Annotated in this window: 46 protein-coding genes and 4 pseudogenes (1 of these 50 only partly in view); 28 read left to right on the top strand and 22 right to left on the bottom strand. The window is 72.5% G+C overall.

The features are described 5' to 3' along the window. A protein-coding gene (locus tag ABT095_RS24645; protein WP_350531649.1) for a restriction endonuclease crosses the window boundary here: on the top strand, window positions 1-2058 show its 3' portion. It extends 240 nt beyond the left edge of the window; 2058 of the gene's 2298 nt are visible here — the last part of the coding sequence; its start codon lies off the left edge, out of view; it ends in the stop codon at window positions 2056-2058. 51 nt (window positions 2059-2109) lie between these two features. On the opposite strand, the gene ABT095_RS24640 is transcribed toward ABT095_RS24645, so the two are convergent. Together ABT095_RS24640 and ABT095_RS24635 are read right to left on the bottom strand one after the other, a co-directional pair. After that, window positions 2110-2391 (bottom strand): hypothetical protein, encoded by a 282-nt coding sequence (locus ABT095_RS24640; RefSeq protein WP_350531648.1) that lies wholly within the window; start codon window positions 2389-2391, stop codon window positions 2110-2112. A gap of 50 nt (window positions 2392-2441) precedes the next feature. Then, window positions 2442-2975, bottom strand: coding sequence for a MarR family winged helix-turn-helix transcriptional regulator (locus ABT095_RS24635; RefSeq protein WP_350531647.1), 534 nt, complete (start codon window positions 2973-2975; stop codon window positions 2442-2444). A 184-nt stretch (window positions 2976-3159) separates the two neighbouring features. On the opposite strand from ABT095_RS24635, the gene ABT095_RS24630 reads away from it, so the two are divergent. Both ABT095_RS24630 and ABT095_RS24625 read left to right on the top strand, forming a co-directional pair. Continuing rightward, entirely contained in the window at window positions 3160-4230 is a 1071-nt protein-coding gene (locus ABT095_RS24630; RefSeq protein ID WP_350531646.1) for an alkene reductase, read from the top strand. A gap of 98 nt (window positions 4231-4328) precedes the next feature. Continuing rightward, window positions 4329-5237 (top strand): NADP-dependent oxidoreductase, encoded by a 909-nt coding sequence (locus ABT095_RS24625; protein WP_350531645.1) that lies wholly within the window; start codon window positions 4329-4331, stop codon window positions 5235-5237. An 8-nt stretch (window positions 5238-5245) separates the two neighbouring features. Here ABT095_RS24625 and ABT095_RS24620 read toward each other — a convergent pair whose 3' ends face one another. Next, on the bottom strand, window positions 5246-5737 hold the full coding sequence (locus ABT095_RS24620) for a MarR family winged helix-turn-helix transcriptional regulator (protein WP_350531644.1): 492 nt from the start codon (window positions 5735-5737) through the stop codon (window positions 5246-5248). Window positions 5738-5837: 100 nt separating this feature from the next. On the opposite strand from ABT095_RS24620, the gene ABT095_RS24615 reads away from it, so the two are divergent. Beyond that, a complete protein-coding gene (locus ABT095_RS24615; RefSeq protein ID WP_350531643.1) occupies window positions 5838-6251 on the top strand; it encodes an organic hydroperoxide resistance protein in 414 nt (137 codons plus the stop codon). A 65-nt stretch (window positions 6252-6316) separates the two neighbouring features. Here ABT095_RS24615 and ABT095_RS24610 read toward each other — a convergent pair whose 3' ends face one another. Further along, window positions 6317-7237 (bottom strand): GNAT family N-acetyltransferase, encoded by a 921-nt coding sequence (locus ABT095_RS24610; RefSeq protein WP_350531642.1) that lies wholly within the window; start codon window positions 7235-7237, stop codon window positions 6317-6319. A 203-nt stretch (window positions 7238-7440) separates the two neighbouring features. Here ABT095_RS24610 and ABT095_RS24605 point away from each other — a divergent pair. The 4 genes and pseudogenes from ABT095_RS24605 to ABT095_RS24590 all read left to right on the top strand — a co-directional run bounded on the left by ABT095_RS24605 (window position 7441) and on the right by ABT095_RS24590 (window position 11749). Next, window positions 7441-8716: pseudogene (locus tag ABT095_RS24605) on the top strand (MbnB/TglH/ChrH family RiPP precursor modification enzyme). Between the two features lie 40 nt (window positions 8717-8756). Next, on the top strand, window positions 8757-9803 hold the full coding sequence (locus tag ABT095_RS24600; RefSeq protein ID WP_350531641.1) for a TIGR04222 domain-containing membrane protein: 1047 nt from the start codon (window positions 8757-8759) through the stop codon (window positions 9801-9803). A gap of 79 nt (window positions 9804-9882) precedes the next feature. Beyond that, window positions 9883-10656, top strand: coding sequence for a TIGR04222 domain-containing membrane protein (locus tag ABT095_RS24595; RefSeq protein ID WP_350531640.1), 774 nt, complete (start codon window positions 9883-9885; stop codon window positions 10654-10656). A gap of 97 nt (window positions 10657-10753) precedes the next feature. Further along, window positions 10754-11749 carry a glycosyltransferase family 2 protein gene (locus ABT095_RS24590; RefSeq protein WP_350531639.1) on the top strand — a complete coding sequence of 332 codons (996 nt, stop codon included), beginning with the start codon at window positions 10754-10756 and terminating at the stop codon, window positions 11747-11749. A gap of 58 nt (window positions 11750-11807) precedes the next feature. Here ABT095_RS24590 and hemQ read toward each other — a convergent pair whose 3' ends face one another. Genes hemQ through ABT095_RS24575 form a run of 3 tightly spaced genes read right to left on the bottom strand, consistent with a single transcriptional unit; the run spans window position 11808 to window position 14542 of the window. Further along, complete coding sequence (hemQ, locus tag ABT095_RS24585; RefSeq protein ID WP_350531638.1) at window positions 11808-12533, bottom strand: hydrogen peroxide-dependent heme synthase; 726 nt, start codon at window positions 12531-12533, stop codon at window positions 11808-11810. After that, entirely contained in the window at window positions 12530-13927 is a 1398-nt protein-coding gene (gene hemG / locus ABT095_RS24580; RefSeq protein WP_350531637.1) for a protoporphyrinogen oxidase, read from the bottom strand. The genes hemQ and hemG overlap by 4 nt, the downstream gene beginning before the upstream one ends. Before the next feature lie 33 nt (window positions 13928-13960). After that, on the bottom strand, window positions 13961-14542 hold the full coding sequence (locus ABT095_RS24575) for a Uma2 family endonuclease (RefSeq protein WP_350531680.1): 582 nt from the start codon (window positions 14540-14542) through the stop codon (window positions 13961-13963). A gap of 49 nt (window positions 14543-14591) precedes the next feature. On the opposite strand from ABT095_RS24575, the gene ABT095_RS24570 reads away from it, so the two are divergent. The 3 genes from ABT095_RS24570 (at window position 14592) to ABT095_RS24560 (ending at window position 17330) form a co-directional block, all read left to right on the top strand. Then, entirely contained in the window at window positions 14592-15461 is an 870-nt protein-coding gene (locus ABT095_RS24570) for an RNA polymerase sigma-70 factor (protein ID WP_350531679.1), read from the top strand. A 67-nt stretch (window positions 15462-15528) separates the two neighbouring features. Next, entirely contained in the window at window positions 15529-16308 is a 780-nt protein-coding gene (locus tag ABT095_RS24565; protein WP_350531636.1) for an SDR family oxidoreductase, read from the top strand. Window positions 16309-16406: 98 nt separating this feature from the next. After that, window positions 16407-17330, top strand: coding sequence for a DUF4349 domain-containing protein (locus ABT095_RS24560; protein ID WP_350531635.1), 924 nt, complete (start codon window positions 16407-16409; stop codon window positions 17328-17330). A 24-nt stretch (window positions 17331-17354) separates the two neighbouring features. Here ABT095_RS24560 and hemE read toward each other — a convergent pair whose 3' ends face one another. Then, window positions 17355-18458 carry a uroporphyrinogen decarboxylase gene (hemE, locus tag ABT095_RS24555; protein WP_350531634.1) on the bottom strand — a complete coding sequence of 368 codons (1104 nt, stop codon included), beginning with the start codon at window positions 18456-18458 and terminating at the stop codon, window positions 17355-17357. A gap of 216 nt (window positions 18459-18674) precedes the next feature. Between hemE and ABT095_RS24550 the strand changes: the two genes are divergently transcribed. From ABT095_RS24550 to ABT095_RS24525, 6 genes are all read left to right on the top strand, one after another. Next, window positions 18675-19319, top strand: coding sequence for a DUF3000 domain-containing protein (locus ABT095_RS24550; protein ID WP_350531633.1), 645 nt, complete (start codon window positions 18675-18677; stop codon window positions 19317-19319). A gap of 369 nt (window positions 19320-19688) precedes the next feature. Beyond that, window positions 19689-20399, top strand: a complete 711-nt coding sequence (locus tag ABT095_RS24545; protein ID WP_350531632.1) for a LuxR C-terminal-related transcriptional regulator — start codon at window positions 19689-19691, stop codon at window positions 20397-20399. A 201-nt stretch (window positions 20400-20600) separates the two neighbouring features. Beyond that, window positions 20601-21836 (top strand): HRDC domain-containing protein, encoded by a 1236-nt coding sequence (locus ABT095_RS24540; RefSeq protein ID WP_350531631.1) that lies wholly within the window; start codon window positions 20601-20603, stop codon window positions 21834-21836. Window positions 21837-22138: 302 nt separating this feature from the next. After that, on the top strand, window positions 22139-23356 hold the full coding sequence (locus tag ABT095_RS24535) for a thiolase family protein (RefSeq protein WP_350531630.1): 1218 nt from the start codon (window positions 22139-22141) through the stop codon (window positions 23354-23356). A gap of 11 nt (window positions 23357-23367) precedes the next feature. Then, a complete protein-coding gene (locus ABT095_RS24530) occupies window positions 23368-25479 on the top strand; it encodes a 3-hydroxyacyl-CoA dehydrogenase NAD-binding domain-containing protein (protein WP_350531678.1) in 2112 nt (703 codons plus the stop codon). A 201-nt stretch (window positions 25480-25680) separates the two neighbouring features. Beyond that, window positions 25681-26712, top strand: a complete 1032-nt coding sequence (locus ABT095_RS24525; protein WP_350531629.1) for a glycosyltransferase family 2 protein — start codon at window positions 25681-25683, stop codon at window positions 26710-26712. A gap of 7 nt (window positions 26713-26719) precedes the next feature. Here ABT095_RS24525 and ABT095_RS24520 read toward each other — a convergent pair whose 3' ends face one another. The 3 genes from ABT095_RS24520 to dxs form a co-directional block, all read right to left on the bottom strand. Beyond that, the gene (locus tag ABT095_RS24520; protein ID WP_350531677.1) at window positions 26720-28114 is read right to left on the bottom strand and encodes a pyridoxal phosphate-dependent decarboxylase family protein; all 1395 of its coding nucleotides are present in this window, start codon (window positions 28112-28114) and stop codon (window positions 26720-26722) included. Window positions 28115-28198: 84 nt separating this feature from the next. After that, window positions 28199-29716, bottom strand: coding sequence for an ArnT family glycosyltransferase (locus tag ABT095_RS24515; RefSeq protein ID WP_350531628.1), 1518 nt, complete (start codon window positions 29714-29716; stop codon window positions 28199-28201). Between the two features lie 139 nt (window positions 29717-29855). Beyond that, window positions 29856-31745: a 1-deoxy-D-xylulose-5-phosphate synthase gene (dxs, locus tag ABT095_RS24510; RefSeq protein WP_350531627.1), complete on the bottom strand. Its 1890-nt coding sequence runs from the start codon at window positions 31743-31745 to the stop codon at window positions 29856-29858. 291 nt (window positions 31746-32036) lie between these two features. Here dxs and ABT095_RS24505 point away from each other — a divergent pair, with 291 nt between their 5' ends. The 3 genes from ABT095_RS24505 (at window position 32037) to ABT095_RS24495 (ending at window position 35609) form a co-directional block, all read left to right on the top strand. Further along, window positions 32037-34151, top strand: a complete 2115-nt coding sequence (locus ABT095_RS24505; protein ID WP_350531626.1) for a hypothetical protein — start codon at window positions 32037-32039, stop codon at window positions 34149-34151. Window positions 34152-34217: 66 nt separating this feature from the next. Beyond that, the gene (locus ABT095_RS24500; protein ID WP_350531625.1) at window positions 34218-34964 is read left to right on the top strand and encodes a class I SAM-dependent methyltransferase; all 747 of its coding nucleotides are present in this window, start codon (window positions 34218-34220) and stop codon (window positions 34962-34964) included. A gap of 99 nt (window positions 34965-35063) precedes the next feature. Then, window positions 35064-35609, top strand: coding sequence for a hypothetical protein (locus tag ABT095_RS24495; protein WP_350531624.1), 546 nt, complete (start codon window positions 35064-35066; stop codon window positions 35607-35609). A gap of 53 nt (window positions 35610-35662) precedes the next feature. Here the strand turns inward: ABT095_RS24495 and ABT095_RS24490 are convergent, their stop codons facing one another. The 4 genes from ABT095_RS24490 to ABT095_RS24475 all read right to left on the bottom strand — a co-directional run bounded on the left by ABT095_RS24490 (window position 35663) and on the right by ABT095_RS24475 (window position 40341). Beyond that, window positions 35663-36925 (bottom strand): sugar ABC transporter permease, encoded by a 1263-nt coding sequence (locus ABT095_RS24490; RefSeq protein ID WP_350531623.1) that lies wholly within the window; start codon window positions 36923-36925, stop codon window positions 35663-35665. Further along, window positions 36922-37713, bottom strand: coding sequence for an ATP-binding cassette domain-containing protein (locus ABT095_RS24485; protein ID WP_350531622.1), 792 nt, complete (start codon window positions 37711-37713; stop codon window positions 36922-36924). The genes ABT095_RS24490 and ABT095_RS24485 overlap by 4 nt, the downstream gene beginning before the upstream one ends. A gap of 142 nt (window positions 37714-37855) precedes the next feature. Next, window positions 37856-38959 carry a sugar ABC transporter substrate-binding protein gene (locus tag ABT095_RS24480; RefSeq protein ID WP_350531621.1) on the bottom strand — a complete coding sequence of 368 codons (1104 nt, stop codon included), beginning with the start codon at window positions 38957-38959 and terminating at the stop codon, window positions 37856-37858. Window positions 38960-39138: 179 nt separating this feature from the next. Next, window positions 39139-40341, bottom strand: a complete 1203-nt coding sequence (locus ABT095_RS24475) for an ROK family transcriptional regulator (RefSeq protein WP_350531620.1) — start codon at window positions 40339-40341, stop codon at window positions 39139-39141. Between the two features lie 278 nt (window positions 40342-40619). Here ABT095_RS24475 and pepN point away from each other — a divergent pair, with 278 nt between their 5' ends. Next, complete coding sequence (gene pepN, locus ABT095_RS24470; RefSeq protein WP_350531619.1) at window positions 40620-43184, top strand: aminopeptidase N; 2565 nt, start codon at window positions 40620-40622, stop codon at window positions 43182-43184. Between the two features lie 94 nt (window positions 43185-43278). On the opposite strand, the gene ABT095_RS24465 is transcribed toward pepN, so the two are convergent. Together ABT095_RS24465 and ABT095_RS24460 are read right to left on the bottom strand one after the other, a co-directional pair. After that, on the bottom strand, window positions 43279-44751 hold the full coding sequence (locus ABT095_RS24465; RefSeq protein WP_350531618.1) for a sensor histidine kinase: 1473 nt from the start codon (window positions 44749-44751) through the stop codon (window positions 43279-43281). Further along, entirely contained in the window at window positions 44748-45458 is a 711-nt protein-coding gene (locus ABT095_RS24460) for a response regulator transcription factor (protein WP_350531617.1), read from the bottom strand. The genes ABT095_RS24465 and ABT095_RS24460 overlap by 4 nt, the downstream gene beginning before the upstream one ends. Before the next feature lie 232 nt (window positions 45459-45690). On the opposite strand from ABT095_RS24460, the gene ABT095_RS24455 reads away from it, so the two are divergent. From ABT095_RS24455 to ABT095_RS24445, 3 genes are read left to right on the top strand one after another with little or no spacing between them, the layout of a single operon-like run. Beyond that, a complete protein-coding gene (locus ABT095_RS24455; protein ID WP_350531616.1) occupies window positions 45691-47124 on the top strand; it encodes a ferredoxin reductase family protein in 1434 nt (477 codons plus the stop codon). A gap of 33 nt (window positions 47125-47157) precedes the next feature. Continuing rightward, complete coding sequence (locus ABT095_RS24450; RefSeq protein WP_350531615.1) at window positions 47158-47655, top strand: FMN-binding protein; 498 nt, start codon at window positions 47158-47160, stop codon at window positions 47653-47655. Beyond that, window positions 47652-48416 carry an FAD:protein FMN transferase gene (locus tag ABT095_RS24445; RefSeq protein WP_350531614.1) on the top strand — a complete coding sequence of 255 codons (765 nt, stop codon included), beginning with the start codon at window positions 47652-47654 and terminating at the stop codon, window positions 48414-48416. The genes ABT095_RS24450 and ABT095_RS24445 overlap by 4 nt, the downstream gene beginning before the upstream one ends. Window positions 48417-48467: 51 nt before the next feature. Here the strand turns inward: ABT095_RS24445 and ABT095_RS24440 are convergent, their stop codons facing one another. From ABT095_RS24440 to ABT095_RS24430, 3 genes are all read right to left on the bottom strand, one after another. Further along, window positions 48468-48698, bottom strand: a complete 231-nt coding sequence (locus tag ABT095_RS24440; RefSeq protein WP_350531613.1) for a hypothetical protein — start codon at window positions 48696-48698, stop codon at window positions 48468-48470. Window positions 48699-48719: 21 nt separating this feature from the next. Continuing rightward, the gene (gene malQ, locus ABT095_RS24435; RefSeq protein ID WP_350531676.1) at window positions 48720-50822 is read right to left on the bottom strand and encodes a 4-alpha-glucanotransferase; all 2103 of its coding nucleotides are present in this window, start codon (window positions 50820-50822) and stop codon (window positions 48720-48722) included. Window positions 50823-51091: 269 nt separating this feature from the next. Further along, on the bottom strand, window positions 51092-51289 hold the full coding sequence (locus ABT095_RS24430; RefSeq protein WP_350531682.1) for a hypothetical protein: 198 nt from the start codon (window positions 51287-51289) through the stop codon (window positions 51092-51094). Here ABT095_RS24430 and ABT095_RS24425 point away from each other — a divergent pair. The 3 genes and pseudogenes from ABT095_RS24425 to ABT095_RS24415 all read left to right on the top strand — a co-directional run. Beyond that, window positions 51194-52046, top strand: a pseudogene (locus ABT095_RS24425) (replication initiator); the annotation flags it as partial. The gene ABT095_RS24430 and the pseudogene ABT095_RS24425 overlap by 96 nt on opposite strands. A 250-nt stretch (window positions 52047-52296) precedes the next feature. Then, a complete protein-coding gene (locus ABT095_RS24420) occupies window positions 52297-52506 on the top strand; it encodes a helix-turn-helix domain-containing protein (protein ID WP_350531612.1) in 210 nt (69 codons plus the stop codon). Further along, window positions 52506-53814, top strand: a pseudogene (locus tag ABT095_RS24415) (tyrosine-type recombinase/integrase). Before ABT095_RS24420 ends, ABT095_RS24415 begins: the two are co-directional and overlap by 1 nt. Window positions 53815-54128: 314 nt before the next feature. Here the strand turns inward: ABT095_RS24415 and ABT095_RS24410 are convergent. Next, complete coding sequence (locus ABT095_RS24410) at window positions 54129-54869, bottom strand: hypothetical protein (RefSeq protein ID WP_350531675.1); 741 nt, start codon at window positions 54867-54869, stop codon at window positions 54129-54131. A gap of 93 nt (window positions 54870-54962) precedes the next feature. Further along, window positions 54963-55229, bottom strand: a complete 267-nt coding sequence (locus ABT095_RS24405; protein ID WP_350531611.1) for a hypothetical protein — start codon at window positions 55227-55229, stop codon at window positions 54963-54965. Between the two features lie 718 nt (window positions 55230-55947). On the opposite strand from ABT095_RS24405, the pseudogene ABT095_RS24400 reads away from it, so the two are divergent. Beyond that, window positions 55948-56721, top strand: a pseudogene (locus ABT095_RS24400) (site-specific integrase); the annotation flags it as partial. Between the last annotated feature and the right edge of the window lie 60 nt (window positions 56722-56781).

Below are 56781 nucleotides of genomic sequence, written 5' to 3'. Positions count from 1 at the left end.
GAGTTGAGGGCTGTGCTGGCCACCGGGCTGAGCGGCGGGCCGGATGACGTGCCGCCGTTCGATCCGGGACCGCTGGGTGTGCCCGTGCCGATGCCGGACCCGGCCTGGTACCAGGTGCCGCCGCCTCCGCCGGGGTACCACCCGGGCAACCAGCGGCAGTACGAGGAGCAGTCGGCGCACGCCCGGGCCCGGTTCGAGTACGACTGGCGTGCCGCGCAGGCCGCCGACCAGCAGCGGCTGACCCAACTCGCGCAGTACCGGGCCGAGTTCGACGCCTGGGCGACAGCGCATCGCCGCCACGCCGCGAACCGCGCCGCCCGCGCCGTCCAGCTGGCCGCCGCCGGGGCCGCCGATGCCGAGGCCGTGGTCGAGCTGTTCGAGGGTGCGCTGCGCTGGCGCACGGACTGGCCGGAGGGCTTCCCCTCGGACGGCGTGGTCGCCTGGGACGCGGCAGCCCGGCAGCTGGTGGTCGACTGGCAGCTGCCGGACCAGGAGATCGTGCCGGCCGCGGCCCGCGTGCGGTATGTGAGGACGGACGACCGGGAGACCGAGGTCGCCCGCTCGGCGGCCGAACGCAAGTCGCTGTACCGGGAGTTGCTGGCCCAGTCGGTGCTGCGGGTGCTGGCCGAGCTGTTCCGGGCGGACACCGGCCGGCTGCTCGCCTCGGTGGTCCTCAACGGCTGCGTGGAGGCGATCGACCCGGCCACCGGCCGCCAGGAGCGCCGCTGCCTGGTCTCGGTGACGGTCGAGCGAGCGGCCTTCCTGGCCGTGGACCTGGCCCGGGTGGAGGCCGTCCACTGCCTGGTGGACGCCCTGCGCGGTCGCCTGAGCGCCCGCCCCGAGCGGCTGGAGGAGGTGCGCGCCGACCGGCGGGCCGAGCAGGTCGGCAGCTACCCGGTGCCCGGCGAGGAGGATCCGGACCTCTTCACGATGGACCCGCTGGAGTTCGAGGAGCTGATCGCCGAGCTGTTCCGGCGGCGCGGCTACCTGACCCGGACCACCGCCCGCAGCGGCGACCAGGGCGTGGACGTCATCGCGGAGGACCCGGACCCGATCACCGGCGGTCTGATCGTGATCCAGGCCAAGCGCTACCGCAGCCGGGTCGACCCGACGGCCGTCCGGGACTTGGACGCCACCCGGCTCCACCACGGCGCCAACCGGGGCATCCTGGTGACCACGGCGACCTTCGGCCCGGACTCCCGCCGCTGGGTGGAGGGCAAGCCGCTGGCCCTGGTGGACGGCGCCACCCTGCTCGGGCTGCTCCGCGAGCACGGTCTCCCCGGCCGCCTCGGCGGCCCCGCACCGGCCGCAACGCCCGCGCCCCTCACCCCCACCACGCCGGCCGCGCCGACCGCGGCCCCTGACTCCCCGATCGCCCCCGCACCCAGCGCCACCGCCGTGGCCGCCGCCCCCACCATGGCCGCCATGCCCGTGGTGGTCCGCACCCCGACGCTGGTGGACGTGCCGATCCCCCTGCCGGAGCCGGTGACCCCAGCGGCACCGGCGGCCCCGCCCGTCGAGCTGGCGCCCGGCGCGAACGAGGCCCTGTCGGCCGCCGACCGGCCGGTGTCCGTCCGGTTCGCCTTCGACCCGGCCGGGGCGGACGCCGATCTGACGCTGCTGCTGCTCGGCGCCGACGGCCTGGTCCGCAGCGACGCCGACTTCGTCTTCTACCACCAGCGGGAGGCCGAGGGCGGCGTGGTGCGGCTCGACGAGAAGACCCTGCTCGACGGCCGCGCGGTCGAGACCGGCACCGTCGACCTGGCCGCACTGCCGGCCTCCGTCCGCCGGATCGCGGTCTCGATCAACATCGACACCGACTCCGGTCTGACCTGCGCCGACCTCCAGGCCCCCGAGCTGACCGTCCAGGCCGCCGACGGGGCCGGCTGGTCCTTCGCCCCGCCCGCCGACCCGGGCCTGTCGGCCATGCTGGTCGCCGAGCTCTACCGCCACCAGCCGCCCGACTCCCCCGAGTTGTGGAAGATCCGGGCCATCGGCCAGGGCTGGTCCGACGGCCTGGAGGGCCTCGCCCGGGCCCACGGCGTCGAGATCGCCTGAGACCGAGGCGGCCCGGTGCGCGGGCACCGGGCCGCCGCCACGCTCACCCGGTCAGTGGCTGCACACCACGGTGACCTCGGCGAACCAGCCGTCCACCGGGTTGCCGTCGACCCAGTCGACCCCGCCGGCCGAGCACTGCGCTCTGGGGTAGCCGTTCGCGGCAGCCACGTTGTACGCGTTGATGTAGGCGTACTGCACCGCCGCACCCGAGTTGGCCTTGCCACCGGAAGTCCCGGTGAAGGTGGCCGTCGTGGTGGCCGAGGCGGGCACTGCGGCGAGCAGCACGGCTCCGGCGGTGGCAGTCGTGGCGAGCAGGTAGCGGAGTGGCTTCACTGGTGCGTCCCTTCGATGACGGTGCCGCGCAGGGCGCATTCATTCAGGCACTACAGCTCGTCAAAGTCATCAGCTGAGACGGAAGTCGAGCGATCGGTGGCCGGTTCCTGCCACCCTGGCGCAGAGCCGTCGACAGCAGCCTGGGCGAGGTTCCGCTCCAGCCGCTCCAGGGTCTCCAGGGCCTGGGCCCGCTCCCCCTCGGACAGGTCGGCGGCAACGAGCTCCTCCAGCCGGCTCCAGGCCTGTTCGACCTCCCGGCGCAGCGCGTGGCTTGCCGCGGTCGGCTCGATCAGGGCGGCCCGCCGGTCGGTCGGCGAGGGGCGGCGGCGGACGAAGCCGGCCTGCTCCAGCCGCCGGACGGTCCGCGTCATGGTGGCCGCGTCGGAGTCGAGCAGCCGGACCAGGTCGGCCTGGCGCTGCGCTCCGAGGTCCCACAGCTGCATCATCACCAGCTCCTGGCCCGGGTGCAGGCCGAGGCGGCGCAGCAGCTGCCCGGCGTGCATCCGGTGCAGCCGCGCCAGCCGGAAGATCGCATGGCTGATGGGCCCGCCGCCCGCGGCGGCCGGTACCGGAACGCTGGCCATCTGGCCCACCTCTCCCTGATCGGTCAACCAAAACTACCGTGCGAGGGCGATCACCATGCGGCTCTCCCGTCATTTCCCCACATCAGCCCAGTGACGCAGGTCACATTCAAGCCCGGGAATGCCTTCGCTGGATTTACCTGTTCGAACAGGTATCAGCCGGCCACTCGTCACGAGGGAAGAGACCATGACCACTGCATTCGACCCGATCGTCCTGGGCGGCAAGCGCCTGAGCAGCCGCATCGCGATGGCACCGATGACCCGCAGCCGTGCGTACGGTGCGGGCGCGGAGCCGACCGAATTGATGGCGGAGTACTACGCCCAGCGCGCCGGCGCCGGCCTGATCGTCACCGAGGGCATCCAGCCCTCCCCCGTCGGCCAGGGCTACCCGAACACTCCCGGCCTGCACACGGCGGGTCAGGTCCGGGCCTGGCGCCTGGTCACCGACGCCGTGCACCGCGCGGGCGGCGTGATCTTCGCCCAGCTGATGCACACCGGCCGGATCGGCCACCCCAGCCTGCTGCCCCAGGGCCTCACCCCGGTCGCCCCCTCGGCCGTCGCCGCCCGGGGCCAGGTGTTCACCACCGAGGGGCCGAAGGACTTCGTGACGCCCGAGGAGCTGACCGAGGACGGGATCCGGCAGACCGTCGCCGACTTCGCCGACGCGGCCCTGGGCGCGATCGAGGCGGGGTTCGACGGAGTGGAGCTGCACGGCGCCAACGGCTACCTCATCCACCAGTTCCTTGCCCCGGGCAGCAACCTGCGCACCGACGCCTGGGGCGGCGGTGCCGAGGGCCGGGCCCGCTTCGCCGTCGAGGTCGTCACGGCCGTGGCCGAGGCGGTCGGCGGCCACCGGGTCGGCCTGCGGATCTCGCCCGGGAACCCGTACAACGACATCAGCGAGCCGGCCCCGGGTGAGACGTACCAGGCCCTGGTCGAGCGGCTGGCCGGGCTCGACCTCGCGTACCTGCACCTGATGGAGGGCCCGGACCGGGAGCTGACCGACCGGCTGCGCAAGGCCTGGCCGGGCGTCTTCGTCCTCAACCCGTTCACCCACCCCGAGGCGACCGGACCGCAGGCGCTGAAGCTGGTCGAGGACGGCACCGCCGACATGATCGCCTACGGCGCGCTCTTCCTGGCCAACCCCGACCTCCCGGCCCGCCTGGCCGCCGGCGGCCCGTTCAACGCCCCGGACAGCTCGACCTTCTACGGCGGCGACCACCGCGGGTACACCGACTACCCGGTGCTCGGCGCCTGAACCGCCTCGGGCCACCGGCGCGGCCACGCGGCGGGCCGCCCCGGCGACGGCAGAGTGAGTCTCAGCAGATGCCGCACCACCGACCCCCGGGAGTCACCATGCCCATCGCGATCACCTTCTCCGAGTACGGCGCCCCCGAGGTGCTGCGGCCCGCCGAACTGCCCCTGCCCGAGCCGGGCCCGGGGCAGGTCCGGATCAAGGTCAGGGCCGCCTCGGTGAACCCGTTCGACCTGAAGCTCCGCTCCGGCCTGATGGCCCAGGCCGTCCCGGTCCGCTTCCCGGCCGTCCTGGGCCTGGACGCGGCCGGGGTGGTCGACGCGGTGGGCGCGGGCGCCGACGCCGCCGTGGGCGACGAAGTCCTCGGCACCACCAACGGCGGCGGCGGGTACGCCCAGTACGCCCTGCTGGGAGACCTGACGGCCAAGCCGGCGGAGCTGTCCTGGGAGCACGCCGCCTCGCTGGTCACCGTCGGCCGCACCGCGTTCCGCGTCCTCGCCCAGCTGGGCGTCGAACGCGGCCGGACCCTCCTGGTGCACGGCGCGGCCGGCGCGGTCGGCTCCATCGCCGTGCAGCTGGCCGCCGCCCGCGGGGTCACCGTCGTCGGCACGGCCGCCGAGCGGGACCTCGAGCAGGTCACCGCGCTGGGCGCGACCGCCGTCCGGTACGGGGACGGCTGGGCGGAGCGGGTCCGGGCGGCGGCGCCGCAGGGGGTGGACTTCGTCCTCGACGCCGCCGGGGCCGGCGTCCTCGCGGAGTCGGTGGCGCTGACCGGCGATCCGGCCAGGGTCATCACCATCGCCGACGGGGCCGCCCGGGAGCACGGGGTGCGTTTCAGCGACGGCAGCGGGGACCGGGACTACAAGCCGCTGCCGGAGCTGGCCCGGCTGGCCGCCGCCGGCAGACTGGCCCTGCCCGAGTGGCGTGGCTACCCGCTGGCCGAGGCCGCGCAGGCGCACGCCGACCTCGAGGCCCGCCGCAACCGCGGCAAGGCGGTCCTGCTGCCCTGACGCCTCCGTCAGCCGCAGACCACTCCCGGCCCGTCCAGGGCGGAGGCGTCCACGGCCCGGGTGAGCTGCTCCAGGCGCTGGCGCAGCTCGACGATCTCGGCGAGGTCCAGGCCGGTGGCGCCGGTGACCCGGACGGGCAGCTGCAGGGCCTGGGCCCGCAGGGCGGCACCCTCGGAGGTGAGCCGGACGGTCACCGAGCGCTCGTCGGCGGCGCTGCGCTCGCGGCGGACCAGTCCGGCCGCCTCCAGCCGCTTGAGCAGCGGGGAGAGGGTGCCGGAGTCGAGGCGCAGGCGCTCGCCGATCCGCTTCACCGGGAGCTCGCCGTCCTCCCAGAGCACCAGCATGACCAGGTACTGGGGGTAGGTGAGCCCCAGCGGCTGCAGCGCGTCGCGGTAGAGGGCGTTGAAAGCGCGCGAGGCGGCGTGCAGCGCGAAGCAGATCTGGTTGTCCAGCCGGAGCCACTCGGCGCTCGGCTCGACGGCCGACAGGTCCTCGCTCATGGTTCCAGGCTACCTCAGGCGCCATTCAGTTGTGCGCAATTGAATTGTGTGCTCTCATAGTGGACGTCGAGAACCCCACCGGACAGCAAGGACGGATCTCATGAGCGCGCTGTACACCGCCGTAGCCACCGCCACCAACGGCCGCCAGGGTCGCACGGTGAGCAACGACGGCCAGCTGGACCTGCAGCTGGCGATGCCCCCGGCGCTGGGCGGCAACGGTCAGGGCACCAACCCCGAGCAGCTCTTCGCCGGCGGCTACGCGGCCTGCTTCGCCAGCGCCCTCGGCCTGGTCGGCCGCCAGGCCAAGGTCGACACCTCCGAGGTCGCCGTGACCGCCGAGGTCAGCCTGGACAAGGACGAGACCAGCTTCGGCCTCTCCGTCGTCCTGCGGGTCGAGCTGCCGGACTCCCTGGAGTCCGCCACCGCCCGCGCCCTGGTCGAGCAGGCCCACCAGGTCTGCCCGTACTCCAAGGCGACCCGGGGCAACATCCCGGTCGAGCTCGTCATCGAGTAACACCGGCCGGAGAACGAATGCGGCGGGAGACCTCAGTGGTCTCCCGCCGCATTCGTGCGTGCGCGTCAGCCGGTCGGCTCCCGGGTGAACTGCCACTCGCTCGCGCAGATCTCGTACCCCAGCCAGGCGTTGACGGCGAGCATCGGCGCGTTGGAGTCGTCGTTGTTGGTGTACGCCTGCGTCAGACCGGCCGCGCGGGCGCGGTGCAGCGAGTCGGTCTTGGCGAGCTTGGCCAGGCCGCGGCCGCGGAAGGCGGCGGCCGTGGTGGTGAAGGCCGACCAGTAGCGGGTGGCGCCGTCCGTGCGGACCGCGCTGAAGGCCGCCGGAACGCCGTCGACCAGGGCCACCGTGGCGAGCTCGTGGTCCTGCTCGGGGTGGCGCCAGACCTCCTCCAGCCAGCTCTCGTACTCCTGGCCGGCCGCGTCGACCTCGCCCGGCTCGTCCTCGGTGCCCGCCACGTCCAGGCGGTAGATCGGGGACGGGTCGGCCGCGAAGGAGGCCACCGTGCGGAGTTCGACGCCAGGTGGCAGCGCGGGCACCGGCCGCAGCTCACCGGTCAGGTCGAGCCGGGCGAAGTGCGCCTGACGCCCCTTCCGGTAGCCCCGGGCCCCGGCGAAGGCGAGCGCCTCGGGGGTGTCGTCCACCCAGGAGTGCACGGTGGTCACGCCATGGGCCGTCAGGTGCTGCTCGGCGGCGGCCAGCAGGGCGCGGCCGGCCCCGCGGCCGCGGGCCGCTGGCAGCACGCTGACGTTGGCCGAGCCCTGGCCCGGCACGCTCGAGTCGGTGTGCACCGTCACCCGGGCGGAGCCGGCCACCCGGCCGTCGAGCTCGGCCAGGAGCAGCCGGAAGTGCTGCCCGGCCTCGGCGTTGGTCGCCGTCCAGAGCACGCCCTGCGGCGTCATGAACAGGTGGCCGCGGCCGGCCTGGTAAGCGTCGGCGGCGGCCTCGGCGTCGGCGGGCCGGAAATCACGGATGTGCAGAGTCATATGCTCCGGACGCTAACCCGGGCCGCCGCCCCTGGGCTCCTGATTTTCCCGCCCGCCCTGGCTGCCCGCCTTTAAAGCTCAAGTTCAGCTCTGAGATTGCCGGGCGCGGGTTGGCAACGACCGCCCGGGGCGACACTCTCAGCATCGGGGGCGGGCAGGGTGCCCGACCCCGCCGGGAGACCGCCGGAGAGGGGGCGTTCACGATGGTCCGGAACTTCGCGGGGCCCGCACCCGCCTTGGGTGTCGGCATCGGCTGGCGGGCCGAGATCGACACCGCGGTCGAGCGGCTGCCCGGGCTGGACTGGGTCGAGGTGGTGGCAGAGAACCTCTGCCCCGACGGCCTGCGGGCCGGCCTGCTGCCCGAGTCGCTGCGGGTGCTGCGCGAGCGCGGCGTCACCGTCGTGCCGCACGGCGTCTCGCTCGGCCTCGGCGACGCCGGGCAGCCCGACCGGGCCCGGCTGGCGCGCCTCGCCGTCACCGCCGAGGCGCTCGGCGCACCCCTGGTCACCGAGCACCTGGCCTTCGTCCGCGCGGGCGGCCACGAGGCCGGGCACCTGCTGCCCGTCCCGCGCACCCGGGACTCCCTCCTGGTGGTGGCCGAGAACATCCGGATCGCCCAGGCCGAGCTGCCCGTACCGCTCGCCCTGGAGAACGTCGCCGCCCAGCTCGCCTGGCCGGACGACGAGTTGACCGAAGGGCAGTTCCTCGCGGAGTTGGTCGAGCGGACCGGCGTACGGCTGCTGATCGACGTCGCCAACCTGCACACCAACCACGTCAACCTCGGCCTCGACATCGCCGCCGAGCTCGACCGGCTGCCGCTGGAGGCGATCGCCTACGTGCACATCGCGGGCGGCCGGCTGCTGGACGGCGTCTGGCACGACACCCACGCCGACCCGGTCGGCGAGCCGGTGCTGGCGGTGCTCGCCGAGCTGTGCGCCCGCACGGCGCCGCCCGGCGTCCTGCTGGAGCGGGACGACAACTTCCCGCCGCCGTACGAGCTGGCCGCCGAACTCGGCGCCGTCCGCGCGGTGCTGAGCCGCGCACCGCAGGTGCGGCATGTCTGAGCGGCTGGAGTACGTGGTCCGGGCGGACGGGGACGCCGAGCTGGTGCTGGCCCGGGAGCGGCTCGGGCGGGGGCAGACGGAGCTGCTGGCCGCGCTGGTCGGCGGGGCACCCGTACCCGCGGGCTTCGACCCGGCCCAGGTCCGCCGCCAGGCGGCCGGACTGGCGGCCAAGCGGCGGGACACGGTGGCCCGGGTCGAACCCGAGCCGGCCCGCCTGCTCGGCCCGGCGTACGGACCGCTCTTCCTCCGCTACGCCGCCCTCCACCCGCCTGAGGGCGGCTACCGCGCCGACGCCCGGGCCTTCGCCGCCTGGGCGCTGGCCCAGCCCGGCACCGAACCGCACCGGCCGGCCCTGACCGCCTGGCTCGCCCCGCCGGGCGGACGCCGCCGGTGGGCCCGGCGGCGGACGGCCTGACCGGCCCCAACACCGATCGACTCAATTCACGGGGGTAGCAATGTGGTACTCGCTCTTCGTCCTCGCGGCAGTCCTGGTGCTCGGCACCGGGCTCGACGTCTCCGCCGCCCGGTACCGGCTGCGCCGGGTGCCCAACCCGAGCGGCCTGCCGGGGCGGGCGCTGCCGCTGCTCGACACCGCCTTCCTGGCCGGCGGCCCGGCCCGGGTGGCGGACACGGTGATCGTCCGGATGCAGCAGGAGGGCCGGCTGGTGGTCTCGCGGGACCGCCAGGCCACCGTCACCGACGGGCAGCCCCGGGACGAGATCGAGGCGGTGCTGATCGGCACCGCCGGGCCCGGCCGCCGGGAGCGGCTGGACGTGCTGCGGGCCAAGATGATGCGCAGCGAGCACGTCCAGCTGATCGGCGACCGGCTCGCCGACCGGGGCCTGATGCGGCGGCCGACGCTGATCCGCCGGGTCGTCGCGGCCCGCTGGTGCCTGGTGGCCGCGCTCCTGGTCACCCTGGTGCTCGGCGTCCTGGCGACCGTGCACTGGGTGGATGCCCCGGGGCAGGGCACCAGCACCCCGCCGGTCTTCGCCTTCACCGGGCTCTTCCTGCTCGGCCTGTTCTGGTACGCGGCCTCCGGCCCGGGCTCCGGGCGGATCACCCCGGCCGGTCTGCGGCAGCTCACCCTCATGCGGCAGGGCGCCCCCTGGCGCCCGACCCTCGCGCTGACCGGCGGCGCCGCGCTCGCCGCGATCACCGCCGAGGAGGCGGTCTCCCTGGGCAGGATGGCGCTCAAGGGGCCCGACTCCCTGACCGACGCCTCGCTGCGCGCCGCCCTGCTGGCCGACGCCGCCGGGCCCGTCCGCGGCTCCGGCACGCTCAACTCCTCGGGCGTCGGCTACGACAACGCGACGGCCATCTGGTGCGCCGACTCCCGCTCGACCGCGAGCTGCGGCTCCAGCAGCCACTACGGCGGCTCTCACCACGACGGCGGCTCGCACAGCGGCGGCTCGTCCGGGCACGGCGGGCACAGCGGGCACAGCTGCGGTGGACACAGCTGTGGCGGCCACAGCGGCTGTGGGTCCAGCTGCGGCTCCTGAAACGGTCCGCCGGTCACAGTTCGGTATCGTGCGCGGGCAAAGTGGTCCGTTCCGGCCGAGGTAGGTCTAGAAAAAGCCCATGTGGTTGCTCTTCCTGATCCCCGCCTGCCTTGCCGCCGTGCTCTCCTGTCTCCGGCTGGTGCGGGTAGCGGCCACAGCTGATTCGCTGGCCTGGCTGGAGCGGGCCGAGCCCGCCGAGGCGATCGGGATCGGCCTGTACGAGACGGCGTACCTGGCGGGCGGTCCGATCCGGGTGGTGGACCTGGTGCTGGTGCTGATGACCGCCCGGGGGCGGCTGCACCTGGCACACACCGGCTGGACCACCGTGGTCGATCCGAGAGGCCGGAGCCGCCTGGAGCGGGCGCTGATCGCCGCCGTCGGCCCCGAGGGCCAGTGCCGCACCCCGGAGCTCAAGGAGGAGCTGGTCGAGCACCCGACCGTCCAGGAGATCGGCGGCCGGCTCACCATGGCCGGCCTGGCCACCCCGCTGGGCGTCCGGGAGAGCACCCTGCTGGCCGTCCGGCAGGTGCGGCAGGCACTGCTGCTCACCGTCGTCATGTTCGGCGCGGCGCTGGCCCTGTCCGCCCCGAACAGCGGGGACGCCGGCGCGGCGGTGGCCTGGTTCTCGCTGCCGCTGATCCTCACCACCGGCACCCTCCTGATGGCCCGGGTGGACGTCCAGGCCTACACCCGCTGGGCCACCCCGGCCGGGCAGGAGGTGCTGCGCAGCGTCCGCATCCCCGACCAGCACGGCCTCGGCGACGACGCCGAGCGCGAGCTCCTCACCGCCGTGGCCATGGTCGGCCCCGCGGCACTGGCCGATCCCCGCCTGCGGGAGGCACTGCGCGGCTGAGGCAGTGCCCACAGCTGCGAAGGAGGCGTGAGGGTGTCCCGCAGTTTGCATGAGCATGCTGGACGCGGCGGCGCCACGGCCCCTAGCTTCGACCTCCGTGCCAGCATCGCCACTGATCAGCGTCATCGTCGCCGCCCACGACCGCCAGGGGTCGCTGGACGAATGCCTGCGGTCCGTCCTGAGCCAGTCCTTCAAGGACGTCGAGGTCGTCCTGGTCCGTGACCAGGCCGCCGAGTGCCCGGCCGACCTGGTCGACTCCTGGGCCGGGAAGGACGACCGGGTCACAGCCGTCCGGCTGGACGGCCTGCAGAGCATCGGCCGGATCCGCACCGCCGGCGCCGAGCGCGCCCGGGGCGACTACCTGCTCTTCCTGGACGCCGACCACTTCATGCTCGGCTCCACCCTGCAGGCGATGGCCGACCGCCTCGCGGAGGCCTACCGGCCGGACCTCCTGCTGTTCGGCCACACCCGCCTGCACCAGGGCCGCTGCCTGCCCGGCGCGGCGGCCGACCTGCTCGCCAAGCAGCGCCCGCAGCCCTTCGCGCCCGTCCAGCAGCCGGAGCTGTTCGGCGCGCCCGCGTACGCGTGGGACAGGCTGTTCCGGCGCGAGTTCTGGGCGGCGCAGCAGCTGTCCTTCCCGGACGGCCTGCACGAGGAGGTCGCCACCGTCCACCGCGCGATGATCGCCGCCGAGCAGCTCGCCGTCCTCAAGTGGGACTGCGTCCAGCTGCGCCGCAAGCTCACCCAGCACCCGGCCGGCTCGCCCGAGGGCAGCCAGTTCGACGTCTTCGACCGCTACGAGCAGAGCTTCGCCCTGCTCGCCGAGCGCACCCAGCTGGACGGCGTGCAGCCGCACCTGTTCGGCCGGATGGTCCGGCACTACCTCTTCCTGCTCAACCTCTCCGGCGGCGTCCCGCGCGGCGACCGCTCCCGCTTCTTCCAGCGCGCGAGCGAGCACTACAACCGCTACCTGCCCGAGCAGTACGAGCGCCCGGAGGGCCGCGAGGGCGTCAAGTTCCAGCTGCTCGGCGGCGGCAAGTACGCGGCCTTCGAGGCGGCGAAGCTGCCGATGCTCTTCTCGCGGGGGCGCTGAGCAGAGGCGCTGAGCAGAAAGGTGCGCCACCCGTCCTCGGGTGGCGCACCTTCTACGTTCAGACCAGACCGTTGAGGAGCTCCGCGACCGGCTTGCGGCGGCCCGTGTAGAACGGGACCTCCTCGCGGACGTGCAGCCGGGCCCGGGACGGGCGGAGGTCACGCATGAGGTCCACGATCCGGTGCAGCTCGTCCGCCTCGAAGGCCAGCAGCCACTCGTAGTCGCCGAGCGCGAAGGAGGCCACCGTGTTGGCCCGCACGTCCGGGTAGCCACGGGCCATCTTGCCGTGCTCGGCGAGCATCGCCCGCCGCTCCTCGTCGGGGAGCAGGTACCACTCGTAGGAGCGCACGAACGGGTAGACGCACACGTACTCGCGCGGGTGCTCGTCCGCCAGGAACGCCGGGATGTGCGACTTGTTGAACTCGGCGGGGCGGTGCAGCGCCATGTTCGACCAGACCGGCTCGAGCTCGCGGCCCAGCGCGGTGCGGCGGAAGCGGTTGTACGCCTCCTGCAGGTCGTCCGAGTCCTCGGCGTGCCACCAGACCATCAGGTCGGCGTCGGCGCGCAGGCCGGAGACGTCGTAGGTGCCGCGCACGGTGACGTCCTTGGCCGCCAGCTGCTCGAACAGCGCGTCGACCTCGGCCGCCAGTGCGGTGCGGTCCTCGGGCAGCGCGCCCTTGAGGCGGAACACCGACCACATGGTGTAGCGGATGACCTGGTTGAGGTCACGGGCCTTCTTCTTCACGGGCTGCTCGGCCGCCTGCTCTGCAACGTTCTCAGTCATGCCTTCATTGTCCCTGCTGCCACCTCTGCCCCCGTCCCCGGGGTCAACAGCTCGTTGACGGCCCGCCGCGCGCTCGCCACGCAGGCGGGGATGCCCACCCCGTCGTACGCCGCCCCGCAGACGGCGAGTCCGCCGACCGACCGCACCGCGCGCCGGATCCGCTCGACCCGGTCGAGGTGCCCCACCGGGTACTGCGGCAGCCCGCCGCGCCAGCGGGTCACGGCCGTGTCGTACGGGCGGGCCCGCAGGCCGACGGCCTGGCCGAGGTCGGCCAGCGAGCGGGCCGCCAGCTCTTCGTCGGGCAGGTCGAGGGCGGCCTCCTCGCGGTGACGGCCCAGCGAGGTGCGCAGCACGAAGGAGTCGGGGGCCGAATCGGCCAGCCAGCCCCACTTGTTGCTGGAGAAGGTGGAGGCCTTGATCGCGCGGCCGTCCACCGGCGGCACCAGGAAGCCGCTGCCGCTCAGGCCGGGCAGGTCGGCGCGGCGGAAGGCCAGCGTCACCAGGGCCATGCCCGCGTACTCGACCTGGTCGAGCTCGGTGGCGGCGGCCGGTGCGTCGGTGCGCAGCAGGCGGGCGGCCTCCGGGGCCGGGACGGCCAGGACGACCGCATCGGCGTGCAGCGTCTCGCCGTTGGTGACGACCCGCCAGCCCTCGGGGGTGCGGCGCAGCTCCTCTACGGGGCTGTCGGTGCGCAGGTCCGCCCCGGCCGCGCGGCAGGCGGCGGCGACGGCCTCCGGCAGGGTGCCGAGGCCGCCGCGCAGGCCCTGGAAGACCGGACCGCCACCGCTCGCACGGCCGGTCAGCTCGCGGACGCCCTCGACCAGCGGGGCGCCCGAGCGGGCGATCGGCAGCAGTGCGGGGACGGCGGCGCGCAGCGAGATCTCGTCGGCGTGGCCGGCGTACACCCCGCCGAGCAGCGGCTCCACCAGCCGGTCGGCGACCTCCTGGCCCAGGCGGTCCGCCACGTACCGGCCGATCGCGACGTCCTCCTCGAACGGCTCGGTCGCCCGCTCGTCCTGCGCCCGCGCCAGCCCCTCCGCCGACAGCACCTGCGAGGCGGCCAGCGCCGCGAGGTCACCCGGCACCCCCATCAACTGCCCGCCGGGCAGCGGCCGCAGCGCCTCCCGGCTCCAGATCGCCGCCTTCGCCGTGCTCGGCGGCTCCAGCTCCTCCCCCAGCCCGACCTCCCGGGCCAGCTCCACCGCCTCCGGCCGCCTGGCCAGCATCGACTCGGCCCCGAGGTCCACCCGCACCCCGCCGACCTCACCCCCGAACAGCTTCCCCCCGAGCCGCCCGGACGCCTCCAGCAGCGTCACCCGCCGCCCCCGAGCCGCCCACGCGGCGGTCAGCCCCGCGATACCCCCACCGATCACCACGACATGCGACTCAGCCATGCCCCGAGTCTCGCAGAGCTCACACCCTTCCCCTCAATTCCCCCGTCGCCGCTCCAACCGGTCCAGCTCCACGACTACCGGGAACGGCACCTGCAACTCCAGCCGACCTCGGTGCGGCACCGGCGGGCCATATGCGCCGGAGACTCGATCGAGTTCATAGACGTACGCAACGACCTGGTCGTCCTCCAGCTCGATCCGCCAGTAATGCGGGATCCCCGCCTCGGCGTACCGAAGTGGCTTGGACCTGCGGTCCCGGTCCTCGGACTCCGGCGAGACGACCTCGACCACCAACAGCACCTCGTCCGGCTCGAACCACGTACGGCGCCGCCGGTACTCGGCATCGGCGACTACGAGGTCCGGTTCGGGGCGGTTCTTGCGATCGAGGCGGATGGTCATCTCACGCTCGACCTCGAGCTCCTCCGGGGCCTGAGCCTCAAGGGCGAAAGTCAGGCCGGAAACCAACCGGCTGTGCCAGGACCGCTGGGGGGACATCATGAAGACCAGCGCTCCGTCGACAATCTCGGTGTGGCGTGGCGCCTCGGTGAGACGATCGAGATCCTCTGCGTACCAGCCCTCCTCACGGGGCGGGTACATCCACTCAGGCATCGAGCTCATGCGCCCAGCGTAGCCAGCCGGGACGCCGGATATCGTGCCGTCCGTGGACATGGCTCTGGAGTTCGAGGCGCAGCGGCCTCGGCTGTTCTCACTGGCTTACCGGATGCTCGGCTCGGCCGCCGAGGCCGAGGATGCGGTGCAGGACACCTACCTGAAGTGGCACGGGGCGCTGCGGGAGGAGATCTCCAACCCGTCGGCCTGGCTGGCGAAGGTGCTGACGAACCTCTGCCTGAACCGGCTGACCTCGGCGCGGGTGCGGCGTGAGCGGTACGTGGGGCCGTGGCTGCCGGAGCCGGTGCGCACCGACGGCGGGGTGCTGGGACCGCTGGAGACGGCGGAGCAGCGGGACTCGGTGTCGCTCGCGGTGCTGGTGCTGATGGAGCGGCTGACCCCGGCGGAGCGGGCCTGCGTCGTGCTGCGGGACGCCTTCGAGTACAGCCACCGGGAGATCGCCGAGGTGCTCGACGTCTCCGAGGCGGGCGCCCGGCAGACCTACCGGCGGGCCAAGCAGCACCTCGCCGAGGGCCGCCCCCGCTTCGACTCCGCCCCGGCGCCGCAGACCGAGCTGCTGCAGAGCTTCCTGGCCGCTGCCGCCGAGGGCTCGCTGGGCAAGCTGGAGGCGCTGCTCGCCGAGGAGGTGGTCGCCTGGTCGGACGGCGGCGGCAAGGTCCGGGCGGCCATCCGGCCGGTGTACGGGCCGAACAACGTGGCCCGCTTCCTGCTCGGGGTGCTCGCCCGCTTCGGCGAAGGCTTCGAGCTGGCGTTCGCCGAGGTCAACGGCGCGGCGACGGTTCTGGCGCGGGAGGACGGGCAGCTCACCGCGGCCGCGACGGTGGAGGGCGAGCACGGCCGGATCACCGGTATCCGCATCCTCCGCAACCCCGACAAGCTCGCCTTCCTCGCCGCCCAGACCGGGTAGCTGTCACAGATCGCGAAGCCGCCCGGTTCCTCCCTCCGAAGAGACCCGCCAGAGGGAGGAGACGGCGATGGAGAGCAACGTGATCCTGGTGACCGGGGCGACCGGCGTGCTGGGCCGGGAGGTGGTCGAGCGGGCGCGCCGGGCCGGGGTGCCGGTCCGGGCGCTGACCCGGCGGGCCGAGCCGCCCCGCACCCCGGGCGTGAGCTGGTGCACCGGTGACCTGCTGAGCGGCGAGGGCCTGGCCGAGGCCTTCGCCGGGGTCCGTACGGTGATCCACTGCGCGACCGACGCCAAGCGCTACAGGAACGACCTGCCCGCCTTCGAGCAGCTGATCGCGGCGGCGAGAACGGCCGGGGTCGGGCACGTCGTCAACATCTCGATCGTCGGCATCGACCAGGTGCCGTTCCCGTACTACCGGGTCAAGCTCGCCGGCGAACAGCTGCTCAGGGCCTCCGGCCTGGGCTGGACCAACCTGCGGGCCACCCAGTTCCCCGAGCTGCTGGACTCGGCCTTCGGCGCGCTGGCGAAGTCCCCCGTGGTGCCGATGCTCTCCGGCGCCCGCTGCCAGCCGGTGGACCAGGGCGAGGTGGCCGAGCGCCTGCTGGAGCTGGCCCTGGGCGAGCCCGCCGGGGACGCCCCGGAGCTGGCCGGGCCGAAGGTGTACGACCTGCTCGCCCTCACCCGCAGCTGGCTGAGGGCCGCCGGCCACCGCCGCCTGGTCCTGCCCGTCCCCCTCCCGGGCCGCCTCGGCGCTGCGCTGCGCTCCGGCGGCCTGACCAACCCCGAGCGCGCGGTCGGCCGCCGGACGTGGGAGGACTTCCTGCGCACCAAGGTGGCCAACCCGTAACCGAGTTGAGATCGCTCCGAGGGAGCCGCCCGCGCTCCGGCACCGTCCAATGGTCGTGCCCGGGCACGGGCGACTCACCACGGGGAGGGGTAACCGGGATGGCGTACGGAAGACGGAGAGCGGCGGCGGGGGCGGTACTGGCGGCGGCGGTGCTGCTCTCGGGGTGCAGCTCCGAGGACGGCGCGTCGAGTCACGGGGCGGCCGCCGTCGCCCAGGCGCCGCAAGCGGCGGGCGGGCAGCCCGCGACGGTGAATCCGAGCGCGGCCGCGGGCGCCGGCAAGGGCGCCACGGCCCCGGTCGAGACCCGGCAGATCAGCTACACCGCCCAGCTGTCGGTGCGGGTCGCCGACGTGCCCAAGGCGGTGACCAGCGCCGAGGCGCTGGCCGTGCCCGGCACCGGCGGGTACGTCGCCGAGGAGCAGGTGCAGTCCGCCGAGGGCGGCGGGCAGGCCTCCGCCCGGCTGGTCCTCAAGCTGCCGACCGCGGGCTTCCCGCAGGCGCTGGACCAGCTGGCCGGGCTCGGCCAGGTGCTCGACCGGCGCAGCCAGGCCCAGGACCTGACGCAGCAACTGGTCGACCTGGACAGCCGGGTGAAGAGCCAGCAGGCCAGCGTCGAGCGCATCCGGGAGCTGATGAAGAACGCGACCGGCCTGGCCGACGTGGTCTCGCTGGAGGCCGAACTCAGCCGCCGGGAGGCCGATCTGGAGTCGCTGCAGCGCCAGCGGCAGGACCTCGGCGGTCAGGTCGCGCTCTCCACCGTCACCCTGCAGCTGACCACCGCCGCCCCGGCCCCGGCCGTACCGGCCAAGGCCAAGGAGAAGGGCTTCTGGGCCGCCGTCGGCGGTGCCTTCGCCGGCGGCGGGCACGTCCTGCTGACGGTGCTGCGCGGCATCGTGGTCGTCCTGGCGGCCGCGGCGCCGTTCCTGCTGGTGGCCGCCGGGCTCGCCACGCTGTTCTGGACCGTGCGCCGACGGCTGCCGGCGAAGCGGCACACGGAGCGGACGGACGACGCCCAGGGCTGAGCGCCGCCCGCCGTACCGGAAGGGTCAGCGCTCGGTGGCCTCGTGCACGAAGGCGACCAGCCTGGTCAGCGCATCCGGGTCCATGCTCGGCATGACGCCGTGGCCGAGGTTGAAGATGTGGCCGCTGCCGCCCAGCGACTGGGCGGCGTGCAGCACCTCGCGCGCCTTGGTCTCCACCACGTGGGTGGGCGCGTAGAGCACGGCCGGGTCGAGGTTGCCCTGCAGCGCCTTGCCCGGCCCGACCCGCTCGGCGGCCACGTTCAGCGGCACCCGCCAGTCGACGCCGACCACGTCGGCCCCGGCCTGGCTCATCAGGGGGAGCAGCTCGCCGGTGCCCACGCCGAAGTGGATCCGCGGCACGCCGTAGCCCGCCACGGCGTCGAACACCTTGCTGCTCGCGGGCATCACCGAGCGGCGGTAGTCGTCGGGGGCCAGCGCGCCGACCCAGGAGTCGAAGAGCTGGACGGCGGAGGCGCCGGCCTCGATCTGGATCTTCAGGAAGGCTGCCGTGATGTCGGCCAGCCGGTCGACCAGCGCGGCCCACAGCTCGGGCTGGCCGTACATCATGGCCTTGGTCTTCTCGTGGCTCTTGGACGGGCCGCCCTCGACCAGGTAGCTGGCCAGGGTGAACGGCGCCCCGGCGAAGCCGATCAGCGGGGTCGCGCCGAGCTCCTCGACCAGCATGCCGACGGCCTCGGTGATGTACGGCATGTCGTCCGGCTCCAGCGGGCGCAGCCGCTGCAGGTCCTCGACGGTGCGGATCGGGTCGGCGATCACCGGTCCGATGCCCGGCTTGATGTCCACGTCGATGCCGACGGCCTTGAGCGGCACCACGATGTCGCTGAAGAAGATCGCGGCGTCCACCTTGTGGCGGCGCACCGGCTGCAGGGTGATCTCCTTGACCAGCTCCGGCATCATGCAGGAGTCGAGCATCGGGATGCCCTCACGGACCTTCAGGTACTCCGGCAGTGAGCGCCCGGCCTGGCGCATGAACCAGACCGGCGTGTGCGGCACCGGCTCCCGGCGCGCGGCGCGCAGGAACGCGGAGTCGTACGCGGCGCCACGGCGCGCGCCGCCCTCGCTGGGGGTCTGACCGGACGGGGCTGCGGCTGCGGAAGTCTCACTCACAACCCGAATCTTCGCACGCGCCGCTCGGCACCCCGTCCGCGGCCGCTCGTGGGTTCTTACAGAATCGCGCCGCCTGGGTCCGCACTGCGCCCTGCTCGGGCCGCGCGACCGATCTGACGGGTACGTCCCGATTTGCACACCCGTTCGAAGCGGGCGGCACGCCACGCGGGTGGCGGATGCTCGGAAAGCGGCCCCGGCCGACCTACGCTTCAGCTCATGGCAGCGGTCGGCGGGCACCCCGCACAGGGTGGCGGAACGGGCAAGGATGCGGCGCCGATCGAGTTCCGCAATGCGGTCGAGGCGCTCGCGGGAGCGCGACTGCGCCCCGAGGTGCAGCTCACCGTCGAACCCGCGCCGCGCCGGCTCGCGCCCTTCGCCTACGCCGTCACCGCCACCGTGGAGGTGGACGGCGAGGAGCTGGCCGACGGCCGGCTGGTACTGCTGCACGACCCGGCCGGCCAGGAGGCCTGGCACGGCGACTTCCGGGTGGTGACGCTCAGTCGGGCCGAGCTGGAGCCCGAGATGGCGGGCGACCCGATGCTGGCCGAGGTCGGCTGGGCCTGGCTGACCGACGCGCTGCAGGCGCACGGCGCCGGCTACGCCGAGCCGGGCGGCACCGTCACGCACGCCGCCTCGCACTACTTCGGCGCGCTCGCCGCCCGCGACTCCTCCACCGAGATCGAGATCCGAGCCTCCTGGACCCCGGCCGACGGCCGCTTCGAGCGGCACCTGGCCGCCTGGGGCGACCTGCTGTGCATCTGCGCGGGCCTGCCGCCGACCCTGCCGCTCCCGCTCCCCGACGGCCCGTCACTCGGCGGAGTGGTCCCGATGCCCGCCCGCCGCCGCCCGCGCTCCCACTGACGCACCCGCACGCTCCCACGGAAGGGGTGCCCGGTACACCCGTGTGCGAGCAGTGCCACCCGCAGGGCTGACGGTGGGTGACTTGGGCGGCGCTCTGCGTCAATTCCCTGTCCGGTTCTGACCACCTATGCCCTGTCACGGTCGATTCCGTGCGATTCGGGGGCATGTCGTATCAGTCATCTGCGCGATTTGTCCGTATTGTTACTCACTAAATCGTGATCTTTCGCTAAAGCCGGGCACGGATGATGCCGAAGGTGTCAGTGACCCTTTCCACACGCGGAACTCTCCGACCGCCCCAGCCGCCGACCGCCCCCTCGGCCGGTGGAGGCGAACGGGAGCAGCCGTCCGCCACTCCCCCAAGGAGCCCTGGTGTCGGTCCTTCTGGAACACCCCGCAAACGTGGCCGCGTACCGTCCGACGAAGCCCACCGCCATGGTGGTCATCGCCGACCCGCGCGTCCGAAACACCGTCACCCGGCACCTGTGGGCCCTCGGCGTCCGTGACGTCATCGAGGTCTCCTCGATCGCCGAGGCCCGCCCGCGGGTCTCCACCCCCCGGGACATCTGCGTCGCCGACGTCCACCTGCCCGACGGCTCGGGCCTGACGATCCTGGCCGAGACCCGCGCGGCGGGCTGGCCCAACGGCCTGGCCCTCTCCGCCGCCGACGACATCGGTGCCGTGCGCAGCGCGCTGGCCGGCGGTGTCAAGGGCTACGTGGTGACCGGCACCCGCACCAACGTCGCGATGCCGGGCCGCCCCGGGCTGCCGATCGGCGCGGGCGGGCTGGCCGGGCGGATGCGCCGGCCGGGCATGCCGGGCGCGGTCGGCGCGCCGGGTGCCCCCGGGGCCCCGGGCGCGGTGCCGGGTGCCCAGCCGCAGGCGTACCGCGAGCTGTCCGGCCGCGAGGTCGAGGTGCTGCGACTGGTCGCGGAGGGCCAGTCGAACAAGGCGATCGGGGTCGCGATGGGCCTGTCCGCGCTCACCGTGAAGAGCCACCTGGCCCGGATCGCCCGCAAGCTGGGCACCGGCGACCGCGCCGGGATGGTCGCCGTCGCGCTGCGCACCGGCATCATCCACTGAAGCCGCTGCGCGTCCGCCCGCCACTCCCCTGGTCGGCAGGCCGCGGCAGTGGGCGGAGGAACGTTTCCTCTGCCCACTGCCGCGGCCTGCCACCGTCAGAGGCCCTTCCGGGCACCGGTCTTCGCCCCCGGCATATGTCCGGACACCATCTGACCTGTCCTACAACACTCCCGGGAGCGGGTGCCGTCGTACTCTTGGGGGGTGACCGACGCCGTAGCAGCCATCCCAGAAGAGACAGCCCCGGTCCCGCTCCTCGAGCCGCGGGAGGGGCTGCCGCCCGTCGTGGCCGACGAGACGGCGCTCGCCGAGACGGTCGCGGCCTTCGCCGCGGGCACCGGCCCGGTCGCCGTGGACGCCGAGCGGGCCTCCGGTTACCGCTACGGCCAGCGGGCCTACCTGATCCAGCTGCGCCGGGCCGGCGCGGGCACCGCGCTGATCGACCCGATCGCCTGCCCGGACCTGAGCGCCCTCGGCGAGGCGCTGGCCGACACCGAGTGGGTGGTGCACGCCGCCACCCAGGACCTGCCCTGCCTCTCCGAGGTCGGGATGAAGCCCCGCACCCTGTTCGACACCGAGCTGGCCGGCCGGATCGCGGGCTTCCCCCGGGTCGGCCTCGGCCCGATGACCGAGAACGTGCTCGGCCTCTCGCTCGCCAAGGAGCACTCGGCGGTCGACTGGTCGACCCGCCCGCTGCCCGAGCCCTGGCTGCGGTACGCGGCCCTGGACGTCGAGGTGCTGGTCGAGCTGCGCGACGCACTCGAACGGGAGCTGGACGCCCAGGGCAAGCTCGGCTGGGCCCTGGAGGAGTTCGCCGCGATCGCCGGCGCCCCCAAGCCCGCCCCCCGGGTGGACCCCTGGCGCCGCACCTCCCAGCTGCACAAGGTCCGCCGCCGCCGCCAGCTCGCGGCCGTCCGCGAGCTGTGGCTCGCCCGGGACAAGATCGCCCGCGAGCGGGACGTCTCGCCGGGCCGGGTGCTCACGGACGCCGCGATCGTCAACGCGGCGCTCGCCATGCCGCTGAACGCGCCCGCGCTGCAGGCCGTGGCCGGCTTCGGCCCCCGGGTGAACCGCCGTCAGCTGGACGCCTGGATGGCCGCGCTGCAGCGCGCCCGGGAGATCCCCGAGACCGAGCTGCCGCCCGCCACCGCCGCGCACGAGGGCCCGCCGCCGCCGCGCGCCTGGGCCGAGAAGGACCCGGCCGCCGCCGCCCGGCTCACCGCCGCCCGCGCCGCCGTGACCGAGCTCGCCGAGGCCCACAGCCTCCCGGCCGAGAACCTCATCACCCCCGACCTGGTCCGCCGCGTCTGCTGGGAGCCCCCGGCCGACCACACCGCGGATTCGGTCGCGGCCGCCCTGCGCGCCCTCGGCGCCCGCCAGTGGCAGGTCGACCTGGTCGCCCCGGCGATGGTCACCGCTTGGCAGGAGAGCAACCACTAAGGGGCGCGGGGAACGGCGCGGCCAACACGCCACCAGGCCGCACCGGCCCGCAGAGTGTCAGTTGCACTGTCCAGGGGCGCGGGGAACTGCGCGAAGCCGGAAGGCTCAAGGCCGATGTCTTCCGCACTCGCGCTGTTCCCCGCGCCCCTGGTGGTTCTCGTGGTGCACGTCACTAGCCATCCGGCAGGGGGTCCTAGGCAGCTTGGTTACCGGCGGGTAGCATGGCCGTGATGCAGCGCCGCTTTACCTGTTCGCGGCACCCTGCGCACTACGTCCTGTTGGTCCCTGGGAGGAGAGCCCCCGTGCCTCGTACCGCGAGGGACGTCGTCTTCGTCGATGGCGTCCGCACCCCGTTCGGCAAGGCCGGCCCGAAGGGCATCTACCACGAGACCCGCGCCGACGACCTGGTCGTCAAGTGCATCCGTGAGCTCGTGCGCCGCAACCCGAACCTGCCCGTCGAGCGCATCGACGAGGTGGCCATCGCCGCGACCACGCAGATCGGCGACCAGGGTCTGACCATCGGCCGCACCGCCGCCCTGCTGGCCGGTCTGCCGAAGTCCGTGCCGGGCTACTCGATCGACCGCATGTGCGCGGGCGCGCTGACCGCCGTCACCGCCACCGCCGGCGGCATCGCCTTCGGCGCGTACGACGTCGTCGTCGCCGGTGGCGTCGAGCACATGGGCCGTCACCCCATGGGTGAGGGCGTGGACCCGAACCCGCGCTTCGTCTCGGAGAAGCTGGTCGACGAGTCCGCCCTGTTCATGGGCATGACGGCGGAGAACCTGCACGACCGGTTCCCGCACATCACCAAGGAGCGCTGCGACGCGTACGCGGTGCGCTCGCAGGAGAAGGCCGCCAAGGCCTACGCCAACGGCGACATCCAGCCCGACCTGGTGCCGATCTCGATCCGGAACACCAACCCCGACGCCGGCGAGACCGGCTGGGGCCTGGCCACCACCGACGAGCCGATGCGCCCGGGCACCACGATGGAGAGCCTGGCCGGTCTGAAGACCCCCTTCCGCCCGCACGGCAACATCACCGCCGGTAACTCGGCCGGCCTCAACGACGGCGCGACCGCCTCGCTGCTGGCCGCCGAGGACGTGGCCGAGGAGCTCGGCCTGCCGGTCAAGATGCGCCTGGTCGCCTACGCCTTCGCCGGTGTCGAGCCCGAGGTCATGGGCATCGGCCCCGTCCCTGCGACGGAGAAGGCGCTGGCCAAGGCCGGTCTGACCATCGACGACATCCAGGCCTTCGAGGTCAACGAGGCCTTCGCCGTCCAGGTGCTCGCCTTCCTCGACCACTACGGCATCGCGGACGACGACGAGCGCGTCAACCCGTACGGTGGCGCCATCGCCTTCGGCCACCCGCTGGCCTCCTCCGGCGTGCGCCTGATGAACCAGCTGGCCCGCCGCTTCGAGCAGCGTCCTGACGTCCAGTACGGCCTCACCACCATGTGTGTCGGCTTCGGCATGGGTGCGACCGTCATCTGGGAGAACCCGCACTTCGAGGGGACCAAGTGACCACCACCGAGATGCTCAAGCGCGCCGCGGAGCTCTTCCCCGGCGAGGTCGTCACCACGGCCCACGTGCGCCACCTCGACCTGCCGCTGCAGGCCGGCAAGCTGGCGATGATCACGCTGGACAACGGCTTCGACCACACCAAGCCGACCACCTTCGGCCCGGGCTCGCTGGCCAAGCTGGCGGAGGCGCTGGACCAGGTCGAGGCCGAGGCGGCCGAGGGCAAGATCGTCGCCGCCGCCATCACCGGCAAGCCGTTCATCTTCGCGGTCGGCGCCGACCTCAAGGGTGTCGAGGTGCTCAAGGAGCACTCCGACGCGCTGGCCATCGGCAAGGGCGGTCACGACGTCTTCAAGCGGATCGCGGCCCTGCCCGTCCCGACCTTCGCCTTCTACAACGGCGCGGCGATGGGCGGCGGCGTCGAGGTCGGCCTGCACGCCACCTACCGCACCGTCAGCGCGGGCGTCCCGGCGTTCTCGCTGCCCGAGGTCTTCCTCGGTCTCGTCCCCGGCTGGGGCGGCTGCACCATCCTGCCGAACCTGATCGGTCCGGCGAAGGCCGTCAAGGTCATCATCGAGAACTCGATGAGCCAGAACAAGCAGCTCAAGGGCAAGGAGGTGTTCGAGCTCGGCATCGCGGACGCGATCTTCGAGCCGGCCGACTTCCTGGAGCAGTCGATCCTGTGGGCCGCCAAGGTCCTCAAGGGTGACGTCACGGTCGAGCGCGAGGAGTTCGACCGCGGCAAGGCCTGGGACGACGCCGTGCTGTGGGGCCGCATGGTCGCCGACGCCAAGGTGCACGGGGCCGCTCCGGCCGCGTACAAGGCGCTCGACATCATCGCCCAGGTCAAGGACCAGGACCTGCAGGCCGGCTTCGACGCCGAGGACGCGGCCCTGGCCGACCTCATCATGAGCGGCGAGCTGCGCAGCGGCATCTACGCCTTCAACCTGGTGCAGCGCCGGGCCAAGCGCCCCTTCGGCGCGCCGGACAAGTCGCTGGCCCGCCCGGTCTCCAAGGTCGGCGTGGTCGGCGCGGGCCTGATGGCCTCGCAGCTGGCGCTGCTGTTCGCCCGCCGCATGGAGATCCCGGTCGTCCTCACCGACATCGACCAGGAGCGCATCGACAAGGGCGTGGGCTACGTCCACGGCGAGATCGACAAGCTGCTCGCCAAGGGCCGGATCGGCAACGACAAGGCCAACAAGCTCAAGGGCCTGGTCTCCGGGCACCTGGACAAGGCCGTCGCCTTCGGTGACGCGGACTTCGTGATCGAGGCCGTGTTCGAGGAGATGGGCGTCAAGCAGAACGTGCTGGCCGAGCTGGAGGCCGTGGTCTCCCCGACCACCATCCTGGCGACCAACACCTCCTCCCTCTCGGTCTCCGAGATGGCCTCGAAGCTGGAGCACCCCGAGCGGGTCGTCGGCTTCCACTTCTTCAACCCGGTCGCGATCCTCCCGCTGCTTGAGATCGTCCGCGCGGAGAAGACCGACGACGGCTCGCTGGCCACCGCCTTCGCGGTCGCCAAGAAGCTGAAGAAGACCGCGGTGCTGACCAAGGACGCCCCGGCGTTCGTCGTCAACCGCATCCTCACCCGCTTCATGGGCGAGATCCAGAACATCATCGACGAGGGCACCTCCTTCGAGACGGTCGAGAAGGCCGTCGAGCCCCTCGGCCTGCCGATGTCCCCGATCGCGCTGCTCGAGCTGGTCGGCCCGGCCATCGCCCTGCACGTCTCCGAGACGCTGCACGGCGCCTTCCCGGAGCGGTTCACCGTCTCCGAGAACCTGGCCCGCGTCGTGGAGGCCCGCAAGCGCGGCTTCTACATCTGGGAGGACGGCAAGCAGGTCCTCGACCCCGAGGTCCTCGCCCTCCTCACCTTCGGCGACACCGCCCTCTCCGAGGAGCAGGTCCGGGCCCGTGCCCTGGACGCCGTCGCCCAGGAGATCGGCCTGATGCTCGACGAGGGCGTCGTCGGCGAGGCGCAGGACATCGACCTGTGCATGATCACCGGCGCCGGCTGGCCCTTCCACCTCGGCGGCATCACCCCGTACCTCGACCGCGAGGGCGTCTCCGAGCGCGTCAACGGCAAGCGCTTCCTCGCCCCGGGCCTGGCCTCCATCCCGGCCTGACCCACCCCGCAAGGCAGCTGACGAAGCGCCGGAACCCACCAGGGTTCCGGCGCTTCGGCGTGCTGTCGATCCGTGGCGCCCACCGGCCGTGCGGCCTCCGCTCGGGGGACGGCTCGAGTTCATCGGGTGTAGGCCGCGGGCTCGTACGGTGCACGAGCTCCGTCGTCACGTACCCCCAGTCAGAAGGCGGCCGGTACAGCCATGCTCCCTCGCCTCTCCGTGGTCGTTCCGATCTTCAACGTGGACCGTTATCTCCAGGAGTGCCTCGACTCGATATCCGGTCAGAGCTTCGCGGACTTCGAGTGCGTGCTGGTGGACGACGCGTCCACCGACGGGAGCGTGGCGATCGCGCAGGCGCACGCCGCCCGGGACTCCCGGTTCCGGCTCGTGCGGCACGAGGAGAACCGCGGGCTCGGCGCGGCCCGCAACACCGGCTACCGGCACACCGACCCGGGGGCCGAATTCCTGGCCTTCGTGGACAGTGACGACACCCTGCCCCCGGACGCGTACCGGCTGATGACCGCCACCCTGGACGAGACCGGCTCCGACTTCGCCGCCGGCAACGCGCTGCGCCTGCGCCGGGCCGGCCTCTCCCCCTCGCCCGCCCACCAGAAGATCTTCGGGCGGACCAGGCTGCGGACCAGCGTGTCCGAGTTCCCGGCCCTGGTCGCGGACCGGACGGCCTGGAACAAGGTGTACCGCCGGAAGTTCTTCGACGGCGCAGGCCTGGAGTACCCCGAGGGCATCCTGTACGAGGACGCGCCCGTGAGCGTGCCGCACCACTACCTCGCCACCAGCGTGGACGTCCTCGCCGAGCCCGTCTACCACTGGCGGGTCCGCGAGGACGGCGAGCTGTCGATCACCCAGCGGCGGACCGACCCCCGGGGCGTGGTCGACCGGGTCCGCTCGATCGAACTCGTCCGCGCCTGGCTGCTGGCACAGCCCGAGCCGAGCCTGCGCGAGCACCTGCCCGCGTACGACCGCAACACCCTGACCGAGGAGCTCCCGCTGCTCTTCGAGTCCGTCCTCGACGGCGACCGCGCCTACCGCCAGGCGTACCAGCAGCAGGTCAGCATCCTGCTGCGGTCGATCGGCACCGGCCACCTCCAGCAGCTCTCCGCCCCGCTGCGCGTCAAGTACCGCCTGACCCTGGCCAACCGGATGGCCGAGTTCGCCGCCGTGCAGAGCCTGCACCGCCGCTACCGTCGCGGCCGCCGACGGCTGGGGATCTGAGCAGCGCTCACAGCCTCCGGACGGCCCGCTCCAGCGCGGCCGCCGTCCGTCGGACGTCCGCCTCGGTGGTCCGCCAGTTGCTGAACGCGGCCCGTAGGGCGGGCTGTCCGGCGTACCTGGTCGGGGTGAGGAAGGCCTCCGGGGCCAGCTCGGCGGCGAGCGCGGCGAGGCGTTCGGGGGTGGGGTCGGCCGCCAGGGTGAAGCAGACGACGTTGAGCCGCACCGGTGCGAGCAGCCGCAGGCCCTCGATGGCCGTCACCGCCTCCCCCAGTGCCCGGGCCCCCGCCACGCAGCGCTCGACGATCTCCCGGTGCCCGGCCCGGCCGTAGGCGCGCAGCGTGAACCAGGCGGCGAGGGCGCGCAGCCGGTGCGAGTTCTCCGGGGTGAGGTGCACCAGGTCGGGGTGCACGCCGAGCGGGCCGAGGTAGGCGGCGGCGTTCTGGAAGACCCGCGCCTGCAGATCCGGGCGGCGGGTGAACTGCACCGCGCTGTCGTACGGGACGTTCAGCCACTTGTGCAGGTCGATGCAGACCGAGTCGGCCAGATCGAGGCCCGCCACCAGCTCCGCGTGTTCGGGTACCAGCGCCGCGAAGGCGCCGAACGCCGCGTCCACGTGCAGCCAGAAGTCGTACCGCTCGCGCAGCGCGGCGATCGCCCGCAGGTCGTCGAAGTCGACGGTGTTCACCGTGCCCGCGTCGGCCACCACCACGCACGGGCCGTCGGCCTCGGCGAGCGCCCGCTCGAGCGCGGCCAGGTCGACCGCCTCCCGCCCGGGCAGCGTGGGCACCGGCCGCAGGGCCGAGCGCCCCAGGCCGAGCACCGACAGGGCCTTGGCCACGCTGGAGTGCGCGGCGCCCGAGAGCACCCGTACCGGCCCGAGCGCCGCGACGCCGTCCTCGGCCACGTCCACGCCCAGCCGCTCGCCCAGCCACTCCCGGGCGAGGGCCAGCCCGACGGTGTTGGACATCGTCGCGCCGCTCACGAAGGTGCCGCTGTGCGCGGGCGAGAGCCCGAAGAGCTCGCGCAGCCAGCCGACGGTCTCGCGCTCCAGCCGCTGGCCCGTCGGGTCCAGGGCGGAGTTCGAGTTCTGGTCGGCCGCCGCGGTGAGCCAGTCCCCGGCCAGCGCCGCCGGGGTCGCGCCCCCGGTGACGAAGCCGAAGTACCGCGGCCCGGCACTGCCCGAGAGTCCCGGCTCCCACCGCTCGGCGAACTCCGCCAGTGCCGCCCGCAGCCCCCCGCCATGGGCCGGCAGCGACACCGGCAGCGACACCGGCTCCGGCGACTCCACGGCCGGGATCACCGGGCGCTCGTCGAGCCCGCCCAGGAAGGCGACGGCCCGCTGCCTGGTCTCCTCGAGCAGGGTGGGCAACCGGTCGAGGTCAGCTGCGAGTTCGGGGTGCACGGCGGTCTCCAAAGATCGACTGTGCCCCGAGGCTATCCACCGCCGGGAGCGGAGTCCCGGTCCAATTCCCCGCAAGTGGCCCGATCAGTGCTTGAGGCGGTAGATGACCGTGTCCGCGTAGATGCCGACGACCGTGTAGCGGGTGGTGAGCAGGCTCTCGATCTTGGGGACGAACTCGGGCTGGTAGGGGGCGCGGCCGGAGTCGTCGACGACGATTTCGGGGAGGTTCTTGGCGAGTTCCTGGTCGAAGGTCTGCCAGGCGTTGGAGACGCTGAACTGCTCGCCGACCTGCTGGCCGTCCTTGCCGCCGCTGAAGTTGGTGAGGAAGCCGGCGGTGAGGTAGCGGGAGGCGGGGCGGCGGTCGGCGAGCCAGTAGAGCTCGGGGTGCATGCCCCAGACCAGGACGGTGTCCTTGGAGGTGGTCTGGTCGGCGACGGAGGTGGCGACCTCGGTGGTGTGGGTGAGGCGCTGGCCCGGCCAGAACAGGGCGAGGGACCAGAAGACGGTGGCGGCGAAGGCCGTGTAGAGAGCGACCGGGCGCCAGCTGATCGCGGAGGTGGCGACGGCGCCGACGCCGAGCAGCACCAGCGGCGGGATCAGCTGCAGGTAGTAGTGCCCGAAGAAGTGGAAGCCGGTCGAGACGGCGATCACCGAGGAGAGCAGCCAGATCCACAGGTCCGAGGTCGAGCCGTGCTCCGACCCGGCGGCGACGGCCAGCGGCCGGTGCCGGAGGGCGAACCAGAGCCGGCGCCCCAGCGGGAGCAGGAAGCCGAGGCCGGCCCCGAGCAGGATCGCCGAGTTGCCGAGCGCCCGCCCGGTCATCTGGAGCAGGGAGCCGCCGAGGGAGGCGTAGTCCCCGCTGCCGGTGACCACCCAGAAGAGGAAGCCCTTGGGCTTGGTGAGGATGACGGCGACCAGCGCTATCGGCAGCGCGAAGCCGAAGCCGATCTTGGCCAGGGCCGGCAGCCACCGCACGCCGCGCTGCCGCGCGTCCTGGAAGAGCATCCAGAGCACCGGCAGCATGACCGCCCCGCCGGTCTGCTTGGTGAGCGAGCAGAGCGCCACCGCGATCCCCGCCGCGAGCCAGCGCCGCCGCTCGGCGTACCGGAAGGCCGCGACCATCGCGGGCAGCATGAAGACCTCGAAGGTGGCCGCCTGGGTGTCCTCCGGGGAGAGCCCGATGGAGACCAGCAGGTAGAGCGCTCCTGCGGCCGCCCCTGCCCTGTCCCCCCAGCGCCCGCGGGCGAGCGAGGCGAGCAGGATCGCGGTGACCAGGTGGGCGACGATCGCCAGCGTGCGCAGCGGCCAGAGCGAGGCCGAGCCGAAGACGGCGAAGCAGGCCTCGTAGAGCCAGGGCAGCAGCGGCGGCTTGCGGTCCACCACGGTGTCGTAGAGCACGCCGCCGTCGGCCAGCATCCGGGCCTGGGTGGCGAGGAAGCCCTCGTCGGGGCTCCACACCGGCCGCAGGAAGGAGGGGACGTGGGTCAGCGTGGCGAGCAGGGCCAGCACCGGGACGACCCGGGTCCAGTACCCCGTCCGGACCGAGACGGGCAGCCGGGACTGCCACGCGGCGGCGCGGGAGCGGAGATCGGAATTCGGCACGCCTGACAACCTACCCGGCGTTCCGGCCACGGACGGCCGCGGTCCCGCCTTTTGGCACGATGATCTGACAATGTCACAGGGGCGTGTCCGAAGACACGCCCCTGCCAAGCGGACATAACGCCGCCAACCGGATGGGCGGTCAGACCTCGACCCGCTCCTGCTTGGCCACCAGCGCGGCCACCTTCGCGGAGATCGCCGGAGCCGTCAGGCCGATTTCGGCCATGATCTCGTCCCGGGTCGCGTGGTCCAGGAACTCCTGCGGGATGCCGAAGTCACGCAGCGGCACGTCCACGTCGGCGTCGCGCAGCGCCTGGGCGACGGCCGAGCCGACGCCGCCCGCGCGGCCGTTGTCCTCGACCGTGACGACCACCCGGTGACGGGCCGCCAGGCCGGGCAGCGCCTCGTCCACCGGCTTGACCCAGCGCGGGTCCACCACGGTGACGCTCAGGCCCTCGGCGGCCAGCAGCTCCGCCGTCTCCAGGCAGAGCGGGGCCAGCGCGCCGACCGAGACGATGAGCACGTCCGGCCGGTCCTCGCCGGCCTCGCGCAGCACGTCCATGCCGCCGATCCGGCCCAGGGACGGGACGGCCGGGCCGACCGCGCCCTTGGAGTAGCGGACCACCGTCGGCGCGTCGTCGACCTCGACGGCCTCGCGCAGCTGGGCCCGCAGCTGGTCCGCGTCACGCGGGGCGGCGAGGTGCAGGGTCGGCACCAGGTTCATGATCGACATGTCCCACATGCCGTTGTGCGAGGCACCGTCCGCGCCGGTGACGCCCGCGCGGTCCAGTACGAAGGTGACGCCCAGCTTGTGCAGGGCCACGTCCATCAGGACCTGGTCGAAGGCCCGGTTGAGGAAGGTGGCGTACACCGCGACCACCGGGTGCAGCCCGGCGGTGGCCAGCCCTGCGGCCGAGACGGCGGCGTGCTGCTCGGCGATGCCGACGTCGAAGATCCGGTCCGGGAAGGCCTTGGCGAACGGCGCGAGGCCCACCGGGTGCAGCATCGCGGCGGTGATCCCGACCACGTCCTTGCGCTCCCGGCCGATCGCGACCATCTCGTCGGCGAAGACGCCCGTCCAGTCCTTGCCCGCGCTCTTGATCGGCAGACCGGTCTCGGGGTGGATCACGCCGACGGCGTGGAAGCGGTCCTCGTCGTTCTGCTCGGCCGCGCGGTAGCCGCGGCCCTTCTCCGTGATGCAGTGCACGATCACCGGGCCGCCGAAGCCGCGCGCCTTGGTGAGGGCGGACTCCAGCGCGACCAGGTCGTGCCCGTCGATCGGGCCGATGTACTTGAGGCCGAGGTCCTCGAACATGCCCTGCGGGGCGATGAAGTCCTTGAGGCCCTTCTTCGCGCCGTGCAGCGTCTCGAACAGCGGCTGCCCGACCACGGGGGTGCGCTGCAGCGCGTCCTTGCCCCAGGTCAGGAAGCGCTCGTAGCCCTTGGTGGTGCGCAGGGTGGCGAGGTGGTTGGCCAGGCCGCCGATGGTCGGCGAGTACGAGCGCTCGTTGTCGTTGACCACGATGACGAGCGGACGGTCCTTGGCGTCGGCGATGTTGTTCAGCGCCTCCCAGGCCATGCCACCGGTGAGCGCGCCGTCACCGATCACGGCGACCACCGGGCGGTCGTGGTGCCCCTGCAGCTGGTTGGCCTTGGCCAGGCCGTCGGCGTAGCCGAGCACGGTGGAGGCGTGCGAGTTCTCGATCACGTCGTGCTCGGACTCGGCGCGGGACGGGTAGCCGGACAGGCCGCCCTTCATCCGCAGCCGGGAGAAGTCCTGGCGGCCGGTGAGCAGCTTGTGGACGTAGGACTGGTGCCCGGTGTCGAAGAGGATGCGGTCGCGCGGCGAGTCGAAGACGCGGTGCAGCGCGATGGTCAGCTCGACCACGCCCAGGTTCGGGCCGAGGTGGCCGCCCGTCTTGGAGACCTCGTCGACCAGGAAGCGGCGGATCTCCTCCGCCAGCGCGGCCAGCTGTGCCGGGGTGAGCCGGTCGAGATCGCGCGGTCCCCGAATGCGGGTCAGCAGCGCCACCCGTTCCTCCTCGTTCAAAGGTCCCGGGCCGTGTGCCCGACAAGGGCTCCGCGCCCTCGGCGCCCCGGCTCCCCCGCGGCTGCGGAAGACCGGGACTGGTCGAGTCTAATGTCCGGGTTCCGGACACGGGCCGGGGGCCGAACAGTCGCGGGCGCCCCGCCTCGGCCAAAGGCCGATTTTACCGCCCCTTCACCGGCAGCTGCCGCCTTCACCCTGTTCCGGCCACCCCAACTGTGGGAGCCTCGCGCAGTCGTGACCCGTGACACCCCTCGTCATCGGAGAGGCAACAGGATGCGAAAGCACAGAGTGACGGCCCTGTCCCTGGCGCTCGGCCTGGGATTAGCCCTGGCAGGCCCGGCGAACGCGCTCGACGCACAGCACCGCCCGCACCCCGCCGGGTGCGCCCTCACCACTCCCGGTAGCGACTACCGGCATGTCATCTACCTGCAGTTCGACAACGTGCACCTGACCCGGGACAACCCGAACGTACCGTCCGACCTCGAACAGATGCCGCACCTGTTGAGCTTCCTCCAGGGCAACGGCACCCTCTCGGGCGACCACCACACCCCCTTGATCGCCCACACCGGCAACGACATCCTGACCTCGCTGACCGGCCTGTACGGCGACCGGCACGGCCAGGCGGTCTCCAACTCGTACCGCTACTACAAGCCGGACGGCACCACGAACCCGGCGGGCAGCTTCGCCTACTGGACGGACGGTGTGGCGGACGCCTCGGTGCCCACCCCCGCGGACGGCGCGCCGACCATGGTCGGCCCGGACGGGAAGAACGCCCCGGCCCCCTGGGCCGCCTACACCAAGGCCGGCTGCGACTTCGGCGCCGTCTCCGCCGCCAACACCATCCTCGAGAACACCACCGTCGACATCAACAAGGTCTTCGGTGCCTCCTCCCCCGAGGCTGCCGAGGCCAAGTCCGACCCGGCCCGGGCCCAGGCGGACTTCGTCGGCATCGGCGTGCACTGCGCCCAGCACTCCGCCGTCTGCGCCAAGGGCGCCACCAGCCCGGACCAGCTGCCCGACGAGCCCGGCGGCTACCAGGGCTACCAGGCCTTGTTCGGCGCCAAGGCCGTGGACCCGGTGATCGCCGGCGCGGCGGCCGTGAATTCCACCGCCGGCAAGCCGATCACCGACCCGAAGGGCAACCCGGGCTTCCCCGGCTTCGACGCCATGACGGCCGACAACTCGCTCGGCTACGTGGCCCAGATGCAGGAGGCCGGCATCCCGGTCACCTACGCCTACATCTCCGACGCCCACGACCAGCACGGCGCGACCAGCGGCGCCTGGGGGCCGGGCGAGGCGGGGTACGTCCAGCAGCTGAAGTCCTACGACGACGCCTTCGCCACCTTCTTCCAGCGCCTGGACCGCGACGGCATCACCCCGGAGAACACCCTCTTCGTGGTCACCGCCGACGAGAACGACCACTTCGTGGGCGGCGCCCCGAGCCCGGCCGGCTGCGACGGGGTGACGGTGCCCTGCACCTACCGGCAGATCGGCGAGGTCAACGCCAACGCGCGCGGCCTGCTGGCCACCCAGCAGGGCGTCACCACGCCCTTCCAGGTGCACTCCGACTCGGCGCCGAACTTCTACCTGAACGGGCAGCCCGGCGCGGACGACCCGGCCACCCGGGCCTTCGAGCGGGCCTGGTCGAAGGTGACGGCCGCCAACCCGATCAGCGGGAAGACCGACACGATCTCCCAGTACCTGGCCGACCAGGCCGAGATGAAGATCCTGCACATGGTCACCGGTGACCCGCTGCGCACCCCGACCTTCACCTCCTTCGCCGACCCCGACTACTACGTGACGGCCGCGGGCGGCGACTGCTCGAAGCCCTGCGTCTACCTCGGCCCGGCCTTCGCCTGGAACCACGGCGACTTCGCCTCCGACATCGACACCACCTGGGTCGGCCTGGCCGGCCCCGGCGTCAAGCACCTCGGGCGCACCGACACCGTCTGGTCGGACCACACCGACCTGCGGCCGACCATGCTGGCCCTGCTCGGCCTGCACGACCCGTACGTCTCGGACGGCCGGGTGCTCACCGAGTACCTGACCCGCGACGCCCTCCCGCACGGCCTGGCCGGCTCGCTCCGCCCGTACGAGCGCCTGGCCGCCGCCTACAAGCAGCTCGACGCGGGCGTCGGCACCTTCGCCGCCGCCACCCTGCGGGCCGCCACCACCGGCATCACCTCCGACACCCCGGGCGACGCGGCCTACCACGCCGCCACCGACCGCCTCACCGCCCTCGGCACCCAGCGCGACCGGCTCGCCCAGCGGATCGCCCGCCTCCTCGACGCGGCCGCCTTCCACCACGGCCGGCTGAGCGCCGACCAGGCCGACGACCTGACCCGCCAGGCCGAGCACCTGATCCACCAGGCCCAGCAGCTGAACTGACGCGGCGTACGGTGGGCCGGGGGGCATCCGCTCCCCGGCCCACCTGTCCACCGGAGCGTGAGCACCGTGCCGAAGTTCGACGGCCTTGCCGACAGTTACGACCGGACCAGGCCCCGCTACCCGGCCGCGCTGTTCTCCGCCGCCCTCGCCCTGCTGCCCACCGGCCGGCCGCTCACCGTGGCGGACGCGGGCGCGGGCACCGGGATCGCCCTGGAGACGCTGCTCCCGCTGCTCCCGGCAGGCAGCACCGTGCACGCCGTGGACATCTCCGCCGACATGATCCGCCTGGGCAGGGAGAAGTTCCCCCGGGTGCACTGGGCCCAGGGCACCGCCGAGGAGCACCTCGGCCGCCTCACCGGCCTCGACCTGGTGCTCGCCGCCCAGGCCTACCAGTGGCTGGACCGCCCGGCCTACCTGCGGGCCGCCGCCGCAGCCCTGCGGCCGGGCGGCTTCTGCCTGATCGTCCAGAACAACCGCGACCACGGCCGGGGCGGTTTCGCCGCCGCGTACGAGGACCTGCTGGAGGCCTGCTCCCCCGGCTACACCCGCACCTACCGGTCGATCGACGTGGCCGGCGAGCTGGCCACGGTGTTCGGCCAGGTGGCGCGGCACGAGTGCCGGTGGGAGCAGGCCCTGACGGTCGAGGGGCTCGTGACCATGAGCTCCTCCTCCACCCAGGCCCAGCGGGCCGTCACCGCCGTCGGCCCGGCCTTCCTCGACCAGGTCCGCGAGCTGGCCGAGCGGCACGCGGTGGACGGGCTGGTGCGGCTGCCGTACCTCAGCGAGGCGTTCCACGGCGCGGCCCGGGGCTGAGCGGGCCCGCTGCACCGTACGGCCGCTCCGGACTGCGCCGCCCCTGCTCCGCCTCGACACTCGGTCACGGGGGCGGTACGTGAGCGGAGGAGTGCAAGGATGCAGCACAGAGTCAGGGCCGCCGTGGCGGCCTGTGCCGTCGCGACGGGCGCCCTGGTGGCGGCCGTACCGGCCTCGGCGGCCACGGTGATCGGGATCGGGACGGCCACGCTGGACCCGAAGATCCCGAGCAAGGTCCACGTGGACGTCAGCTACACGTGCGACGCCCCGGCGGGCGAGAAGTCGCTCAACGTCTCGGTGGAGCAGACGGACCCGGCCGACCCGTCCTCGGTCGCCTTCGGCGCCACCCGGGTGTCACCCGTGCTGGTGACCTGCGACGGGGCTCCGCACACCCAGACGGTCGTGGTGCAGTCGAAGACCAGCAACTGGGTGCCGGACGCCGACGGGGTGGTGGTCACCACCGTCTCCGACCTCGGCTCCGCGCCTCCGGCCTTCGCCGACGCGAAGAAGATCCCGCTGGCGAGCCCACCGGCCGCCCCGGTCTCGGATCCGACCCCGCCGAAGCCCACCCCGGCCCCGACGCCGACCCCGGCACCGACACCGAGCCCGGACCCGACGCCGCCCAGCCCGCCGCCCAGCTCCTGAACGCACGCGGGCCCCCGGACGGCTGTCCGGGGGCCCGCTGCTCGGGCGGGGCGTCAGCCCCGGCCGGAGGCCTTCTGGGTCTTGCGGGAGAGCGAGTCGATCACGACGGCGGCGAGCAGCACCGCACCGGTGATCATGTAGACCACCGAGGTCTTCATGCTCAGCAGGTCGAGGCCGGTCTGGATGGACTGGATGACCAGACCACCGAGCAGGGCCGACCAGACGTTGCCTCGGCCACCGAAGAGGCTGGTGCCGCCGATGACGGCCGCGGCGATCGCCATCATCAGCAGGTTCGGGGTGCCGATGCCGCCGAGGTTGGCGGTGTAGGTCTGGGACAGGAAGAACAGACCGCCGAGCGCGGCGAAGCCGCTGGAGATCGCGAAGACCGAGATCCGGACGAACGGCACGCTGATACCTGCGCGGCGGGCGGCCTCGATGCTGCCACCGACCGCGAAGATCTGACGGCCGTACCGGGTGCGGCGCAGCACGAAGTCACAGACCGCGAGCAGGCCGAGGAAGATCACCAGGGCCGTGGGCACGCCGTTCGCCTGGTTGAACATGAAGGCGGCGGCGAAGGCGAGCACGGCCAGCGCGCCGGAGCGGACCACGATCTCGCTGGTCGGCCGGAACGGCACGCCCGCCTTGCGGCGGCGGCTCTGGTCGAGCAGCGACCCACCGAGCATCATGGCCACCGCGAGCGTGGCCAGGATGTAGGCGCCGGCGATGTCGGAGTCGAGGAGGAACGAACGCTGGCCCAGCATGTGCAGGAAGCCCTCGTCCTTGACGTTGATGGTGCCGCTGTCACCGAGCAGCGAGAGCATCAGACCGTTCCAGAACAGGTTTCCGGCCAGGGTCACCACGAAGGCCGGAACGCCGACCTTGGCGAAGAACCAGCCGTGCAGCGCACCGGTCAGCGCGCCACCGGCCACCGCGAGCACAACGGCAAGCAGCGGGTTGATCCCGTGGTTGACCGCCAGGACGGCGAAGACCGAGGCGGAGAGACCGCCGACCGAGGCCACCGAGAGGTCGATCTCGCCGAGCAGGAGGATGAACACCAGGCCCAGGGCGATCATGCCGGTGGCCGACAGGAAGAAGCCGATGTTCGACAGGTTCGCGGCCGTCAGGAACAGGCTGTCCTGGGTCTGGAAGACGATCCAGATGATGGCCAGGCCGATGACGACCGGGAGCGAGCCGAGCTCGCCACCGCGCACCTTGCGCTTGAACTCGGTCAGGTACCCCTTGAGGCCCTCCTCGCGGACGAGCAAGCGGGGGTCGACGGCGGGCGTCGTGGCGGGGGTGTCGGTCTCGGTGGTCACTTGGCCGCCTCCGCAGCGGTGCGCGCCTGACGACGGGTCACGGCGTTGTCCGTGGCGCCCGTGATCGCGGCGATGATCGTCTCGTGGGTGGTCTCGGCGACCGGGAAGGAGCCGTTGTTCTTGCCCAGGCGCAGCACGGCGACGGTGTCGGCCACCGCCCGCACGTCGGCCATGTTGTGGCTGATCAGGATGACGCCGAGGCCGCGCTCGCGCAGCCGCTCGACCAGGTCGAGCACCTGGGCGGTCTGCTCGACGCCCAGCGCCGCGGTCGGCTCGTCCAGGATGACGATCTTCGGCTCGCCGATCAACGCGCGGGCGATCGCGACCACCTGGCGCTGGCCGCCGGAGAGGCCGGCGATCGGGATCCGGACGCTGGGGATGCGGATGGAGAGGGTGGAGAGCAGCTCGCGCGCCTTCTGCTCCATCGTCACCTCGTCCAGCACGCCCGCCCGGCGCAGCTCGCGGCCGAGGTAGAGGTTGCCGACCACGTCGAGGTTGTCGCAGAGCGCGAGGTCCTGGTAGACGGTGGCCACGCCGAGGGCGGCGGCGTCGTGCGGCCGGTTGATCGAGACCGGCCTGCCCTCCCACTCGATGGTGCCTTCGTCGATCGGGTGGACGCCCGCGATGGTCTTGACCAGGGTGGACTTGCCGGCGCCGTTGTCGCCGACCAGGGCGACCACCTCTCCGGCGTGCACCTCCAGGTCGACGTCGGTGAGCGCCTGCACGGCGCCGAACCGCTTGGAGACGCCGCGCAGCGCCAGGACGGGTGCGCTTGTCACGTGAACCAACTCCTCCTGCTCCACCCCGTGCCGAGGGTGGCCGCCGCGCCGTCCCGGGCGCGGTCGATGACTGTGTTTCAAGAGCCGTCCGGGCAGGGACGGCGGGCGGGCGGGGGCCCGTTGCGAAGGCCCCCGCCCGTACCGGTGCTGCTTACTTGATGCCGGCGGCGGCGCAGGCGGCCGCGAAGTCGGCGGTGCAGATCTTCTCGGTCGGGTAGAGCTTGTCCGCGATGACGGTGGAGCTCAGGTTGGCCTTGGTGACCGAGACCGGGGTCAGCAGGAGGGAGGGCACCTTGTCGCCGGAGCCGCTGGTGGAGCTCGCGGTGGCGGTGTCGGTGACGGCCTTGCCGTTCAGCAGGTCGACGGCGAGCTTGGCGGCGGCCTCGGCCTCGGGCTTGGGGGCCTTGTAGACGGTGCTGGTCTGGCTGCCCGCCAGGATGCGCTGCAGGCCGGCGAGCTCGGCGTCCTGGCCGGTGACCGGGACGTTGATGTTCTGGCCCTTGAGCGCGGTGGCGACACCGCCGGCCATGCCGTCGTTGGCGCTGTAGACGCCCGCGATGTTGGCGGCGCCGAGCTGGGTGATGGCGGCCGTCACCTTCTGGTTGGCGACGGTGTCCTTCCACAGGCCGCTCTGCTCGTAAGCGATCTTGACCTTGCCGTCGAGGACCTTGTGGGCACCGGCCTTGAACATGGCGGCGTTCGGGTCGGCGTCGTCACCGTTGATCATCACGATGTTGGCGGTCGGGGTGGCCTTGGCACCGAGGGCGTCGAGCAGGGCCTGGCCCTGCAGCTCGCCGACCTTCTCGTTGTCGTAGGAGACGTAGGCCGAGACCGGGCCCTGGGCCAGGCGGTCGTACGCGATGACCTTGATGCCCTTGTCCACGGCACCCTGGATCGAGGACTTGATGGCGGCGGAGTCCACGGCGTCCACGATCAGGACCTTGACGCCCTTGGTGATCATCGTGGAGACCTGCTGCGCCTGGGTGGCGGCGCTGCCCGCGGCGTTCGCGTAGTCAAGGGTGCAGTCCGGGCAGGCGGCCTTGACCTGAGCCTCGATCAGCGGCTTGTCGAGCTGCTCGTACCGGGTGGTGGCGTTCTCCGGGAGCAGGAGGCCGATGGACTTGGCGCCGCCGGCGGCGGACGGGGCGGCCGAGGCCGCGTTCTTGTCGCCACCGGCCTTGCCACAGGCGGCCATGGACAGGGCCATCGAGACCGCGGCGGTGCCGATCACAACGCGACGCATCATTGCGTTCATGGTGGGGGGTGCCTCCCTGACAGAGCCGCAACATCGCGGCGAGGTGGAAGGGAGTCAACCCGTCCTGCTCGCTTGTCGTCAATAAGTAAAACCGGCCTCCCAAAGATCCGAACCTTTTCGTTATCTTCCTGAAGGCGTGACCGAGACCTGCGCAGCCCCGGCCACACCCTTCGAACAGCTCAGCCGGCCACCGCGGTGGCAGCCCCCGGCTGCCGGATTGCGCCCGATTCGCCCATCTCGCTCATCACCAGCGCGAGTGCCCCGAGCACCTCCGCACGACCACCCAGCGTGCCCGGAACCACCGAGAGCTGCCGCGCCGCGGAGGGGATCGCATACCGGGCCACGGAGTCCCGGATCGGGGAAAGTACCAGCTCACCGGCCTCGGCGAGGTCACCGCCGAGGATCACCCGGCGGGGGTTGAGCAGGTTGCAGAGCGTAGCGACGCCCGTGCCGATCTGCCGGCCGGCGTCGGCGATCACCCGGCGGCAGCCGAGGTCACCCTGCTGGGCCAGCTGCACGACCTTGGTGAGGGTCAACCCGTCCGGATGGTTAGCGTTCAAGAGGTTGAGCAGATAACGCGAACCGACGAAGGTCTCCAGACAACCCCTGTTGCCGCACCGGCAGATCGGCCCGGACTCGTCCAGCGTCAGGTGCCCGATCTCGCCCGCCGTACCGCCCGGCCCCCGGTAGATCTGGCCGTTGATCACCAGGCCGGAGCCGACGCCGCTGGCGACCTTGATGTACGCCAGGTCGCCCAGCCCGCGCCCGGCGCCCCAGACCAGCTCGCCGAGCGCGCCCAGGTTGGCGTCGTTGTCCACGTACACCTGCATGCCCAGGCGCTGGGAGAGCTCCTGGCCCGGGGTGATGCCGGTCCAGCCGGGCAGGATCGCGGTGGAGCCGAGCGCCCCGGTCTCCTGGTCGATCGGGCCGGGCACGCCCAGGCCCACGCCGATCACCTTGTCCGGGCGGAATCCGGCCTCCGTCAGGAGGCGCGCCACCATGGCCTCGGCCCGGTCGAAGCCCTGCTTGGCCGAGACGTCCACGTCGATCGGCTCGCTGTCCTCGGCCAGCACCCGGTGCGCCAGGTTGCCGACCGCCACCCGCAGGTGGGTGTGGCCGAAGTCCACCCCCACCACGATCCCGGCGTCCCCGCTGAGCGAGACGCTGCGGGCCCGGCGGCCGCCGGAGGAGGTGTCCGCGACGACGACGGTGCCGCTCTCCTTCAGCTCCCGGACGATGTTGGACACCGTCGCGGCGGAGAGCCCGGTGCTGCGGGCGATCTCGGCCTGGGTCAGCGAGCCCGCCATCCGTACGGCGCGCAGCACCCGCTCGAGGTTCGCCCGGTGCAGCGAGGACTGCGAGCCCGGTGTGTCCGTCGACATGTTCCACCTTCCCAGGGCGCTCGGGGCGCCCCTGCCGCGCCATTGCGGCCACGTGTGCAAGGTCTGAGTACAGCCTGTGTGAAGCCTCCGGAGGACGCTTCAACTTCTGAACCCTATGGTCCGCCCAAGGCCCGATCCCCCGTCAAGACCGAACACGGATCGTTGCAGAACCTCTGCCCAGGCTCAGAATGGCGTCTTGGCCGAAACCACGCGACTTGGCCGTGCGGCGGCGTGGGAGGATGCGACTCATCTCAAGTCTTGACGAAGGAGTCCTGCGAGTGCCTGGCACCAACTTGACCCGTGAGGAGGCCCGCACCCGGGCCGAGCTCCTGCACGTGGACGCGTACGACATCACGCTCGACCTGAGCGGGGCCCGCGAGGGCGGCACCTTCCGGTCGACCACCGAGGTCCGCTTCTCCGCCACCACGCCGGGCGCGTCCACCTTCATCGACCTGGTCGCCCCGAGCGTGGCCGAGATCGAGCTCAACGGCGAGCGGCTGTCGCTGGACAGTTTCAGCGACAGCCGGATCGCGCTGCCCGGCCTGCGGGCCGAGAACGTACTGCGGGTGGTCGCCGACTGCGCCTACACCAACACCGGTGAGGGCCTGCACCGCTTCGTCGACCCGGTCGACGGCGAGACCTACCTCTACACCCAGTTCGAGGTGCCGGACGCCCGCCGCGTCTTCGCCAACTTCGAGCAGCCCGACCTCAAGGCCGCTTTCACCTTCACCGTGACGGCCCCCACCGGCTGGGTCGTGGTCTCCAACTCCCCCACCCCGACCCCGGAGGGCGACGACGCCACCCAGGTCTGGAGCTTCGAGCCGACCCCGCGGATGTCGACCTACATCACCGCGCTGGTCGCCGGCCCGTACGTGGGCGTCTTCGACGCGTACGAGAACGGCTCGCAGCACGTGCCGCTGGGCGTGTACTGCCGGCCGTCGCTCAAGGAGTTCCTCGACTCCGACGCGATCTTCGAGGTCACCAAGCAGGGCTTCGACTACTTCCAGGAGAAGTTCGACTTCGCGTACCCGTTCGCCAAGTACGACCAGCTCTTCGTCCCGGAGTTCAACGCCGGCGCGATGGAGAACGCGGGCGCCGTCACCCTGCGGGACCAGTACGTCTTCCGTTCCAAGGTCACCGACGCCTCGTACGAGTCGCGCGCCGCCACGATCCTGCACGAGCTGGCCCACATGTGGTTCGGCGACCTCGTGACCATGGAGTGGTGGAACGACCTCTGGCTGAACGAGTCCTTCGCCACCTTCGCCGAGGTGGTCTGCCAGGCCGAGGCCCCGGGCTCGCGCTGGCCGCACTCCTGGACCACCTTCGCCAACCAGATGAAGACCTGGGCCTACCGGCAGGACCAGCTGCCCTCGACCCACCCGATCATGGCCGAGATCAACGACCTGGAGGACGTCCAGGTCAACTTCGACGGCATCACCTACGCCAAGGGCGCCTCGGTGCTCAAGCAGCTGGTGGCGTACGTCGGCCAGGACGCCTTCTTCGAGGGCGTGCGCGCCTACTTCAAGCGCCACGCCTGGGGCAACACGCGCCTGAGCGACCTGCTCGGCGCGCTCGAGGAGGCCAGCGGCCGCGACCTCAAGACCTGGTCGAAGGCCTGGCTCGAGACGGCCGGCATCAACATCCTGCGCCCGGAGATCGAGCTGGCCGCCGACGGCACCATGGCCGCCGTCACCGTGGTGCAGGAGGCCCCCGCGCTGCCCGCCGGCGCCAAGGGCGAGGCCGTGCTGCGCCCGCACCGGATCGCGGTCGGCCTGTACGACCTGGTCGACGGCGCCCTGGTGCGCACCGAGCGGATCGAGCTGGACATCGACGGTGCCCGCACCGACGTCCCCCAGCTGGCCGGCAAGGCCCGCCCGGCCGTCCTGCTGCTCAACGACGACGACCTCTCCTACGCCAAGGTCCGGCTGGACGAGGCCTCGATGGCCGTCGTCACCGAGCACCTCGGCGCCTTCACCGACTCGCTGCCGCGCGCGCTGTGCTGGGCCTCCGCCTGGGACATGACCCGCGACGGCGAGCTGGCCACGCGCGACTACCTCACCCTGGCGGTCTCCGGCCTCGGCCGCGAGTCCGACATCGGCGTCGTCCAGTCGGTGCACCGTCAGGTCCGCCTGGCCCTGGAGCTCTACGCCGACCCGGCGTGGCGCGAGGAGGGCCTGCGGGCCTGGGCCGCCGCGAGCGAGCAGCACCTGCGGACCGCCGCCCCCGGCTCCGACCACCAGCTCGCCTGGGCCCGTGCCCTGGCCGTCGTCGCCCGCACCGACGAGCAGCTCGCGCTGCTGGCCGGCCTGCTGGACGGCGGCGTCACCGTCGACGGCCTGGCCGTCGACACCGAGCTGCGCTGGGCCCTGCTGGCCCGCCTGGTCGCCACCGGCAAGGCCGGCCAGGCCGAGGTGGACGCCGAGCTGGAGCGCGACAAGACCGCCGCGGGCCAGGAGCACGCCGCGAGCTGCCTGGCGGCCCGCCCGACCGCCGAGGCCAAGGCCGAGGCCTGGGCCTCCGTGGTCGAGCGCGACGAGCTCACCAACTACGTGCAGGAGGCGGTGATCGGCGGCTTCAACCAGGCCGAGCACCGTGACCTGACCCAGCCGTACATCGAGAAGTACTTCTCGATGGTCAAGGGCATCTGGGAGACCCGCAGCCACGAGATCTCCCAGCAGATCATCGTCGGCCTCTACCCGAGCTACCACGTCAGCCAGTCCACCCTGGACGTGACCGACGCCTGGCTCGCCGCCGCCGACCCGGCCCCGGCCCTGCGCCGCATGGTCATCGAGGCCCGTGCGGGCGTCGAGCGCGCCCTGAAGGCCCAGCAGGCCGACCGCTAGTCGCACCACCAGGGGCGCGGGGAACTGCGCGACCAACCCTCCACCGCGTGGACGGTTGCGCGCGCCGTTCCTCGCGCCCCTGCTTTGGTTGCCGTCAGAGCCGCACGGTGAACGTGGTGAGCCCCGGACGGCTCGTCAGCTCCACCGTCCCCCCGTGCGCCGTCACCACCGCCCGCACGATCGCCAGCCCCAGCCCCGTCGACCCGGTGGCCCGGGCCCTCGACCGGTCCCCCCTGACGAACCGTTCGAACACCCGCTCCGCCAGCTCCGGCTCGATCCCCGGCCCGGTGTCACTCACACTCAGCTCGGCGCCGTCACCCCGCGGCGCCAGCCGCAGCGTGACCTCCGTCCCCTCCGGCGTGTGCGCCGCCGCGTTGGCCAGCAGGTTCGCCACCACCTGCCGGAGGCGATCCTCGTCCCCGGCGACCACCACCGGCTCCGGCGGCAGCTCCAGCCGCCACCGGTGCCCGGGCCCCGCCGCCCGGGCGTCCGAGGCGCAGTCCAGCGCGATCCGGGTCAGATCCGCCTCCCCCCGGGCCAGCGGCCGCCCCGCGTCCAGCCGGGCGAGCAGCAGCAGGTCCTCCACGATCGCCCCCATCCGCCGGGTCTCGGCGTCGATCCGGGTCAGCGAGTGCCGTACGTCCTCGGCCAACGGCCCCGGATGCCGCAGCGCCAGCTCCGCATGCCCCCGCACGGTGGCCACCGGCGTCCGCAGCTCGTGCCCGGCGTCCGCGGCGAAGGACCGCAGCCGCTCCTCGACCGTCTGGCGCTGCGCCAGTGCCTCCTCCACGTGCCCGAGCATCCGGTTGAGCGCCGCCCCAACCCGCCCGACCTCGCTGCGCGGGTCGTCGTCCTCCACCCGGACGGAGAGCTCCACCTCGCCGCTGGCCAGCGGCAGCGCACTCACCCGTTCGGCCGCCGTCACCACCCGGCCGAGCGGCCGCAGGGCCAGCCCCACCCAGAGCGCCCCGGCCACCCCGGCCGCCGCCAGCGCGACGGCGAAGACCACCAGTTCGACCATGACCAGCCGGTGCACCGTCGCGTCCACCGATTTCAACGGCAGCCCGGTCACCAGCACGTCCCCGTCCCGCCCGGCGACGGCCTGCATCCGGTAGCCCCGCAGCGCCGACAGGCTCAGGCTCCGGGCGGAGCCACCCACCGGCAGGGCGGCGAGCGCGCGCTGGTCGGCGTCGCTGAGCCTGACCAGGTCGTCGGTGTCCGCCGGGACGTCGCCCGCCTCGACCCCGACGTCGTCGGCGTCGCCGTCCACCACCCCGGCGTTGGTCACCACGCCGTGCAGCAGCCGCGCGCCGAAGGTGCCGGGCGCCTGGGCCCGGGTGTCGCTGCGGTCCCGCTGGTCGGTCCCGGGGTTCGCCGCGCGCTCCAGGCTGGCCGCGTACCGGCCGCCGGTGTCGCTCAGCTGCTGGTCGAGCCGGTCGACCAGGAAGTGCCGCAGCTCGGCCGTGGTCACCAGCCCGATGCCGCCGCAGACGAGCACCAGCAGCGCCAGCACTCCGGCGATCAGCCGGGCCCGCAGCGTCCGGGGCGCCACCAGGACGCGCCTCACCCCGCCGCCTTGATCACGTACCCGACGCCCCGGACGGTGTGGATCATCGGCGGGCGGCCCTGGTCGAGCTTCTTGCGCAGGTAGCTGACGTACAGCTCGACCACGTGCGCCTGGCCGCCGAAGTCGTACGACCAGACCGCCTCCAGGATCTGCGCCTTGCTCAGCACCTGCCGGGGGTGCAGCAGGAAGTGCCGCAGCAGCGCGAACTCGGTCGGGCTCAGCTCGACGGCCTCGCCGCCCCTGGTCACCTCGCGGGACTGCTCGTCCAGGCTGAGGTCGCCGAGGATGAGCACCGAGCTGCTCGGCGGGCTCACCTGCGCCCCGGCCCGGCGCAGCAGCCCGCGCAGCCGGACCACCACCTCGGCCAGGCTGAACGGCTTGGTCACGTAGTCGTCCCCGCCGGCCGCGAGCCCGGCGATCCGGTCCTCCACGGCGTCCCGGGCGGTGAGGAAGAGCACCCGCAGCTCGGGCTGGCGGGCCTGCAGGCGGCGCAGCACCGCCATGCCGTCCATCCCGGGCAGCATCATGTCGAGCACCACGGCGTGCGGCCGCCACTCGGCGGCCAGCTCGACCGCCGCCGGTCCGTCGGCGACGCCCCGGGCCTCCCAGCCCTCGTAGCGCAGCGCGCCGCAGAGCACCTCGACCAGGTCGGGTTCGTCGTCCACGACCAGGAGCCGCCAGGGCTCGGTGGCGAGGTCGGTGTCCATGGGCTGCCCATCCTGGTCGGTTGCTGTGGGGACCGTTCATTCTGCGGGTCGGGATGAGAATGCACTGAGATCACTTCGGGCGCGAAATCACGGCTGCACCCACTCTGACCTGGCTTTTTGCTCCCGATCTCTCATCGGCATGCCATGGCATTCATAGGCAATTGAGAGCTTCCGATGCAAGGGTGGCCCCACTTGCCCACAAGAGTCCACCCACCAGAACGGAGGCCGCCCGATGATCTCACTGATCCGCCGTTCGCTGCCCTCGGTGGCGCTCGCCGCCATCGGCGTCGGGGCCGCCGGGGTGCTGGCGCTCTGGTGGCGCGACACCCCCGCGATCCGGGGCGCCGCCGGCTGGCTGACCGGGGCCGGACAGATCACCGGCCTGCTGGCCGGGTACGCCGCTCCGGTGCTGCTGCTCCTGATGGCCCGCATCCCGCTGCTCGAACGCGAGCTCGGCGCCGACCGGCTGGCCCGCTGGCACGCCCGCGGCGGCCGGTGGATGGTCGGGCTGGTCCTGGCCCACCTGCTGACCATCACCTGGGGCTACGCGCTCACCGACGGCCGGGGACTGCTCGCCGAGGGAGTGCGGCTGGTCTTCGACTACCCGGAGATGCTCAAGGCCACCCTCGGCACCCTGCTCCTGCTCGGGGTCGGCGCCGTCTCGGCCGCCGCGGCCCGCCGCCGCCTCTCCTACGAGCTCTGGTACTACCTCCACCTGGCGACCTACCTCGCCGTGGCGCTCGCTTTCGGCCACCAGCTGGCCAACGGCGCCCAGCTCGGGGACGGCCCCGGCCGGGCGCTCTGGTACCTGCTCTACCTGGGTACCGCCGCCCTCCTCGGCTGGTACCGCCTTCTCGTCCCCTTCCGGCACGACCGGCGGCACCGGCTGCGGGTGGCGGAGATCCGGCCGGAAGGCCCGGGCGTGGTCTCGGTCTTCCTGACCGGCCGACGGCTGGACGAACTCCACGCCGAGGCCGGCCAGTTCTTCCGCCTGCAGTTCCAGACGCCGGGCCTGCGCTGGGCGGCCAACCCGTACTCGCTCTCGGCCCCGCCGCACCCCGACTTCCTCCGCTTCACGGTCAAGTCGCTCGGCTCCCACAGCGCGGCCCTCGCCCGCCTCCCGCTCGGCACCCGTGTCCTGGCCGAGGGCCCGTACGGCGCCTTCACCGCCCGGCGGCTCACCACCGACCGCACGACCCCGGGCCTGCCCGCCCGTACCGCGGCCGCCCCGGCCCGCGTGCCGGCCATGGCCGGGGCGGGCCTGCCGGGCAGCGGCCCGTACGCCCCGCTTCCCGTCCGAGGGCGCCGCCGGGGCGGACCACCCGTCCTGCTGCTCGGTGCGGGCGTCGGCATCACCCCGCTGCGCGCGCTCTTCGAGACCCTTCCTGGCGAGGTCACCCTGGTCCAGCGGGCCCGCCGGCCCGAGGACGTGCTCTTCCGCGCGGAACTCGCCGCCGTCGCCACCGCCCGTGGGGCCCGGGTGCACGAGCTGCTCGGCAGCCGCGCCGAGGTCGGCGACCTCGGCCGCGCCCTGGCCCGCCTGGTGCCCGGCCTGGCCCGGCACGAGGTGTTCCTCTGCGGGCCGGACGCCCTCACCGCCGAGGCCGTGCGCTCACTCCGCGCCGCCGGCGTCCGCCGCATCCACCACGAGTCCTTCAGCTTCTGATCCCCGTTGATCCTCCGTACCTGAGGAGTCCCCGTGCGCCGAGCCGTCGTCACCGGCACCGCCACCGTGGCCGGCATCGTCCTGCTGCTCTCGCTCAAGCCGCACGACGGCCCGGGCAACAGCACCGTCGCCAAGGTCATCAGCTCCGGCACCAGCCCCTCCGCGGCCGCCTCGGCGCCGTCCTCGCCCTCCACCGCGACCGGGTCCGGCAGCTCGCCAGCCGCAGCACCCTCCCCCTCCGCCTCGGCCGCCTCACGGGTCGTCACCGGCAACGCGATCGACACCCGCTACGGCCCGGTCCAGGTCCGTGTCACGCTCGACAGCGGCAAGATCACCAAGGTCGACGTCCTGCAGTACCCCGCGGAGAGTCACCGCGACCGCGAGATCAACACCTACGCCCTCCCCGAGCTCAACCAGGAGGCCCTGGCCGCCCAGAACGCCCGGATCGACGCGGTCTCCGGCGCCACCTACACCAGCGACGGCTACACCCGCTCCCTGCAGAGCGCCCTCGACCAGGCCGGCCTCACATGACGGAACCCCCGGTCTTCCGACATGCCGAACCCGTCATGGGCACCGTCTTCTCCTTCGCGATCCGCCGCCCCGGCGACACTCCCGGCCTCGGGGACGTGCTCCGCGCGGTCCTCGCCCGGCTCCACCGCATCGACGAGGTCTTCTCCACTTACCGGCCCGACAGCCAGATATCCCGCCTCGAGCGGGCCGAGCTGACGCTCGCCCAGTGCGACCCGGAGGTGGCCGAAGTCCTGGCCCGCTGCCGCGAGGTGGCGGCCGAGACCGACGGCTGGTTCACGGACCGACCCGCCGGGCGGCTCGACCCGAGCGGCTGGGTCAAGGGCTGGGCCGTCGAGGAGGCCTCCCGGGCGCTCGCCGCCGCGGGCTGGACCGACCACAGCGTGACCGGCGGCGGCGACGTCCAGACCAGTGGCGGCCCCTGGCGGATCGGCATCGCCCACCCGCTGCGCCCGGGCACCCTGCTCACCGTGCTGACCGGCCACGACTTCGCCGTGGCCACCTCGGGCACCGCCGAACGCGGCCCGCACATCCTCGACCCGCACACCGGCCGCCCGGCCACCGGCCTGGCCTCCCTCACCCTGACCGGCCGTCGGCTCTCCCGCACCGACGCCTGGGCCACCGCCGCCTTCGCGATGGGCCCTTCGCGCGCCCTCGCCTGGGCCGCCACCCGGCCGGGCACCGAGGCGCTCGCCGTGCTCCCCGACGGCACCACCCGCCACACCCCGGGGCTCAGCGCCTATCTCGCCCCCGGACAGCACTGAGCGCCGCCGGAGCTGGTGTCAGCTCCGACGGCGCTCAACCGGCGACCGGTGTTACTTCTTCTTGCCCTTGCCCAGCGAGGGCAGCGCGGTCAGGCCCGCGATGATCACGAACAGCGCGATCGGGGCGAGCACGTACAGGCCGAGGGTCTGGGCCACGCTCAGACCCGAGCCCGGGTTGTCGCCGTCGTCCCGGGTCAGGGCCATGGCGGGCGACGACAGCAGCATCATCAGCGTGGCCGTTGCGGTGATCGCACCGGCGCGCAAAGCGTTCCTCTTGTCCACGTTTCCCAAGGTACCGGCCCCTTACCGCCCCTCGCTCGCCGGGGTCCGCCTTCCGGGCGCAGCCGTCCTGAGCAGCTCGGTCAGCCTGCCCACCCCCGGCGCCCCGGCGATCTCCTCCAGCGTCCGCGGCGTCCCCGTCCGGTCCGCCACCGGCAGCCGCCAGTTCGGGTACTGGTCCCACGTCCCCGGCAGGTTCTGCGGCCTCGGGTCACCGACCACGTCAGGCAGCCAGACCCCGACCAGCTCGGCGGGCGTGGCCAGCAGGAAGCCGTACAGCGCCTCCGCACTCAGCTCCTCCCCCTCCCCGAGCAGGCCGATTTTCTGCAGCTCCTCCTTCCACTCGGCCAGCTCGTTGACCGCCTCCGCCCACTCCTCAGTCACCGGCCGTGCCAGCAGCCCCAGCCGCTCCCGCAGCTCGACGTGCTCCCCGCTCAACCTGGCCGCCGTACTGGGCAGATCGTGCGTGGTGAGCGTCGCCAGACAGGCCGCCCGCCACCGCTCCGGCGGCAGCACGGCCCCCTTCGCCTGCCAGTCCCGCTCGAACCAGAGCACCGACGTCCCCAGCACGCCGCGCGCGGCCAGCTCCTCCCGCACACCCGGCTCGACCGTCCCCAAGTCCTCCCCGATCACGTACGTGCCCGCCCGGTGCGCCTCCAGCGCCAGCACCCCGAGCATCGCCTCGGCGTCGTACCGCACGTACGCCCCCGCGGTGGGCGGACTCCCCGCCGGCACCCACCACAGCCGGAACAGCCCCATCACATGGTCGATCCGGATCGCCCCGGCATGCCGCGCCGCCGCCCGCAGCAGCTCCGCGTACGGCTGGTAACCCGACTCCGCCAGCGCATCCGGCCGCCAGGGCGGCAGCCCCCAGTCCTGCCCGTGCGCGTTGAACGCGTCCGGCGGCGCCCCGACCGAGATCCCGTCCGCCAGCACGTCCTGCAGCACCCAGGCGTCCGCACCGTCCGGGTGCGCCCCGACCGCCAGGTCGTGGATCAGCCCGACGCTCATCCCGGCGTCCTTCGCGGCCCGGTGCGCCGCCCCGAGCTGCTCGTCCACCAGCCAGGCGAGCCAGCGGTGGAACTCGATCCGCTCCGTCAACTCCGCCTTGGCCGCCGCCACTTGCGGATTCCTCGGGCTCTGCAGGCCCTTCGACCAGCGCCGCCACTCACTCCCGTGCACCTCGGCCAGCGCCTGGTAGACGGCGAACTGCTCCAGCCACTCGCCCTCCCGCGCCACGAACGCCCGGTACGCGGCCTCCCGGCCGACCCCGCGCGGCACCCGGTGCAGGATCTCCAGCGCCTGCCGCTTCACGCTCCACACGGCGTCCCGGTCGATCAGCCCGTCATGCCCGAGCACCTCCTCCCGCAGCCTCGCGGCCTTCTCCGCCAGCTCGTTGATCTCCCCCCGCTCGGCGTAGGCGTACTCGGGGACCGCCTCCACCCTCAGGTGCACCGGATCGGCGAACCGCCGGGACGACGGCCGGTACGGCGACGGGTCCGACGGCACCCCGGGCATCCCGGCATGCAGCGGGTTGATCTGCAGGAACGCCGCCCCCAGCTCGCTCCCCGACCACTGCGCCAGCTCCTTGAGATCCCCCAAGTCCCCCATCCCCCAGGACCGTTCGGACAGCACCGAGTACAGCTGCGCCAGGAACCCCCACCCCCGCTGGCCCACCTCCGGCAGCCGCTGCGGCGCCACGATCAGCGCCGCACCCTCCTCCCGACCCCCGGCCTTCACCCTCAGCCGGTGCCGCCCGAGCGGCAGATCCGCCGGCAGCCAGTGCGACTTCCCCGCCGGCAGGGTCCAGACCCCGCCCCCCTCCAGCTCCACACTCAGCAGCGCCCCGGCCGGCACGTCCACCGCCGTCCGCCGCCCGCTCCGCACCACCACACACGCCGGCACCAGCCGCCCGGCCGCCTCGGCCCGGTGCCGCGCCAGACTCTCCCGCACCTCCTCCGCACTGCCCGCCGCCACCCCGAGCGCCCCCAGCACCGCCACCAACGTCCCCGGCGCCACCACCACCGGCCCGTTCCCCGCGTCATACGTACTGTCCACCCCGTACGCATGCGCCAGCGCCACCAACTCCCCCGAAGGCAGCACCACTTCCTCCCCCGCCGCCCCCAGCGCCGCGCCGCCTTCGGCCTCACCCAGATAAGCAGCCACTCCCGGACTCCCACCTACGCACCGTAACTACCCCAACACACCAGGACGCCCCAGTCCTACCCGCCCCACCCCACCCCGGCCCCGCAACGACACGGCGGAGCACCCACCGGTGCCGTCAGCCGCGCACGGCTACGGACGGCCCGTGCCCCGCATCGTCCCGATCAGCTCGACACCGCTGCTCTCCACCCAGTCCTCCGCCTCGACCACCAGGCTCGTGACCTGGTCGGGAATCAGCTCCCCTCCCGGATGAACCCGAACTCCGGCCAGGCCCGAATCCGCACTGCCCGGTAGCTGTCGATCCCGGCCAGGAAGACGGTCTCCTCACCAAGGGCGTGCCGGATCAGCGCCTCGGCCTCCAATCGGTCGAACCGCACGGACGGAGCGGCGGCCGCCAGACGAGCTGCGACGCAGGCCGAGATGTCGCGCACTGGCTGATCCACAGCGAACCGCGTCGCCAGCGAGCCGGGCTTGGCACGCCGCTGGACCCGAAGACCTACGACTATCCGGGCGCGGTGCTGTTCAACGCCCACGCCGGAGCCTTGGGCGCACTTCACGATCTACCTGCGCCGCGAGATCGCCGCGCGGCTCGGCGTGACACAGAAGGCGGCCCGCGCTGTGCTGCGCGTCTCCTTCGCCAAGGTCGCCGAGTACCAGAAGCGCGGCCTGGTCCACTTCCACGCCGTGATCCGTCTCGACGGCCCGGACGGCAGTACCCAGCCCCCGCCCTCGTCCGCCACCGTGACCTTGCTCGCCGACGCCATCCGGGCCGCCGCCACCCGCGTCTCGATCAGCGTCGTCTCGGACGCGGTCGGGGAACGCGAACTCGCCTGGGGCGAGCAGCTCGACGTGCGTGAGATCGCCGCCTTCGGCACTGACACCGAGCTCACCGATCACGCGGTCGCCGCCTACGCGGCCAAGTACGCCACAAAGTCCGCCGACTCATCCGGTGCTCTCGACCGCGCCCTGTTCTGCCGCCCCTGCCAGAGACGCGGCATGACCCTGACTGGCCGCGGAACCCCGCTCACGTGCACCGCCTGCGGCGGCACCGGACAGGCCCGGCCGCTGCCCCGCCTCGCCGTCGAACGCCACGTGCGGCAGATGATCCGCACCTGCTGGGAGCTGGGCAAGCGCCCGGAGTTCGCCGAGCTCAAGCTCTGGAAGTGGGCGCACATGCTCGGCTTCCAGGGCCACTTCTCCACCAAGTCACGCTGCTACTCCGTCACCCTTGGCCAACTGCGCGACGACGCCGCGCCTCGCGCACCGAACGGGCCCGCACACACGCCGGCCTGCCCGACCTCGACCCGAGCACGACGCTCGTCATCGGCCACTGGGCCTACCACGGCTCGGGCTACAGCCCCGGCGCGGAACTCCTCGCCGCCGCCGTCCGGCACCGCAGAGAAGCGGAGCGGCAGTTCGCCGCAGAAGGCGGCTCCTCATGACCGCTCTGCTCCCCGGACCGGGTATGAGCGAACACCTGCTGACGATTCCTCAGGTCATGGCCTGCCTCCAACTCGGCCGCTCCGCCGTCTACGACCTGCTCCGCACTCGGCAGCTCGCCTCGATCACCCTCGGCCGCGCCCGCCGCATCCCCACCCACGCCCTCACCGAGTTCATCCACTCCCGCCTCGACCAGGAAGCCGCCTGATGACCACGCCCCGCGACGCCACCTCCTCCCGTCGCGTCCGCGCCAACGGCGACGGGACCGTCTACCAGCGCAAAGACGGCCGCTGGGAAGCAGCGGGATATGTCCTCGCCCCAGGCAACACCCGCAAGCGCGTCCGTGTCTACGGCACCACCCGCAAAGAAGCCCTGGCCAAACTGACTGAGAAGATCGCCACCAGCAACCGCGGCGTCCCTGTTCCGTCCGTGCAGGGCAGCGTGAGCGCCTACCTGACTTACTGGTTGGAGGCCGTCGCCATCCACCACCTCCGAGAGAACACCCACACCCGCTACACCGCCTGCGTCGAGCAGCACCTCATCCCCGGCCTGGGCAAGAAGAAGCTCGCCAAGCTCACCGCCAAGGACGTCCGCACCTGGCTCAACCAGCTCCGCACCACCTGCCAGTGCTGCGCACGTGGCATCGACGCCCGCCGTGAGTCAGTCCCGTTGCTGCGCCGCCGGAGCGTGCTGCTCCAAGCGGCTCTCCCCGCTGACGCTGGCGTACATCCACTCCGTCCTCAAGTCCGCCCTGGAGCACGCCGTCCGCGAGGAGGAGATCACGCGCAACGTGGCCCGCAACGTCCGCACTGGTACGCCGCGCCCCCGTCGTTTCGAACCGCTCAGGGCAGATGAGGCCCGCCAGTTGCTCGCTACCGCCCGCAATGACCGCCTGTTCGCGCTGTACGAACTCGCCCTCCACACCGGACTCCGCAAGGGCGAACTCCTCGGCCTCCAGTGGGAAGACCTCGACCTCGACAAGGGCACAGCCAGCATCCGCCGCACCCTCCAGCGCACCCAGACCGGCGGGCTCACCGCCCTACCCACCAAGACCCGGGCATCCGAACGCCGCATCGCCCTCCCCGGCGAGTGCATCCGCTCATTGAGGGAACGCCGTGAAGCACGGGAAGGTGAACGTGAGGCGACAGCGGAGGGTTGGAAGGACAACGGCCTCGTCTTCAGCACGCCGGCAGGAGGGCCGATCGATCCCGCGAACCTCAATCGCCACTTCCGCGCCCTCCTCGACCGAGCAGGGCTCCGCCGCATCCGCTTCCACGACCTACGGCACTCCACCGCGACGCTCCTCCTGGAGCAAGGTGTCGAACTCGTCGTGATCAAAGAACTCCTTGGACACGCCCACATAGGCGTCACCGCCACCGTCTACGCCCACGTCCGGCTCCGCCTCCAGCGGGACGCCATCGACCTCCTCGGCCGCACGCTCCACAACCCCACCGGGACCGCCAACCAGCCTGACGACGGCGACAACCCGCTGCCCTGCGCAACACCTGTCCGCTGACGTTGCCGTCAGCTACTGCCGTCAAAGACCAATTGGGCCCCCTCCGAATTCTCGCGGAGGGGGCCCAGCTCTGTAGCAGATGCACACCGTCGGGGAATAATTCACGGGGCCATTCCCCCCTATAGCATCCCCGAAATAAAGGCCGCTGATTTACTTCCAATTTCCCCCCGTAGCTGAGGGATCGTACGGTCGAGACACGCAGAGGCAGACCCTATCCTTCGCAAGAATTTCGTGTGGCCGCCCTGCCGACCCAGACATTACCTCGCCTGCACTGATCCTGAACGAGGGGCGTCTGCAACGTCCGATTCACATCATCATTGACTCAACACATCTGCCAAGTTCGATACTTCCCGCACCTGCCCCGCAGTCAGATGCCGCACATCCCAGAGCAGGGCGGCCGTGTCGATATTCTCCGGCGAACGCCTGCGGCCTGCCGCTTGGTGCACACCGGTCAAGGAGGCCAGGACGGTGACCGGAATGCCGAGCACGACTGCGAAGCCATTGAGGAGCTCAGTGTCAAGCTCCTTAACTCCACGCCCTACCGCGCCGATGGTCGCAGCCGACAGGTAGACCCCGGACATCAGGTACATCACCTTGGCCGCAGAGGACCATCCCAGATTCCGGAGGGCAAGCATGCGCACAAGGAGCGAACCGAATCCCGGGGGGTACTGCTCATAAGGGCGCTGCCTCTTGGGAGGGACGGTTTGCGGCGGCACCTCAGCCAGGGACTGGGCAAAATCACGTAGCCGCTGCCTGTCGGGCGCGGGCAATCGGAGTGCATGCTGCACCAGCTTGGGGAGCTCACGACCAGCTTCTTCGTCGAAGAGCATCGCGCCATCCGGAATGGTCAGACCCGCAATGAGGAAGAGGTCATGGCTCTGCATGCCAAGCCGCTCTGCAAGCTGGTGGAGGAATTCCTCCGTCGGGGGTTGGCCTCCAGGAATCGGAGACAGCTCGCCCACGGGAAGACCGGTGTCGTGTGGAAGACCGTTTTCCTGACTCCGCACGAGACGAGCCAGGAGCACACCGCTATCAGCGTAGATCGGAAGGTCCATCAGCACCACCGCATCGAGAGAAGTAGCCGTTCGGATGTTTCAAGCCCGCTGGGGGCAGCCTCACGAGACCACCCCCAGCAAACATGTTTTACCTCAGAGACCAGGCGGCCCGGCGTAGTAATCCCAGGCGTGGTCAGCGAAGTCCCAACCGTGCCGCTGGAAGGCTCCGCGAGTGACATCCATCAAGGGGGTGAACCCCGGAGTTTCCGTCGGACGGTAATGGCCGGAGAAGTTGTCGATCCTGGAAATTGCACCGCTTGCATCGACATCAAATGTGCCTGCCATGAGCACCCCTTTACGATTACCCAGGGATGTGTGTCCGGCACCCGGATTGAGATCCCACATGGATTCGTTCTGCATAGCACGCAGGGAACCATCCTGGTGAACGATGAAGTGATATTCACCCGCACCGAGAGAGGATCCAGGCGAAATTCCTGCATGTGCCGGAAGGGTTCCCTGGTCGGCGTGGTCGACGCCCTCGCGGAACGGCTCCCAAACCTTATCCCCACAGTTGTGGACGAGGACTGGCGTGGCGCCTGCCAGCACATAGTACGTGTGATAGGCGCCCCCTTCCTGACTGCCTTTTCGCAGGTGAGCGGCAATCTACCGGTCCACTGAGGTCCGTGGAAGTGTGCCGTTGTCCGCCTCTGTTGCCGTCAGTGTTGCTGTCAATGGTCTAAACCATGGCGATAGTCGGAAGCCGTCGCGGGGACGGAGCGGGCTGGGCGTCCGATAGGACTGAGTAGCCAGCCAACGGCACGAAGGGAGCGTGGAAAGGGCCGCCAAGGCCCGGGTCCGGCGGCAGCCGGACTTCCGCGATCGGCGCAGTAGCCTTCGCCGCCCATGGCCAGCAAGCCTTCCTCGGGACCTGGCCCGGGTAGCGGCAGCGGCACTGGCGGTGATCCCACCGGAAGCTCCTGCACCAGCGCCAGCCCGCTGACCGACAGCCCTGCCGGGGCTCTGGCGTTGCGTCACCTCGCTGCCCCTGGCCGGGCGGTCGCGCCGGGACCGGGCGCCAGCCCGCACGCCCGGCGCCGGCCGCCACGGCCGGGGCAGCGGCGCGCGCAGGGCGCGCGCCCTTGACAGCCTGCGCACCCGCTGTCAGTGCTGCACCCGCCGCACCGACCACAAGCGGACCACCGACCAGCAGCGCTGCTGCGCCGTCAACCGGTGCTGCCGCCGATACCTGAGCCCGCTCACCATCACCTACATCCACACCGTGCTGAAGACGGCACTGGAGCACGCCGTTCAGGAAGAGGAGATCCCCCGCAACCTGGCCCGCAATGTCCGACTCGGCACACCCCGCCCCCGCAGGTTCGAGCCCCTGACCGCCGAAGAGGCCCGCCAGCTGCTCGACGTCACCCGCAGTCACCCGCTCCACCCCGTGGTGCACCTCGCCCTTCACACCGGACTGCGCAGGGGCGAACTCCTCGCCCTCACCTGGGAAGACCTCGACCTCAACACCGGAACAGCCGCGATCCGCCGCACACTGCAACGCACCCGCGAGAACGGTCTGGTGCTTCTCCCCACCAAGACCCACGCCTCCGAGCGCCGCATCGCCCTGCCCGCAGCCTGCCTCCGCCTGCTCCGCGAACACCGGGCACAGCAGGAAGCCGAACACGAAACTGCAGGACTGCGCTGGAACCCGCGCGGCTACATCTTCACCGCTCCCGGCACCGCACACCCAGTCGAACCCAGCACCCTCAACCGGCGCTTCGCGACGCTACTCAAGCTGGCCGGCGTACGCCGCATCCGGTTCCACGACCTCCGGCACTCCACCGCCACCCTGCTCCTGGACCAGGGCGTCGAACTCGTCGTGTCGCGCGTCAGACTTTGTGGCGGGGCTCGTTTGTTGCGGGTCCTGCTGCTTGAAGGAGTCTGATCGATCATGGTGAGGCCACCGGCACTGCCG

Source organism: Kitasatospora sp. NPDC002227, assembly GCF_040296285.1.
Lineage (GTDB): Bacteria > Actinomycetota > Actinomycetes > Streptomycetales > Streptomycetaceae > Kitasatospora.
Note: the sequence above shows the minus strand (reverse complement) of the source record. Positions and strands in the feature narration are given on the sequence as shown.

Excerpts from the sequence above, each read along its gene's own strand:
- ABT095_RS24420 (WP_350531612.1), top strand. The coding sequence starts at position 52,297 with ATGACCGCTCTGCTCCCCGGACCGGGTATGAGCGAACACCTGCTGACG.
- ABT095_RS24480 (WP_350531621.1), bottom strand. The coding sequence starts at position 38,959 with ATGAACGCAATGATGCGTCGCGTTGTGATCGGCACCGCCGCGGTCTCG.
- ABT095_RS24570 (WP_350531679.1), top strand. The coding sequence starts at position 14,592 with ATGGCTCTGGAGTTCGAGGCGCAGCGGCCTCGGCTGTTCTCACTGGCT.
- ABT095_RS24600 (WP_350531641.1), top strand. The coding sequence starts at position 8,757 with ATGTGGTACTCGCTCTTCGTCCTCGCGGCAGTCCTGGTGCTCGGCACC.
- ABT095_RS24625 (WP_350531645.1), top strand. The coding sequence starts at position 4,329 with ATGCCCATCGCGATCACCTTCTCCGAGTACGGCGCCCCCGAGGTGCTG.
- ABT095_RS24405 (WP_350531611.1), bottom strand. The coding sequence starts at position 55,229 with ATGCAGAACGAATCCATGTGGGATCTCAATCCGGGTGCCGGACACACA.
- ABT095_RS24595 (WP_350531640.1), top strand. The coding sequence starts at position 9,883 with ATGTGGTTGCTCTTCCTGATCCCCGCCTGCCTTGCCGCCGTGCTCTCC.
- ABT095_RS24475 (WP_350531620.1), bottom strand. The coding sequence starts at position 40,341 with ATGTCGACGGACACACCGGGCTCGCAGTCCTCGCTGCACCGGGCGAAC.
- ABT095_RS24445 (WP_350531614.1), top strand. The coding sequence starts at position 47,652 with ATGACGGAACCCCCGGTCTTCCGACATGCCGAACCCGTCATGGGCACC.
- ABT095_RS24610 (WP_350531642.1), bottom strand. The coding sequence starts at position 7,237 with ATGACTCTGCACATCCGTGATTTCCGGCCCGCCGACGCCGAGGCCGCC.
- ABT095_RS24560 (WP_350531635.1), top strand. The coding sequence starts at position 16,407 with ATGGCGTACGGAAGACGGAGAGCGGCGGCGGGGGCGGTACTGGCGGCG.
- ABT095_RS24530 (WP_350531678.1), top strand. The coding sequence starts at position 23,368 with ATGCTCAAGCGCGCCGCGGAGCTCTTCCCCGGCGAGGTCGTCACCACG.
- ABT095_RS24635 (WP_350531647.1), bottom strand. The coding sequence starts at position 2,975 with ATGGCCAGCGTTCCGGTACCGGCCGCCGCGGGCGGCGGGCCCATCAGC.
- ABT095_RS24410 (WP_350531675.1), bottom strand. The coding sequence starts at position 54,869 with ATGGACCTTCCGATCTACGCTGATAGCGGTGTGCTCCTGGCTCGTCTC.
- hemG (WP_350531637.1), bottom strand. The coding sequence starts at position 13,927 with ATGGCTGAGTCGCATGTCGTGGTGATCGGTGGGGGTATCGCGGGGCTG.
- ABT095_RS24525 (WP_350531629.1), top strand. The coding sequence starts at position 25,681 with ATGCTCCCTCGCCTCTCCGTGGTCGTTCCGATCTTCAACGTGGACCGT.
- ABT095_RS24495 (WP_350531624.1), top strand. The coding sequence starts at position 35,064 with ATGCAGCACAGAGTCAGGGCCGCCGTGGCGGCCTGTGCCGTCGCGACG.
- ABT095_RS24550 (WP_350531633.1), top strand. The coding sequence starts at position 18,675 with ATGGCAGCGGTCGGCGGGCACCCCGCACAGGGTGGCGGAACGGGCAAG.
- hemQ (WP_350531638.1), bottom strand. The coding sequence starts at position 12,533 with ATGACTGAGAACGTTGCAGAGCAGGCGGCCGAGCAGCCCGTGAAGAAG.
- ABT095_RS24575 (WP_350531680.1), bottom strand. The coding sequence starts at position 14,542 with ATGAGCTCGATGCCTGAGTGGATGTACCCGCCCCGTGAGGAGGGCTGG.
- ABT095_RS24630 (WP_350531646.1), top strand. The coding sequence starts at position 3,160 with ATGACCACTGCATTCGACCCGATCGTCCTGGGCGGCAAGCGCCTGAGC.
- ABT095_RS24505 (WP_350531626.1), top strand. The coding sequence starts at position 32,037 with ATGCGAAAGCACAGAGTGACGGCCCTGTCCCTGGCGCTCGGCCTGGGA.
- ABT095_RS24460 (WP_350531617.1), bottom strand. The coding sequence starts at position 45,458 with ATGGACACCGACCTCGCCACCGAGCCCTGGCGGCTCCTGGTCGTGGAC.
- ABT095_RS24455 (WP_350531616.1), top strand. The coding sequence starts at position 45,691 with ATGATCTCACTGATCCGCCGTTCGCTGCCCTCGGTGGCGCTCGCCGCC.
- ABT095_RS24565 (WP_350531636.1), top strand. The coding sequence starts at position 15,529 with ATGGAGAGCAACGTGATCCTGGTGACCGGGGCGACCGGCGTGCTGGGC.
- ABT095_RS24615 (WP_350531643.1), top strand. The coding sequence starts at position 5,838 with ATGAGCGCGCTGTACACCGCCGTAGCCACCGCCACCAACGGCCGCCAG.
- ABT095_RS24620 (WP_350531644.1), bottom strand. The coding sequence starts at position 5,737 with ATGAGCGAGGACCTGTCGGCCGTCGAGCCGAGCGCCGAGTGGCTCCGG.